The sequence below is a fragment of the Prochlorococcus sp. MIT 1303 genome, from assembly GCF_001631965.1.
In the GTDB taxonomy this organism is placed as follows: domain Bacteria; phylum Cyanobacteriota; class Cyanobacteriia; order PCC-6307; family Cyanobiaceae; genus Prochlorococcus; species Prochlorococcus marinus_D.
In genome coordinates this window covers 56582-106135 of record NZ_LVHK01000040.1, presented here as the reverse complement: position 1 = coordinate 106135, position 49554 = coordinate 56582, and the positions used below count along the sequence as shown (strand labels likewise).

Genomic DNA, 49554 nt, shown 5'->3' with positions numbered 1-49554 from the left:
GGCATGGGTTAGGACTTACAAAGGTTACATGGAAAAAGTTTTTACCTGCATTATTCTTTAGCATCATAATATCAGATGCCCCATTTGTTGCAAGTGGATATGCCCTAAAACGCCTCGGCGGCATTGAAATTCAAAAAATCATTAATGGGGATATAAAGGCACTCCAAGGACAACCACTAACAATATTCATTGCTTCTATCACGTTAATATTTTCTCTGGCAATAATCAATATAGTCCTACAAAGAAGACCGGACAATATCAAAAGAACAGCCAGTCAATGATTATCTCTTAAAGAGAGCATCTGTGCAATTATTGATTTCAGTGTCTCATTTCGAGACCACCAAGTGAGAACAAGGTTAAGGCTCGTTTATAGCCTTTTGAATTCATAGTCCGATTAGCATTTAGCATTAGAAGAATGCCAATCGCAGAAAGTCATTATTGTGTTATCCAAAGTATATCTGCTTATAATGACTAAATCAAAGGATGGTAAATACCTAAAGAAATTAGAAACATAAACCTATGGCATTTTCAAGATATTCAACAATAAAAAATTCAAAGAAGTGCTGCTGGTCAGTATTTACGCTACGTGATTCAAGGGGTCTTGGTGAATAAATTAACAACGGGCGCACAAACCATACCCTTTGAAAGCAAACAGAAAGATTAAGACAAGACTATTTATTTAGCATGTATGTAAAGTATCCAATAATTGCAATATTAACACCAATTAATCCAAAAAAGATCAGCAACGGGTTCTGCATTCCCGCTGGTGCCGACAATTGCAGGCCTAACACATTAAGCACCTCTTTTTTAGGCATATCTTTTTCTTCTTTATCAGTTGCGAGCAAGTATGGTATTCCAAATCTATTTTTTGGTGGCTCGAAGGCTTCCGTTTGATCTTTGCCCGAATTCACCTCAGAATCTTCCATGATCATTGTATTGACTATCATCTATTATTATAGCATTAGAGAGGTTGCCAGGCAATACACTCAATCATCCATATTGTTCAACATTGTTTAGAACGAAAATTATCAATGCCTTTTGCAGAAATTTTAGCCGTAATACATTATCTTCTATTCGTCCAAAATTGGTACATTTGTCGAAAGGTGTTGGGATTGGCTTGTTCATACTGGTACCAATAGCCGAGGTCCGTCTGCATTGCATCAGATGGATAAGCTCTGGCATAATCTTTTTTAACAATACTTGGCAGCACAAAGCCTAAGAATCTAAGTTCAAATTGTTCAAGCAGCGATGCTATCATCTCTAGTGAGTAACGATGTTCCATAATATGAAAACAAAGGTCTCTACACATAGAAGTTGTGTAGAAGTCTGGCCAGTTTGAGATTGAACTAATGTTCCGATATTCACCGTTGATTAGTTTATCCCTAAATAGACGAATGCCTTCATTAGTAGCCTCAAAAGATTCTGATTTAATGATTTTCCTAGCCTCGACAATATCTTGACGTGCTAGCTCACTATAAAAACCTAATTTGAGCATTCCATCGGCTGCGAGTATTGTATGTAGAGATTGCAGACCTTTAGATGGGTCCTTCATATGATGGAGAACTCCCGTACATTCTATGAGATCAAATTCTTCATTTAGTTTTGGAAGATCAAGAATGTCCATCTCTATAAATCTTATATGCTCAATTCCATATTCATGAGCCTTACGCTTTGCATAAGCGATACTAGAAGAACTTAGATCGATAGCAGTTAAATCAGAGTTAGAATAAGAGAGGGCATCGAATATTTGCTGTCCGGTTCCACAGCCAGCGATTAAGACTCGAGATCTCTGCTTGGGCAAAATGATTGAGATCCGATTAGGGTTTATTTCATTATTAATCGCTGAAGATATAGTTTGAATATTTTCACTTGAATAAGAAGCATATCTCCAACGCGGATAGGGATGCTCTTCATACTGCTTTTTAACCTGAATAGAAGTACCATCATCTATAGACCCATATTTAGGAATAGATGCTGCAAACTCATGTTCCCGTTCTGGTTCAACGAGTTGCATTATTTTTAAATTATTTAATTTCTCATTTGCATCGATGAATGCTATTAATGAAGGGAACTGTTCACAAAGATGAGTAATGGGTATATAACAAGCTAAGATGGAAATGGTTTTTAGATCAAAATCAGTTCTCAAGCAGGAAAGTTTAAACTGTTCTATTGCTTCAAATTCTTGCTTGGTAAATGTAAACACATACTCATTTAGGAAGCACTGCTCCGCAAGAGCAATAGTTAAATCAATAACCCTTTTATCAAAACCATTATTTTGGATTGAAATGCATATTTGCTTGCGTATATTAGTTAATGCCTTTTCCCAGGCCATTGTGGTGAATAACATCAAACCAAGAGCACTGATGATCTCATCATCAGCAAGAATATGTTGAAAAGAGGGGTGATCAAATAAATCATGATGAATGCCTGAAATTTTATCTAGTGTTTGTTCTGGGATCAAGCGATTAATTGCTGAGAATAGATTTTTATGTGCAATATCATTTCTCTTTAATAGGCCACGAAGCAAAACTCTAGACTGTCGTTCAGGTAAAAATGAAAGATCAGATTCCTCAAGCAGAGAGTTAAGAAGCAAATATGATGATTGCTTTTGTGGGTAAAGCTCAATTTCTCTTGTTACATGAAATACAGCCTCCTCAATTCTGCCAAGGTCCTTTAAGATTATAGAAAGGTTTAAATTGACATCAGGCAGATCGGCCTGCAACTTCATTGCCTTTCTTGTGTTCGCTTCTGCATCAGTTAGATTACCTTGGTCTTGCAAGATACCACCTAGATTGAGATATATACTTGCTGAATCATCTTGCAATTCAATTGCCTTGCGTGTTGTATGTTCTGCTTCATCTAGTTTGCCTTGATTCTGTAGGATCTGACCAAGGTTTACGTATGCATCAGCCAAATCTGGCTGAAGTTCAATGGCCTTTCGGGTTATATCTTCTGCATCCGTTAGTCTTCCTTTTTCTCGTAAGACTAAGCCCAAGTATGAATAAGCATTGGCGAGGTTAGGCTGTATAACAATCGCCTGGCGTATCGCCACTTCAGCATCATCTAACATTCCTATCTGAAAGAAAAGATATCCCAAGTTTGCATGTGAAAAAGCATGGCCAGGGAATAGTTTGACGCTTTTCTTATAGATGTTTATTGCCTTATCAATCTCTCCTTGGGATTGACAGATTAATGCGAAGTTAGAGAATACATCTGGATCACTTAAACCACTATTAATAAATTCCTGATAGGCTTTTTGTGCCTCATTTATATTGCCTTGTTGGTGATATTTAAAAGCGATAGCCTTGAGTTGGTCAGGTGGTATTCGGGAAAACTTCTTAGAGGGTTGTTTATTTTTTATTTTCTTCTTTTGTCCAAATCCTTTCATGTTCACAACGAGATATTCTTCTTTAATCTAATCGCCAAAGAAATTCTTGAACCTTGAAGGTAATAGCATGAAACGATGGACTTTTTTGATGGGCAAGAAATCATCAAAAAAAGGGGCGAGAATCCTTGGACCTTAGAAGAACCGAGTATGTCATATTCTGGTTGTCTTAAGGAGATCATCGACAAGTAAAGTCTGCCAATTCATTGACATAATTGCTTCAATGGCATGACATAATAGCCAAAAGCAACAGGCAAGGCAGTGAAGCAAGTATTCCCCTTACTCCCCTTAATTATATGGACAGTACTTCTCCCATCCAAGTCAAATGAGTTCAAGTGCCCAGGAGACAACAACTATGAGCTGAGCTATTGCGCCTCCCAAGCCCTTAAACGATCAAATAGCAGTTTAGAGTCTCAACTAAAAGCTTCGACCTTTGAGGCCTGGAAGGATGCGATCGGAGAGGTTTGCGCCGAAGCATATGCTCCATACAGCCAAGGTACGATCTATCCGTTAATGCTCATGAGATGTGATGAGAACTTAAATCAAACACTTCTTGAAGAAATGAAGGGACTCGGTGAACGTCAATAGAGAAAAGAAAAGTATAAAATTATGCAGGGTATATTTCGCCCGCTTTGATTTAGGCTTATAAAGCTCTATTCAAGAGTGTTAGCCAGGGAGGAGGAAGACTATAAGCTGCCTAAATCCGTGAGTTAGCTTCTAACATAAATGATAAGTTCAAAAACCATTTGATAATTCTACTGACAAGGACTTGATAGGATTGAAATGATTTCTCTACTCATCACACCAGCTTTTGGTGATCAGCTCTAGTGCTACGAGTAGGATGTTTTCTGGAATTTGATGACCCTCATGCCAAAACCCATAGAGTTCAAAGAATTCTACGAGCTTCTCAAGGCAGCAAAGAATGGCAACAAAAAGGAGAGAGAGAAATTAGAGTGGATCTTGGCAGAATATGAACATGCCGAAGGCTCTGAAAGTGCTTACGACGAATTAGGGCAGGTTTTTTGCCATATAGGGGTGATGGGTCTATATGACTACGCTGGTATTGATGATATTCAATTTATTAGTCGCTTAGAAAAATCTGTATGGGATTATCTGGAAGTAAGAATGGGAATGAGCTTAACTCAACATATGGTAGAAACAATGATAGAACATGCTAAACAACATGAGTTATCAACAAAAATGTGTGATAAATGGGACATATCAAGAGAAGAGCTAGCAGAGAACATGGAGGATTTAGCAGTGTATGTTGCCGAAGGAATTATAGAAGTTATCGATTAGGGCAAGTTATTAATACAATTGGAATTCTTTCTCTTCATCATTCGATCAGCTCATAAGTGCAACAGAACCCTTTATCCTGAACAAGAGTTAATATGCAAAAAAAACAAACATCTCTACTCAACATTGGCCCTGCTGTGGATTGGTTTATCCTGTATTGATCATTTAACATTCTAAAAAGTCATCGCATATTTTGCCGATTAAATAATGATGGCAATAATCTTAGGGCCATAGAGATTAATTTGGCCCATGCCGCCAACACATTCAAGATCAGAGCATAACTTCAACGCCTTCTGGCAAGGTGTGCTGCTTCAATAATGAGCCGAGGCTATTTTCGCACAATTCATTCACTACAATAAGGTTTTTTATTGTCTAATGAAAAAGCCAATAAAACATCTTGTGTTGCTATTCACAACCATTCTATTCAGAGCAACAGCAATCGATGCAAATCAAGATAAATTGCTCAGCGAGGTCACTCCAGGAGCTTGTTATTACCATCACAATTACCAATTAATTTGGCCTGCTAAATGGCCAAATCCTGCAAGCAGAAGTGATTGGTAGCTTTCATGATGGTTATTATTAGTGATTTCAAATGATCTTGTGGATATCAACAGGCGTGGAAATGGAAGTCTTGTTATCTTTACGGCACTCAGCCTATTCATGCCAGATTAAAATTTGCTTCTGCTCCTCGAAAAAGGAAGATTTTACCAATTTAGTTTGGACGCTTACTTTGGGGAAGCGGCAATTTTAAGTTGCGAAGATATTCCGATTTTTTAACCTAGTAGAGGTTTTCTTCGCCTGATTGAAGAATGTAAAACACCTGAGGGTGAAAGCTGATTTAAAACGAGACAAAAAGCCTGATCTCTCTGCCAACAAGTCAAAGGCTGGTTAAGCCAACTAGCAGACATGCTCATGCTCAGAAGTGGCACTTCCCTCATCAAGGCCTTCCTTGATGGCGTGAATAACTCAACTGCTAAGAGCAAAACAGCGATCGAGGTGTGCAACAGCGCCATCACGGTTCGAGTGACTGCCGTTCAGTCCCATCATTCCCAGCCAGAACCTGTCATCACCCTGAAACACCAGCACAGGCTTGGCTCCTCCACCATCATGGTCATCAAGGAGTGCCATGCACAACCGTTCAACCACAATCTGACCATTGGGGCGTGCCCGCACCCTGCGCAACAAAGAATCCACCTGCGAAAAGGGCACAAAGGTGGCCTGCTGAGAATCAGTCACCAAGATCAAGCCATCAAGCCACTGCACCTCCAAAAGCAAGTCCTTAATTGAAGAGAGAAGAGAAGGGAGAGGGAAGGCCACAGCGAACTGCGTCTTAATGTTTTCTTCATAAGTCATCGATCCGTCTTTTCGCAAGAGTCTTTTTGCTCGATCAGCTCATCAAGCGGTAAGCAGCAAGGCACCCATCTGTCCCGCAGCCAGAGGCCGATGGCTCGCTGCGGCAAATCCCGCGTCCCGAGCCAGTCGCTCCTGAACCTCTCCCTTTGGGAACTGCTGCAAACTGGCCTCCAAATAGGCGTAATGCTCGCGTAGACCCACCTGGGCAGCCACCGGCACCACCAACCTTCGCAGATAAAACCGCTGAAAACGTGCTGCCAAGGAACCCTCGCCCATGCGATTGAAATCAAGGACTCCTGCCCGAGCACCAGGCCGCAAAAGACGTCGAAGCTCTATTAACCCAGCGCCTGGATCCGCCAAATTGCGCAGGCCGTAAGCCATCACAGCACCGTCAAAACGATGGGAAGGCAATCCAGTATCCAGAGCATCTCCCTGCAACCAGGAGAGGGGCAGCCAGGGCTCAACCGCGGCGCGGCGCCTTGCCACGACAAGAGGAGCCGCAGCCGCATCTAGCCCCAACACAGACCCTCCAGGTCGCAACCTGCGGGCCAATGCCAGTGCCAGATCACCAGTACCGCAGCAAAGGTCCAGCCAATGTTCCCCTGGGAGCGGAGACAACCAGGCCAACAACTGGCGTTTCCAGATGCGGTGCAAGCCAAGACTCAACAAGTCGTTAAGCCGGTCGTAATTAGGAGCGACCGCATCAAACAACTGCTCCACCGCCTGGGGGTCACCAGGCCTCATAAGAAGATCCCATCCAGGGGCGTGGACACTGCTTGGAGCAACTGCTGCGCCCAAGGGTGATCGATCAGCAACACATCCAAAAGCACTCTTGCCAACAGAACACACTCCCAAATTTAGGAGTGTGTTGCTGAACACAAAGGCAAAGCTTCAGGCCTCAAGAGGCCGAATCGACAAACCTCGCATCAGCAGATCAGTCTTAATTTGCTCCACACTCAGCACGCCATCGTGAAGCAGAGAGGCCAACAATGCAGCTGAGGCCTTACCAATCGTGAAGGCTTCTGCGATGTGATCCAGGCAACCTGCACCTCCCGAAGCGATCACAGGCACCGGCACCGCTTCCACGACTGCTCGCGTGAGCTCTAAGTCATAACCAGCCTGAGTTCCATCTCCATCCATTGAGGTCAACAGGATTTCGCCAGCACCAAGTTCCGCTGCCTGCCGAGCCCAGCTGACAACATCCAAACCTGTGTTTTGGCGTCCACCCTTGACAAAAACATCCCACCCCGAGCCCTCAGGGCGACGTCGAGCATCGATGGCCACCACAATGCACTGACAGCCAAAACGGTCGGCTCCCTGCGCTACGAGATCTGGATCCCGCACAGCAGAGGAATTAAGACTCACCTTGTCGGCTCCGGCCCGAAGCAACTCTGTGATGCCATCCAAAGAGCTGATTCCCCCTCCAACTGTGAATGGAATGGTCACGGCCTCAGCAGTACGTCGAACTAACGCCACCAGCGTGGCCCGACCTTCATGGCTGGCAGCGATATCAAGAAACACCAACTCATCAGCTCCAGCCTGGCTATAGCGGCAGGCAAGCTCCACGGGATCACCCGCATCACGAAGGCCCACAAAGTTCACGCCCTTCACAACGCGACCATCAGCCACGTCCAGGCAAGGAATCAAACGAAGCGCGACCATTGGGATAAAGCAGTGATGACTGTTAAGGTTGCGCCACCTTCTAAGCCTTGCAGGCCATGTCCCAGGCTGCCACTTCCTACAGAATCGGCTCCAAGGTCCGAGTCTCTCGCGTTCGTGATCGCATTCCAGCCAAACTGGTAGAACTGCTCAAGAAGTCTGACGTTGGTAGGGTCACCGGCTACAAAATGACTGACGGCATGGGCATTGGCTTGGTCGTAGAACTTAGCGATGGCACTGTCAGCTGGTTCTTTGACGACGAAGTTACCTCCGCCTGAGACGCCTGCCGTGAGCGACGCTCGCCAACTCCTTGGCATCAAAGGTGCCTCTGGCACCACCAACATCTGGAAGCTGCGTCTGCAGCTTATGAAGCCAGTCACCTGGATTCCACTGCTCTGGGGGGTGATTTGTGGAGCAGCTGCCAGTGGTCAATACCAATGGCGCCTACCAGATGTGCTTGCAGCCGCGGCCTGCATGGTCATGAGTGGCCCGCTTCTAACCGGTTACACCCAAACCATCAACGACTATTACGATCGCGAGATAGACGCAATCAATGAGCCCTATAGGCCGATTCCCTCCGGGGCCATCCCGCTGACACAAGTCAAGCTTCAGATCTGGATGCTGCTTCTAGGTGGTCTTGCAGTTGCCTATGGATTAGATCGTTGGGCTGAACACACCACTCCTGTTGTGCTCTTTCTTGCCCTAGGCGGCTCATTTGTGAGCTTCATTTATTCAGCCCCACCTCTCAAGCTGAAACAGAACGGTTGGATAGGAAACTACGCGCTTGGTGCCAGCTACATCGCCCTGCCATGGTGGGCTGGTCAGGCACTTTTCGGACAATTAACTTGGACCACAGCACTACTGACACTTGCCTATAGCTTGGCTGGTCTTGGTATTGCCGTCATCAACGATTTCAAGAGTGTAGAGGGAGATCAAGCCCTCGGTCTTCAATCCCTGCCAGTTGTCTTTGGAATCAAAAAGGCCAGCTGGATCAGTGCAGGAATGATCGACATCTTCCAGCTCGCGATGGTTGTTGTTCTGATCGCCATTGGCCAGCATTTTGCCTCAGTCATTTTGATCTTATTGATCATTCCCCAGATCACATTCCAAGACATCTGGTTACTGCGTGATCCCCTGGCCTTTGATGTGAGATATCAGACCAGTGCTCAACCATTTCTAATCCTTGGCATGCTGGTTACTGCTCTAGCCATAGGCCATAGCCCATTAACACAGGGGATGTGACTCGCAAGCGCCGTCACTGGATTGTTATTGCAGGTAGTGCTATCGCCATCGGGTGTGTCGCAGCCTTGGCTGAAAGGACTCTCACTGATGCCTTGGATTCGGTTCTGCCCGATGCCCGGCGGATTTCCAACTTCAACCGGCCAGGCACCATCACGCTGCTCTCCACTGATGGGCAGGTGATCCAAAAGCTTGGTCCCGCGACCCGCGAGAAGGTTGAGCAAGACAAAATGCCTCTACTTGTGGAGCAAGCCTTCGTCGCGGCAGAAGACCGCCGCTTTTACTACCACAATGGCTTGGATATCTGGGGTATCAGCCGAGCCCTGGTGACAAACCTCCGCCAGGGTGCCGTGAGGGAAGGTGCCAGCACCATCACTCAGCAACTTGCTCGAACCGTATTCCTGAGTCAGGAACGAACCCTGCCGCGCAAACTCAAAGAAGCTGCTCTGGCCTACAAGCTGGAGCGACAGCTCAGCAAACAGCAAATCCTTGAGCAGTATCTGAATTACGTCTACTTGGGCTCAGGTGCTTACGGCGTAGCCGATGCAGCCTGGGTGTACTTCTCTAAATCCCCCAATCAACTCACACTGCCGGAAGCCGCTCTAATCGCTGGCATGCCCCCTGCTCCCTCAGTGTATTCACCACTGGTCAACCAGAAAATCGCCCTAGAACGACGCGCAATTGTCCTTAAACGAATGCAGCAGGCCGGATTTATCTCCGCCAAAGAAGCCTATGCAGCTCGCAACAGCCCCCTCAATCTCAAGCCAGCGATCCCGAAGTACTTCAACAGCAGCGCACCATTTTTCACCAGCTGGGTAGCCCAGCAACTCCCCAATCTGCTCACCCCAGAACAACTAGAAGTGGGTGGACTCAAGATTCACACCAGCCTCAATCTGGCTTGGCAAAAGCAAGCCCAAGAGGTGATCCGCAAATACGCCCCAGGGAACACAGAGGGTTCCATGGTGTCTATCAAACCAAGCACCGGTGAAGTGCGGGTGATGGTAGGAGGCAAAAACTTCAATACCAGCCAATTCAATCGAGCAACACAGGCTCTGCGTTCACCTGGCTCCACCTTCAAGCTTTTTCCCTATGCAGCAGCCATCAATGCCGGCATCAAGCCAGAGGACAAGGTTGTGGACGCGAAACGCTGCTGGAGAGGATATTGCCCAAAGAACTTCGGCAACAAATACCTGGGATCAGTGGCACTCGCTGATGCCCTGAGATACTCCCTAAACACTGTTGCAGTCCAACTACTAGACAAGGTGGGCTTTGATGCCGTGATCAGCATGGCCAATAATCTTGGCATCGGCACCACTCGCCCATTGGGCAAGTACTATCCGCTCGCTATTGGGGCCTACGAGCAAACAGTGCTGGACATGACGGCAGCCTATGCCGCAGTAGCCAACCGGGGCATTTACATGAAGCCCACGCCATTTGAAGAGATCCGAGGCCCAGACGACGAGGTGATCTGGAACCATCGATTCGAAGGCTACAAAGGTCGTCGAGCCCTCGACAGCGATGTAGCAGACACCATGAACTGGATGCTCCAGCGCGTTGTCAGCGGTGGCACTGGAGTTGCGGCATCCCTCGGTGACCGGCCGGTGGCGGGCAAAACCGGCACATCGGAAGGTGCCCGTGACCTCTGGTTCATTGGCTCAATACCACAACTAACAACCGCCGTATGGTTTGGCTACGACAACAACCGCAAGACATCTGGCGGCAGTGGTGATGCTGCATGGGCCTGGAAGCAGTTCATGACCAAGATCCAAGACAATTTTGAGGTGCAACCCTTCCCACCAAAACCAGTCTTGAACCGCACCTTTAGGCCACCAGGCAAAACGAGGAGCAAACCAAAGAACGGCAGCGAGGATGCTGCCAAAGACCAAGATCAAACCCAGGGCCCTCCACCCAGATACATCGCACCGCCAGGGGGACCACCGCTCAATGAAAACTTCGAGCCAATGCCTTTTCCCTGATCAGGCTCAACTGAGATCCAACACGGCTGAATAAAAACCATCACCACCATGCTCAGGATCAGGCCATAGTTGCTGTTCCTGAGACAAGCTCAATTCAGGATGCCGACCAAGGAAGGCCTCGATCTGATCAAAGTTCTCGGCCGGATGGATGGTGCAAGTGGCATAAACCAACCGGCCTCCAGAGCTAAGCAGAGGCAGAAGGCCTTCCAGCAGCTTGGACTGCAAGATCACCAGCCCCTCAATCTGCAACGGAGTGACTCGCCAACGGGCGTCCGCATGACGGGCCAAAGTACCTAAACCAGAACATGGCGCATCCACAAGAATGCGCTGGAAAGATCCTCGCCAGCTTGGCTTCACCGCCAACAGATTCGTGGCATCTGCGACTAGAGCATTGAGGCAGTCACCCCCCAAGCGAGCAGCATTATCCGCCAAGCGCTTGAGTCGGCCAGCGGAACGATCCACAGCCCACACCTCTCCCGAACCACCCATCAGCTCAACAAGATGAGTGGCCTTACCCCCTGGTGCTGCGCAGGCATCAAGAATCCGCTCCCCAGGCTGTAGCCCCAACAGCGGTGCGACCAACTGTGCAGAGCGATCCTGCACACACCAATGTCCTTGCTGATAGCCAGGCCACTGGCTTAGGTCGCCAGGACTACCAGTCACCATCAAACCATCAGGGCAGCTCTGGATCGGAGTGCTCTCCACTCCAATAGCCTCAAGCGCCAGCCTTACGTTCTCACGGCTTGTACGACGCCGATTGATCCGCAGATCAAGTGTTGGTACCTGGTTGCTGGCACGAGCAAACAGCTCAGCTCCCACCTCGCCTCGCCAAACAAGTAACTGCTCCACCAACCACAATGGTAGAGATTCCGCTTGAGCCAACCGAGCGGCAGAGTCCTCCGGCTCGAGGAGCACCATACCGGCATCACGTGCACGCAATGCCGCCCGCAAAATGCCATTCACCACCGGAGCTAATCGGGCAAGCTTGCCGGTCTTCGCAAGTTCAACGCTAGTGTTCACTGCCGCTGCAGGTGGAATCCGCTGCATACGCAGAATCTGATAGAGCCCCAAATGCAGCAACCAGCGCAGCACTGGTGGCTGTTTACAGGCAGGCACCTTGCCAAGACGATCCAACCAAGCATCGAGCCATTGCCGCTGACGGATTGCGCCATAAGCCAATTCCATCACCAGGCCACGGTCGGCACCGCTCATGGGGTTCTGACGAAGAGCTCGTTCGAGAGCGACATCTGCATAGGCCCCTGACGCCACTGCCTGTAGCAGCTCCCATGCCACCCGCCGCGGCAGCAGTCCCGGTACAGGTACAGATCCATCAGCGGCAGCAACGGAAGAAGAAGACAACATCAATGGTTGTGCTGGGCTGAGATGAACCTTCCAGAGCTAACGCCTTCCTGAGCCGTTCCCAACAAAAGGTCCTCATCACTCAACTGCGGCCGCCAAAGATGCCGTCGTAAGGGCAAATGACCCTCAGCATCCACAAGGATTCCTTCAGCGATCAACATCTGCCGCTGCATCCAATCAGATCCTTCGCGGCTCAAACTCATCGAAATCATCCCTTTCGCATTCACCACTCGATGCCAAGGAAGCTTGGATGGCAAAGGTAATCGACGCATAGCCCAACCCACCTGACGGGCACATCCATAGGCACCGATCATCTCGGCAATCTGACCATAGGTCGCTAACTGGCCGAAAGGGATGAGGGACACGGCATCCCATACCCTCAAGTCAAAAGACGCTTGGCCCATGCCTCTGCTGCCTCGCCGATTTGATCGTCTCAAAGCTGTTCTGGATTGCCGAATGGCAGATCTGACGGTTCTGCTTGAGCACGTAGAAAAGCCCCACAACCTCTCAGCCATTCTGCGCAGCTGCGATGCGGTGGGTGTTCTGGAAGCCCATGCAGTGAACTATTCAGGACGCCTGCCCACCTTCAACAGTACCGCTCAGGGAAGCCAAAAGTGGATACCGCTCAAAGAGCACAGCAACATCGAAGTTGCCGTCAAGGCCATCAAAGAAAGTGGCTTTCGGCTTTATGGAACCCATCTAGGTGGAAACGCACGCGACTACCGAGACTGCGACTTCTGCATACCTACAGCCTTCGTCCTGGGAGCTGAGAAATGGGGCCTTAGTGAGCTGGCGACGCCATTAATGGATGAAGGGATCTTCATCCCAATGTGCGGCATGGTGCAGTCGTTGAATGTTTCGGTAGCAGCAGCAACCTTGCTATTTGAGGCCCTACGTCAACGACGGCTGGCTGGTATCGCACCTCAAGCCGGCGAAGGCCTAGCACCAGCGCTTTATCAACAGCGCCTATTTGAGTGGGCCTATCCCGAAGTTGCAACTTGGTGCCAGCAGGAAGGCAGGCCATATCCTGCCCTTAACGACCAAGGCGAAATCCAAGGGAGCCTCCCCCGCAACGTGAGACTGCGCTGTTAAGCAACCAGCTCACACTCAAAAATTAGATCAGCACATCTTTGCTTGCCTGCGACCGATTAATCACAAGTTGGTTTTGACGAGCCGCGGGAAGACGCAAACCAATCAGCAAGACAATGCTTTCCAGCCAGATGTTTTGGCCTATAAAAAGCACAACCATGGCCAAGCCGATCGCCAGCATCTGCTCAAGCAGGCCAATCACATCATCAGGATTTCGGCGCCCGGAAACCCAAAGGAAGACCATCAGCGCCAGCAAGATCAATGTGGTCCACCAAGGCATGGCTTGAAGCAAGGACTTCCCCCAGTGTGGCCCTACAAAGAATGCAATGGGAGTGATCTGACATCAGGCAGTCGACTCATCGAAACCACTCACCCATGCCTCCAGCCCCTCACCAAGGAATGAGAGTCCCAGCACCAGTACGAACATGGCCAGGCCTGGATAGAGAGCAGTCCACCAAATCCCAGTTGGCACTGCCGCCAGAGCCATATTCAGATCACTGCCCCATTCAGGCACGGTTTCCGGCAGTCCCAGACCAAGAAAACCAAGGCCACCAAGCACCAAAACTGCATCAGCAGCATTCATGGTCAGCAGTACTGGCACGGATGTAATCACATTGCGAAGCAGGTATTTGCGCAGGATCCAAATGGGGCCAGCACCGAGGGAACGGGCCGCCTCCACAAACAGTTCTGCTTTCACCTGGGCTGTTTGGTTACGAACCACACGGAAGTACTGGGGCACATAAACAACACAAAGTGCTGCGGCCGCATTGGGAATACCCCGCCCAAGCAAAAAAGCCAAAACCACAGACAGCAAGAGCACCGGCAAGGTGTAGAGAGTGTCCATCACCAACACCAACATGCGATCAAAAGCACCACCGAGGTAGCCACTCATCATCCCTAAGGGCACCCCCACCAACACAGCCAAGGTCACCGCAAGAAGAACCACCTGCAAAGCCACTCCACTGCCCTCCATGGTGCGAACACATACGTCCCGTCCGAGACGATCAGTTCCGCACCAATGCCCCCAGGAGGGAGGCGCATAAATAGGATTATCAAGACCAACGTTGCCCTCAGGCAACACACCCACCATCACCAACAAGGGGGTGATTAAGGCCACCAAGATATAGATAAGCACAATCACCATCCCCCAGCGCGCCATGCGAGTCGACAAGGTCGCTCGTGACAGACGCAGACGCGAAGACGAAAGGCCAAAGCTCACTGCTGAAGGAGGAGAGAGAACAGTCTCTTCATTGTTGCTGAAGCGGCTGACAACGTTGCAACTCAATCACAAAGATCGCTCCACCATCAGCAGCATTCTCAACCCAAACCCGGCCTCCCATCCGCTTCACCAAAGAGCGCACAAGCGCTAGACCAACCCCACTGCCAGGTTGTTGTGCCGTGTTACTGCCACGCTGAAACTGCTCAAAAATCAGCTCCTGATCAGCCTCTGGCACACCGGGGCCATGATCTCGAACTTGCAACATCACATACTCATGCGTACTACTGCAGCTCAATTCGACTCGCTTGTCTGCTGGGCTGTACTTGAAAGCATTTTCAATCAAATTGCTAAGACACTGCACGACCCTGTCGTGATCACCAAGAGCCCAGATCTGATCAACACCGTTTGAACTCGATTGCATGTTCAAGCGAGTCTCATAATCACCTCTATTCAGCAAAAAAACCTGCTCTAACACCTCAAATGCAGAAAAAGGCGCTGACGTCATGACCAGACTGCCAGATTCTTCACGCGCAATATCCAAGAGATCAGTGATTAAACGTCCGAGACGTCGAGTCTCGTCGTCAACAATTGTCAATTGATGCCGCTGAGCATCGCTAAGAGAGCCTGAGCGGCGTAACACCCTAGAGGTATAACCAATGATCAACGTGATCGGTGTGCGCAGCTCATGGCTGAGAGCATTAGCAAATTTGCGCTGACGATTCCAAGACTCAGCCAAACGATCCAAAAGCGCATTAAATGAACCGGCAAGCGGTTTAAGTTCCACAGGTTCATATTTCGGATCAAAGTGACGATCGTCAAGAGATCCAGACGAGACTGATTCGATTACGCTGCCAAAGCGCTGCAAAGGCTCCAAACCTCGTCGAATGCCTGTACGAGTGAGGAGCAAGGTCACCATCGAAGCAAGCAAAGCAGCCAGAATAAGAACCCAGGTAAGAATTTCTTGCTGACGAATCTGCCTACTTATATCTTCAACCAGATAAATATTCCAAGTATTTCCATGCAGCTCAATTTCATCTTTAATGATTAAATAATAAACTGAATCAATATCAATAAGAACAGGACCATATTTGGCATCACCCTGATATATTTGCAAACCATAAGAGGCTAGAATCTTGCCAAGATTGATACCTCCTCTCACATCAGGTATCACAAAACCAGCTTCAAACCCCTTGGGGTGCATTGAAATCAAAAGACGAAAAGATGAAAAATCACTCAGCAATCTCTTCAGCAAAAGTGGATCAATACTGTTTTCAGACGCCGATACTGAATCGGCGCGAAGAATCAAATCCTTCGACTGACGAAGAATAGCCTTGACATAGTCAAGGTCTTCCCGTTGAGCCTGCCGGCGCTGTTCAGCGGGAAGCTGCAGGTTAAACAACAACAACAAGCCATATCCCAGCCCCACAGCCATCAAGCTGGTGCGCTCTAGAACGCGGCGGATCGAATAAGGCGGATGCCTAAAATTGATCCAGGCCCCTTTTGCGTTCAATGATTTACCAAGACGGTTAATGTCCAACCAAGAGCTCCTTGCTTAGCATTGCATACTTTTACAGTTCCATACGACTAAAGCTGTGGCCTAGATCATTCATCCCGGCGACTAAGCGCACACTCTCAGAGAAGGGAAGGATCTAAGCTCAAAAAGTTTGCCAAATTGTTTTTTCTAATACATTGATTATTCAACCGTAAATTCCTTCTCCCTAGATACAACCCTTCAAATAAAGGGCGTTAATGACATCCGCTGTTCTGCAGTCAAAATAAGCACGCATGGAACTCCATCGTATAACAGTTGCTTACTGGCATCCTAAATTCCGCATGAAAAACATTAGGCCAGAGCTATATTGCGAGCAACATATTCATCATTAGCATCGAATATTTGCGTCTCAATAATATATATCTAATCCGAATACAGCATCGATACAAGCAAAGTTGATTGAGCCTGACATGCTTTTTGCATCCGCCAATCAAGCATCAACGTGCAGGGCATCAAGCAGAGGCCGCTGAACGGATGCGCTGCATCTTCCCGTTAGGAGTCTGAAACTGCTGCTCCAGCTCAAGGCGCAACACCGGCAGAAGAGGGTCAGGACGAGCCACAAAACCAAGCTCGCCATCACTGAGCGAGGAAGGCAAGCCATCGATCAACACACGATTCTGGAAGCTTCCTACGAGGTTAGGCTCGCCGTTGATGTCAAACGCCGGGCCACAGCGCATCAACACCCTGCTGCGCCAGATCGGCGATGGAGCAGAGCCAACCGAGTAAACGATGGCCCTTCGACGGGCTTCGGGATCATCTGGCGCTGTAGCGATAGCCAACACCGCCTGACGCCCCGCCAAGGAACAAGGCCAGAGGCTGGAGATTGGCGGATCAGCCAACCAGCCATAGCCGCGCGCCAAGTCAGCCTTGATCAACATCAGGGTGCGTTGCTGAAGGCCCCGCTCACGCAGGCGCTGGGCCATTGCCTGACCAAGGGAAAGATCTCTAGTGATCACGCCAAGGGCCATCGCAACAAACACCATCCCCAAACTGATCACCAGCATCAGCTCCACCAAGGTGAAGCCATCAAAACCGTCATTGCCTTTAGAGCGCTTCATCAGGTAAACATCGTGAACTGCTAAGACCAATTGCTGGATCGAGGGGATCGCCGTCGTAACGACCAACACGGCTCACGCCCAAGGGCAGGCTGATCACCAAACAGCGTCGATAAGGGCTGTGAAGGCTGCCCAAAACAACGGTTCCACCATCCAATGTCAAACCATTCGCCGCAAAGCGCATCATCTGAGGCAAGTTGCTCTGCCAAGTCAGTGGCAGATCAGCAAATGGTTCCTGCAGGCTCAATCGAGAGGACACACAAGCTGGCAACTCACGAACAAGCGGCTTCTGCCAACCTTCAGCAGAAACACGCAACCCGCAAGGCTGCCGCTGACTTAAAGCAAACAGTCGGGCGCGCTCCAAGCCAAGCCGCAGTCGTCGAGCAGCAACATCCACCTGCAAACGATGGCGGTACTCACCAGCATTCACCAGGCTGATGCCAGCCAAAACTGCCAGGATCGAGAGAATCAGCAATAGCTCCAACAAGCTGAATCCCTGCTCAGCAGGGTCTACATCGGGAAAACGGCTCATGGCTGCTCCGTCAGACTGGGCCTGCACCAACCAGTACCCGCGGGCGTAAACAACTGACGACGTCGAAGCGGCTCAACAGGCGAGCCCTTAGGCGGATGAGCGTCAATCTCAAGCCAAAGTCCAGCCCCATAAGCTTGCCAATGCCGCTCAAGCCCCTCAGGCAAAGGCAAAGCCCTATCTGCTGAACGAGACACAGCGGCAAGATCAAAACGGCAACTGCCGCTAGCCGTAAGCAACTCAGAACCATGGCCAACAGCTGACAACCAGCGCTGGCTGGCCAACAACTGCAACTCAACAGACTCAAGCTGCTCCTCTTTGAGCCAACCAACATGAGCAGCCAGGCTGGCCTGCCCCCAAAGGTGCAGTCCGCTCGTTGCCGTGCCAGCTAACAACAGTGAAGCCACGATCAGCTCGATCAAATTCATGGCCTTTCCTGTTCAAGGGTGACCAGAGGTCGCATCGCACCAACCTCACGCACAGCTGGGCCATCAGGGTCTATTGCGAGCAGAAAGGCAGCTCGAGCACCAGCGGCAAGACGCAGACTCAATCGACCTGTGTCACCACTGGGAACCCAGTCAATCAAGGACCAAACCTCCTCGCCGATCAAGCCTTTTTGCAGACGGCCGGGATCAGCATCAGCGCATTGAGAGCCCAAATCATTCCAACTACTGGAAGGCCAACTAAGAAGGCAGGCGTGGGAATCTGTCGCCAGCTGTGCGAAGTGCTGCGCAGCGGAGCGAAGCTGATCGGCGCGCATGCGCTCAGCCATGCTGATGCGCGTACGACTAAGGCTCAGGAGTGCAAGCGAAAGGAGAGAAGTACTGCTAAGTAAAATCAAAAAGGCAGCCGAAAGCGCCAGGGGCAGCACAAAGCCAGAGGTGGTGCTTTGACAACAACAGCCCAGCTGGCGATAGGAAGGCATCTCAAAACATCAACTGCTACAAGGATTCCCCGCCATCGCAGGCAAGCAGCAATCGCAAACGATGCTGACCTGAATCAACAAGAAGCCAACAGAACAGTTCGGCCCAAGCCTGCTCAACAAGGCGTTGAAATCAATGAATAGCAATCAGCTAGCCAGCTTCGGATTGCTAAAAGCCTGAGCTGCCACACACGAGAACAAACCAGCGCAAGAGAAAAAGCATGAGAAAGAGCATCTCGGGCCAACAGTTAACGAGCCTCTAAGCGAGCTCAAAGAGAACTCTCAGAGAAGCCTTGGACGACCTTCACCACAAAATCGCCATGGCGAGGCAATATAGTGAAGTAACTATTGATATCGCCTTCGACCATGAGCATCCTCAACCAACGGCTAAAGCTTGAACTTTTGAGTCGCCAGAAGGGAGTTGGCGCATTACAGCAAGGCTTCACCCTTGTAGAGCTGATGATCGTGATAGTGATCGTGGGCATCTTGTCTTCCGTTGCTCTACCAAACTTTTTAAGTCAAACAGATAAAGCAAAAACAACAGAAGCCACAACTAAAATAGGGTCTCTTCTCAGAGAAGCTTATGCAGAATATCAATACGACGGTGATGTCCCTAGTGTAACCACTGCCCTTACCACATCTGCTAGCAACCTAACAACCAACGGTAATTTCACTTTTACATTGCCCGACATTACAGCTCCATCAACTATATTCACCGTCAAAGCAACAGGAAAAACTGCTGCTGCGGGCGGAGACGCTGCTCTCGACGGCAAAGTTCTATATGGATGTATAGATCTAGCAGTAGGGACTCCTGATATTTCAAATAAACTTCTTGCTGCTGGCACAGCCACCGATCTTGCTGCTGATTGCACCTAATTCATAACATTAACTTTACTCCTCAACGCAAGAATACCTAGTCAGCGTTCAGCTAAAACACAGCCACAAAATAAGCGAATAAGAAAAACTTAGTTCACAAACTAGTCTTCAATCACCCCCCTTAATTGTGGATAGCTTTCTGCGGCTCAATGGCAATGAAACAAGGAATAACGGTCTATCCTCTTCTTCAAATCCATAAATAAAAGAATCATTGCCCCATGAAGGTCTTGCTAAGACATCTATCAAGCAAAGGAAATTTATATTTCCACTACTGGTTCGCATCTCATCCTGGAAATCCACCAAAAAGTTGAGCTGTATCAAATCGGATAGGCAAGCTTTGTGATAATCCAAAGTAAATCTATCCACGAATCAGGGCTTCCTAAAAGTTCTATAGATAGAACTACCTATGTAAAAAAAAATGGATGCCTCTATTCTACTGTGATTAACATCACAGGATTAATTGAGAAGGGTCATAACCAAATTAATTGTGTTCAGACAAGCTAAGGTCATCAGGAGGAGAAGCCTTCTAAAGCCTCCCCTATCTCAGAAAAATGATCAACAACAACCTCTTTCGCAGTGAAGTCAAAACAAACTGGAAACATATAACGAGTAAAGAGCAGAACAATCCGATAAAGTTGGAATTTGAGAACAAAGCAACAGCCGTCCAACCAGAATCAACGAGCAACCACAATCAAAGAGCTGGCTTGGTTATAAGGGCAGAAGTGGTAAATTCATCCTGGCCAATGCCCATTCTCTAGTTAATACTGGTCTGGAAGAAACATATAGCCAGCAATGGCCATATTCACATACCTATAATCAACTTGATAAAGCCACAAGAGATCGGCACTATCAAAAACATAACTCCATATACAGCCCTATCAAGAATGATCATGGATAAGCAATTTAGAACAGGAGAAGCAGCCACTAAGAGGCGGCGGGGATCTTATGGAAAGAATGGAGCACTTTCTCAGTAAATATAATTGTATTCTCATTGATCGCTGAGAACAAATCTTAAAAAGAGGTATAGCTATTTGCAGAAAAAATAAAATGGAAAGATAGATTAGATTCAACAAGAGCTTAATGGCATTCTCTCAGGCTGCTCTCAAACGAAAAACAAAAAATCAATGCTATCTTGGTGTTTGTAGACTTTAAGAACAGCTTTGATGATGAGGTCACCCCCTAAGGCACAAGAAGCCTATGGTTTCACACTTGTTGAGGTAATGATCACCGTAGTGATTGTAGGAATATTAAGTGCTATTGCTCTACCAAATTACTTTAGACAGGTACAACGCACAAAACAGAACGAAGCCGCTTCCACGCTTGCACAATTTCAAACTACAGCCGCGACTTATCTCGATGAATTTAACTTATTACCTGGTAGTTGGGCTCATCTGAATGATGTTGCTGTGATCATGACAGACAACGGCACTGCTACTGCTGGAGACTTCAGTGCGATCACCTTACCAGGAGGTCAATATTCGGTAAGTCGTACAAATGCCGCCAATAATTATTATGAATTTACAGCAACTTCAACCAACGACAACGCGTCTGAATACAATGTAATCGCATGTGTATGTCTTTCTACAGGAGCTAGCGATTTAAAAAAAGGAACGATAGACAACAGCGAAGGTCAGGTCACGGCGGCTAATCTTGTCTGTAAGCCTTGCCCAGCATAAACATCATTAAACCTAGATTGATTGCAGCAATATATGCAATTTCTGTAAAAATACAAAGATCTAAATTCACACATCATGAAAACAGATGACGAAAAAATTACCAGAAGCTACATTGACAAACAAAGAAATAAAATTATCATGGCTCAAAACTGTGAGCGAAATCACATCGAATCTTGATCTAAAACACTGCTGTAAAAGATCGATCAAAAGAGACTATGGCTATCCACGCAGAGCGCCAATGAACAATCATTCCATCCATCCTACGAGGAAGTTCCTACTAAAAAGGGTAAGACCTAATGGTGAGGAGGGTCTAGCAATGGTTTTGGCATTGCTAATGGGCACAACCCTTATTATTGGAGCTAGCGGGCTACTGATCCGTCAACTGATGGCCAGGAAGCTGGGATCTTCTGAAAGCTATCAACAAATGGCTGAGGCTGCATCGGTAAATGGCTTCAACCGAATTCTGAGCGTAATGAACAATAACGATCCAAGTGAATACAGAGGGTATCTATACAACCTGGAAAATAACGAAAATGGAGACTTTAACTGGGAGCTTGATCATTCTTCTAGGACTCAATTTCTCGAGCAAATTTGCACCGATACATCTAAGGGCCTGCCCACTCTCACAGATGGAGCAAAATGGCCTACTGGCCATACTAAGGCTGGCGACTCAACATCAAAAACTGCATTACCATTTACTGTTAATGGTGCAGATCCTAGAATTCAACGTGAAGACGGTAGGGGCAATATTCAAAGTTATTACCGTTTGAGGAACTATTCAGTAAACTTTTCGTCTGGTGTTGGTGATGGGGTTGTCGAAATTGAGGGTATGGTAAAAAGGCAAGACTCTGAAAATGATGACCTTTTAGGGAGGGCTCTGCTGATTCGCTCATTCTACGTCAAGTCAAAGATGAAAAGTGATAACGACTGGGGAGTGATTGCAGCAAAACATTTAGACATAGGGCCCACGCAAATCACAGGGGATGGGAAAATTCTATGGCACATAAATGAGGATGAGGCCGCTGACATCCTTAAAGCAGATGGTAGTGGTTGTAAAGATGATCTTCTCAGCAGGATCAATGGCACTACGAATTCAAATACCAATCGCATTTGGCCTGTTTTGGGTAGAGATAAGCAAAGTTCTCTATCGACTATATTGTTTAGTGATAATAGAAATAAAAAGAATAATATTGACTATTATCCAGGCAGTTCAAATGTTGAGCGTGTATGGAGTTTTGATGATACAGAAAATAAGCAGGGAGGATTTAACTGCGGTAAAGAAGAAATAGTCTGTACTAGAGCTAAAAATAGAGGAGATCAAATAGCACCTGACATTGAAATTACGAGTGAATCAATACGCAAAGATCCAGCGAACGGTGATCAAACGAGGGACACTCAATCTCGACAGAACGATCAGTCAGGACAAAACGATCGGTCAGGACAGCAAGATTCGACTGGACAGAAAGATTCAACTGGAAAGCCTGCCCTAGTTTCGGCAAAGGGCATATCTAAGTCTTATCTGGATATAACTAGCACTTGGCGGGCCAACGTGGATAAATATAATCTCGTTTGTGTTGGAGCTAATTGCTGGGAGAGAGATATAAGCAAGTCGGGCAATCGGAGATGGGTGCTATTGAATCAAAGAAGGCATAGAAAACAAAGATGGGAGTTTAGCGAAAAAGATTATTTTAGGCCCACAAGAAAATGGGCGGTAACAGAAAGGATTCAAAATGATCGGTCTACGACTGGAAAGCCTGTCCTAGTTTCTGCAAAAGGCATATCTAAGTCTTATCAGGAATTAACTGGTCCAATCAACCAGGATAAATATAATCTCGCTTGTTGGTTGAAAAGATGCTATGAGAGAGATGTGACGCAGCCCAGGGGCAATCGGAGATGGGTGCTATTGAATCAAAGAGGGAATAGAAAACAAACATGGGAGTTTACCGAAAAAGAGTATTTTAATCCTATAATGCGATGGGCGGTAACAGAAAGGATTCAAAATGATGACGCGGGTACAAACAATGAAATAAGGAGCTGGACTGTACGAATCAGGCAAAAGGATATATGCAAAGAACAAAGCAATCAAAACACTGCCTGCCATATGTATATAGAGCATATGAATTTAGAAAATACGAAAATATTAATTGAAAATGACAATAGGCCTGTTGTACTTCACCTTGAACTACCTCCCTCAGATTCGATGCATGTTACAGGTCTAAGCAGTGGACGGATAGAATTGTCTAACAATAGCCTCCTCTGTGGGGTTAACTCCGGGGAGACTAAATGCAACAACAAACCTGAAAGGTTTATTATCAATCAAGTAATAGGCAATGAAAGCTCAGGCTGCGATCTAAACCAATTACAAGCAGCTCAACAGAATAGTGCCCAACTAAAGCAAATTGTAAGTATTGAAGGTAAAAGCCTACCAGCAGCATGGGTTTATCTACAGACAGGAACATTCACCCTAAGCAATGATGCACAATTAACTGGAGTAATTTGGGCAAATAATTTCTGTTCACAAAACAATCAGCTCTCTCTAAGCACGCGTAGGGTTGATGGTGGCGAAGGTTCTATTGTGAAAGCCGCTGATGAACTTTGGCGGTGGAGTGAAAAAGGGGTCTTAGATGATAATGCAGCAATGCTTGGCCGCACAGTAACCCGCGGAATCCGCGGCACTGGTCTGGATATGTTCAGAAGATGGTGAGGAAAGACATGCCTTTTATAAAACTAAACCGATCAGATTGGCATCACTCATTGGCGGAGTTTCAGCAAAGAAGCAATTGGGTATGGTTAGCAAAGTCACTAAGAGAAGTTATCTGTTTTGAAAAAATAATGCGCGCGAAGACTTACTCCAAAATTAATAAAAATTCCACTTTGATCAAAGTGAGTAAAATCACAGCAGCTCTTGATATGAATCAATACGTAATCGCTGGCAGTGTAGGACAATATAATTATCAAGAGGAATAGCCAATGATTAGCAATTCTAAGATGAAAATGTCTAGGTCTCAGACAAGTCAGAATCGATCAACGGGCTTCACCCTGCTAGAACTACTAGTTACAATCACAATTGTTGGTATTTTGTCTACCTATGGCTTGATGTCGACTCGGCGAACCATTGTACAAGGAGAAGTAGATCGCTACACACAGTTTGTTGAATCTGGCTTATTTAACCTGCGAGCAAGACTTACACAGTACAAACGATCCTGTGTCTTAGATCTTGACACAGATCTAGCAACTAATACATGGGGTGAACCTGGAGAAATCCTCGAATCACAACAAGCTGATGGCTCTCAAAGCAACTCTATACGTTTAAGATGTTGCAATGACCCTGTAACGTTTGAAAAAATACAATGCACTGGAGACCAGCTTAATGGACAGCCAAATTATCGTTTTCTAAAAATAGAGGGTACCCCAGAATCTAAACAAGTGCAGGTTTCTGCTCGTCAACCTAAATACGAAATAAGTACAGCTGGTATCAGTACAAGCGGCGGTACTCTCACAATCCTTATCCGATCACGTTTTGCAGCTGCTGAACCACGGCTTAGGACTCGATGCGTAGAGATCTCAGGGGGTGGCAATTTGTTCAGCGGAACATGGGATGAAGGAACGACTTCCTGCAATAGCAGTTAGTCGTTCCTTCAGATATTCCTCATGAAATATTCACTAGTATTTAAGCCAACTAGTGCTCAAGTTTGCAACAATTAAAACAACCAAGGCCAATTCATCTAAGGCCCAAGCACAATGAAACAGATCAAAAACATTTTAAAGCCAAGCTTCTCTCATCCTTTTGCAACCAACGGATTTGGAACTACAGAAACCGTTGTTGCAGCAGGGGCTGGCATTCTTTTAATCGCAGCATCTACTCTGGCGCTGCGTTCAACACAAAACTTGATAAGTAAATCAAAAAGCACATCAACCCTAAGGCAAAACACAACCAATGGGCTTCGGTTGCTGCGATCAGAAGTCGAACGCAGCTTGCACATCCTAGTGAATAACAGTGAAGCGGTGATGAGTGGAATGGAGCATACAGAGATGGGAAATAGCCAATATGAAACAGCACTTGAAGCTTGTCGCCTCAAAGCAGAGGATAGCTCTCAAATATTCAAGCCAGTTTTCGGCATCAAAATGGCCGATCTAAATGACCCCGTGATTTACGGCTTAGGTCTCAGCTCTAACAACCTTATATTCAAGGCAAAGGCAAATGATGACACCACTAAGATAAACTCTCAGCAAGGAAGAGCATCTGTATATGACACCACTAATATAAACTCTCAGCAAGGAAGAGCATCTGTATATGACACCACTAATATAAACTCTCAGCAAGGAATAATATCTGGATACAACACCACTAATACAAACTCTCAGCAAGGAACAATATCTGGATACAACACCACTAATACAAACTCTCAGCAAGGAACAATATCTGGATACAACACCACTAATACAAACTCTCGGCAAGGAAGAATATCTGGAGATGACACCACTAATATAAACTCTCGGCAAGGAAGAATATCTGGAGATGACACCACTAATATAAACTCTCGGCAAGGAAAAATATCTGGAGATGACACCACTAATATAAACTCTCGGCAAGGAAGAATATCTAGATATGACACCACTAATATAAACTCTCAGCAAGGAAGAGCATCTGGATATGACACCACTAATATAAACTCTCAGCAAGGAAAAGCATCTGGATATGAACCCACTAAGATAAACTATGAGGGAGGAAAGGCGTCTGGATATGCACTACTACGTTGTGGAGCACCACTCAGCCTTGATGGGCGTTATAGTGAAACAGAAGATGTATTTATCTCTAAAGCTATTGAAGATATTGGAGTTATGAATTGCATCAAGCCAAATGGCGATTGCACGAACTCCCCAAATTATAATTTAAATCTAAAAGAGATCCTAGACAAACTTGATTTCACCTTTACAGATGAAAAAACACCGGTAACAACTTATAGGGAGCCTTCACTTCGAATCATGACTGACCAGCAAAGGAAGCTGATTAAATTTGTAGATCCAAACCCTGATATATTGTCCAGTGAAAAAGAGAGTTACCTTGAAGTTCTAAATGCAGCAAATAAGCGTATCACTAGGTATCCACTTTACCTAGCAGCCTTTGCTCGAGCAGATAAACGACCAGGCAACTATGGAGAGAACAGCGTTATTAATGGTGCTTACTTCCGCAATGTAAGCAGCCAAAAAGTCCGTTTCCTCGTTGATGGCTCAGCTTCGATGAGTACTTGCATACTTTGGAGCAGCACATCTGGACAAATGAGAACATATTGGAGTGGACAACGCTATAGATCGACAAGACAAAACTGCGCCTTAACTCGGATGGAATCGCTACAGTCAGAACTAATTAGTCTAATAACAGCTCTCCCTAAAAGTACAAAAGTTGGCATCCAATCCTTCAGCTCACCAGGGGACAGTAACCACAGAACATGGAGCGAGTCAAGCGATGGTTTGGTAAGAATCGGAAATGATGGTATGCGTGAATCCGCAATTGCATTCGTTAATTCACTCGACGATGGTCATCCCAATGATTGGGGCTGGACTCAACCATGGGAAGGATTAGATGCCTCTTTCGAAGATGACGAAACAGACACACTTTACTTCCTGTCAGATGGTCAGCCTAATGAGGATCGTGAGGGTAGTGACTGGGAAGCCGATGATCACGGCCCCCCTACAGTTGATCACTATTCAAACTTGAATAATACTAGAAAGCAGGCACTCAAAATAAACACAATAGCCCTTGGACTAAAATCACCTTGGATGGAGAAATTATCAACTAAGACGAACGGGGACCATCTACAAATCGACAAGGATTACGTAACAACAAATTCCAGTCGATAAAGTCACCATACTTAGCTTTCCTGATTCAGTTTCAATACCGCCATGAATGCTTCCTGAGGCACATCTACTTTGCCCATTGCCTTCATCCGCTTTTTACCCTTGGCCTGCTTCTTCAGCAGCTTTTTTTTCCTTGAGATGTCTCCGCCATAACACTTAGCAAGCACATCCTTGCGCATGGCACTGATGCTCTCACTGGCAATAATTCGACTGCCAATTGAAGCCTGTAAGGGAATTTTAAACTGTTGTCTTGGGATCAGCTCCTTGAGCTTCTCCACCAGACCCTTACCAATATTGTAAGCCTTATCACGGTGTGCAATTGTGGTAAGTGGATCAGCCTTTTCTGCATTGATCAACACATCCAAGCGCACCAGATCATTGCGGCGATAGCCAATCAAGTGATATTCCATTGAGGCATAACCCTTTGTGCGACTCTTCATCTGATCAAAGAAATCCGTCACCACTTCAGCCAAGGGCAGCTCATAAATTAAGGTAACTCGCTCAGTGGTGATGTACTTCATATCAATGTATTCACCACGTCGTTCCTGGCACAAGCCCATCAGAGTGCCGTTGTACTCATTAGGGGCATAGATCTCCATCCGTACATAAGGCTCCTCTATTGATTCACGCTTCTGCGGATCTGGCAATGTTGCAGGGTTATCCACCATCAACATCTGCCCATCAATCATGTTCACCTTGTAGATCACTGAAGGAGCAGTAACAATCAAATCCAAGTCATATTCACGTTCAAGCCGCTCCTGCACAATTTCCATATGCAGGAGTCCTAGAAAGCCACAACGAAAGCCAAAACCCATCGCACTGCTTGTTTCAGGTTCATACTTCAGTGCTGCATCTGAAAGCTGCAGCTTGTCAAGCGCTTCCCTTAGATCTGGATATTGATCTGCATCCGTAGGGAACAAACCACAAAACACCATCGGCTTTGCCTCGGTGTAACCAGGTAGCGGCTCATCTGCTGGGGCATTGAGGAGGGTAATCGTGTCTCCAACCCGTGCATCAGCAACCGCCTTGATCGAAGCCGCCAGATAACCCACCTCCCCAGCATGAAGTTCATTGACCTCACACTGATCTGGTGACATCACACCGATCTCATCAAGCTCATAGCTCTTCTTGCTGGCCATCAGCAACACTTTGTCCTTCGTGCTGATCCGGCCACTGATCACCCGGAAATACACAATCACGCCTCGGTAGGAGTCGTAGTAGGAATCGAAGATCAATGCCTTCGTTGGCTCATCGATGGTATCTGCAGGGGGCGGGATGCGATCCACCACCGCCTGCATAATCTCTGATACGCCTAAGCCTGTTTTCGCAGAACAGGCAATTGCGGTTGAGGTGTCAAGACCAATGATCGCCTCGATCTCCTCTTTAATCCGTTCTGGATCAGAGCCCGGCAAATCAATCTTGTTGAGCACAGGAATAATCTCTAGATCGTTTTCCAGCGCTAAATAGACATTTGCCAGGGTCTGGGCCTCAACACCCTGACTGGCATCCACCACCAACAGGGCCCCTTCACAGGCCTGCAAGGAGCGGCTCACCTCATAGGAGAAATCCACATGGCCAGGGGTATCAATCAGGTTGAGCACATAGCTTTCGCCATCGGCAGCCGTGTAGTTCATCCGGGCAGCCTGGAGCTTGATCGTGATGCCCCGCTCTCTTTCCAAATCCATGTTGTCGAGAAACTGCTCCTGCATATCTCGACCAGCCACCGTGCCAGTGTCCTGCAACAGCCTGTCAGCCAAAGTCGACTTGCCGTGATCGATATGGGCAATGATGCAGAAGTTCCTCAAGCGAGAAACGGGAACGTCGGTCATGCGTTGGCGAATTCCCCTCTCGGGCGCTTTGGAGTCAGAAGCCAGATTCTAAGGATCCTGCTGATCTGACCAGCCAGGTGGATTACTCGCCAACTTCTACTGCGGCTACCTAGCGAAAAATGCATAAATCATCAAAAGATAGACTCTTGACTTACCCAAAAGTAAAAAGTTAATGCTCTAGGCTATCATGACTAAAGCCTACTTATTAACTAAGCCACTGCAATAAAAATATCAAAAAATCAATTGCAGCAGAAGCTCTCTATAAACTCATAAAGTACAGCAGGAAAAGATTAACTGGCAGCATTTATTTTTTAAGCTAATAACTACACGCTGTAACTTGAAAATATTTTTGCATTTGCAGAGAAGCAGCCAGTACCAGACCAAGACAAGCATGCCAAAGCATATGAACAATTCCTAGCAACAAACTGAACCGATCAACATCCAAACATCTAGCGAGCATCAGCAGGCCAACATCCAACTTGGCAAGTAAAGTTTGGAAATAGGCATCAGCTCCATACAAAGCATTTTCGGCAATTTGTAGAAAGCTTTGGTCTATTAATCAACCAATCCTTAATCTCCACCAAGTCACCAGACGCGACTAACAGCCGCTAATTATCTAACAGCCGCACCCTTAAACCCTCGCCACTAGCAATGGTGTACACATATAAGAGCGATTGCAAAGCGGGATGAACGAACTAATTTTCAACAGGGACTCTAACCCTGAGGCTATCCCTACGCCTCTAAATCATTCGATGAACCACAAAGCGCAATCCTAGACAAACCAGAAGGCCTGATCAGCGATCAATGATTTAACGATAGTGCATTAAAGGCTTGATGAACTTTATAGTGAGTGTATATTCGTTCGACCACATAATCACCAGAACTGCAATTAATCAAAAGATCAAGGCTGCTTCTCCGCAAAAGCAAGTCTTTTCAGAAGAACTTTAAAAGTCAGTTAGGTGGGCATAATCACCAACTGCAAGACAGACACCACCAACGGCAGTGGAATTGGTGAGTGCCCAAGTTTCTACCCTGCCCGCACAGAGTGGGAACAACGCAATCCTTTTGGCCACAAGAACTAACAATGCATTCCCAGAGCTGATATGTGGCAACAACAGTTAAAATCAAGTACCCTTTAATCGCTGTGAGCAAAATCACATCAATTATTGATCCAAGTCACCGCTTAACGGGCTTAGCTTGGAGAAACTATAGCTATCCAAGGAATCCCTAATGGCTACACAATCAAATCGCTATAGAAAAACTCATGAAGAAAGGGCATGCATCTAAAGACCAAAGAGTCCCTACTATCTAATTAGTCCCATGGCGAATCTTCAACAATTCCGTGATCTTTTGGCTGAGGTAAAACCTGAGGACAAGAACAAAATCTACCAGCTATTAGTTGCCGGACCAGGCAAAGCCTCTTGTCAAATTATTGAGATATGCTCAGAGAATGGAGTTGTTATATCCGATCAGGAGATTGACGCTTTTCGCAGGGAGATGGATGAGAATGGAGAACTTAACGATCTTGAACTTAGCCTAAAAAGCCTTACAAATCTAGCCGGTGGCACATCCAATCCCGCCGAAAAAGTTAACCGCAAAATACTTCCTGTGGGATTCACAATGGTGGAAGTTATTATTGCAGGTTTACTTATGGCCTCGGCAATGACTGCTTTTGCCAGACTTGCTATTTCCAGCATGCAAGCAAGCAGTAATCAATTGGAACGAGCACACATTGAGGCCGCAATCAATGACAACATCCAACTAATCCAAAGAGCCGACTCCCTACTAACCTATGACTCTATTGGTCAAGACGATGTCGACCAAAATGACCAACAGTTAGCGGCCTGCAATAATCCTGCTCTTTACCTACAACAACAGCTAGAATTAGAAGACGGAAGCCTTTTTATTGAACCACCTCAGCTAAAAGATGAGTCAAATAATATGTTGATCAATAGAACGATTGATGCGACTTCTATTCCAGATATTGCGATTATCACCTTTGATCTTAATGCACCAGAGAGCAACATATCTGCTGAAAGCAGAGTATTAGAAATCAGCCCAAGCTTCCAATCAAGTTGCTTTTAAAATAGCATTAATAATCGTGGAGCTGCTCTTAATTACAAGCCCAGTTTTTTTAGCCAAGTCCTAGAAGAGCATTACTGCGCTGACGCATATCAAGCAGTAGTAAAGGGTCAAAATTAGGATCCCGGCCATAACTTGGCAACAACTTGCGCAAGCGTTGTTGCCACGATTCACTCGCCATACGCTTGCTCCAGCATCGCTGCAACACTTCCAACATGATCGTTACGGCCGTACTGGCCCCAGGCGAAGCCCCTAATAAGGCAGCCAAGGAACCATCTTCAGCGGATACCACCTCTGTACCCATCTGCAACCGCCCCCCCTCGGCTGTGCGTTTGATGATCTGTACTCTTTGACCAGCAACTGAAAGCTTCCAATCATTCAACTGCGCATTGGGAAGAAATTCCTTTAAGGTTTCAAAACGATCTTTCTCACTCTGCTGTAGCTCTGAGATGAGATAGGCAACTAAATCAAAGTTTTTAAAACCCACCTCCAACATTGAGCGAAAATTGCTGCGCCGTACCGAACGCAATAGATCCAAGCGGGAACCTTGCTTGAGGAATTTGCTACTGAAACCCGCATAAGGCCCAAAAAGCAACGAACGGCATCCATCAATCCAACGACTATCAAGATGGGGCACAGACATTGGCGGAGCACCCACCTTGGCCTTGCCGTACACCTTGGCGTGATGCCTTGTAGTTAAACCTGGCTCGGAGCAGACCAACCACTGACCGCTTACTGGAAAGCCTGCATAGGAAGCTGCCTCTGGAATTCCCGATCGCTGCAACAAAGGCAACGCGCCCCCTCCTGCACCAAGAAACACAAAAGATGTCTGCACAGAGCGACTTCCAGAAGAGTGCTTGAGATCAAGATTCCACTGGTGCTTGCCGAGCCGGTGCAAATGAACGACTTCGCAGCCGCAACTCAATTCCAAAGCTCCGCTTGCCTGCAATGACTCCAGATAGGCCCCTGTCAACAACCCGAAATCCACATCCGTACCCCGCTTAATGCAGGTTGCAGCAACAGACTCTGCATTGGCTCGCCCTTCCATCACCAATGGCATCCATTCGGCAAGCTCAGCAGAATCATTACTCCATTGCATGGAGGCAAAGGCAGGTAGCGCACTCAATTGCTGAAAGCGCTGATGCAAGAAAGCCAAATCAGCATCGCCAAAAACCACACTGATATGAGGAACCAGATGTAGAAATTCCTGCGGTAGCAACTTGCCCTTTTCTGTCAACGAAGCCCAGAACTCCAAAGAGCGCTCAAAGGCGGCATTAATAGCCAACGCCTTAGCCGTAGCCACGCTGCCATCAGGCTGACGAGGTGTGTAATTCAGTTCGCAATTAGCCGCATGACCAGTGCCTGCATTGTTTTCAGCCGCACTGCTCTCAAGACCCGGCGCCTGCAGACGCTCGACAATCAACAAGCGCAGCTCAGGATCGAGCTCATGAAGCAGGGCCGCCAAAGTGGCACTCATAATTCCAGCCCCGACAAGCACCGCGTCGTAGCGAGACTGGGAACCAGCAACATCAGAGACCGCCACAACTTGAAAGCAACCCTGCTGACCAGGTTATGAGCGAACCCCCTAGGCTGAATAAATCCAAACGTACAGAACATCCATGAGTACAGAAGCCATGGCCCTCACCAACGAGAACGTAGAAACCGTTCTCGATGAATTACGGCCCTTTCTTATGGCAGATGGTGGCAATGTCGAGATCGTCGAAATTGATGGGCCTGTAGTTAAAGTGCGTCTTCAAGGTGCATGCGGCAGCTGCCCCAGTAGCACTATGACCCTAAAAATGGGTATCGAGCGCAAGTTGAAAGAAATGATTCCTGAAGTCAGTGAAGTGGTGCAGGTGCTGTAAAAACCTTTCAGCAAAAAATCTATTCGACGTCGGGCTCAGTCAATTCAGCCTTTGGTCCAAACGCGACGATTGAGATTGAGCTCCTCAACAACACCTAAGGCCATCGCCATGTCATCCACATAGCTCTTAATCAGCGACTTGCTCCAAAGCGTGCGAAAAACCCTGGCCTCGAACATGTCATAGTCGCTCGGGATGGCGACATAAACGTTCTCACCACAAAAAGAAAGTCGAATTTTTTGACCGGTTCGCTCGCGAAATGAAACGATCCGTTCCATAAGATTCGGGGTGAGAATGTATCTTGCTTCATCCTGATCATCCCCATAAACAACAAAATACTTTTCGAAAGCAGGATCTTCCAGAGTGATCAGTTCGGGATGTCGGCCAAGCTTCTGAATGCTTTGAAAAAATTTTCCAAGCCCACCAAAAAGACGTTCGGCTACATCTGGAAGCACCACCGTGGTGCCTTTGATTTGCTTATTGAAGTCGCCAACAAAAAACAAACCTTTAAAAATCGTGTGCCATGAGGTTTGTGTGGATCCATCAGAGTCGACGCTCTGAGACTTGTATTCGGCATGTACCTCGCTGAACTCGATACGGGTCTTGTCTAAGATGCCAAAAACCCTATCCTCGCCACGGTAACGATCAGGAGAAGCATTAAATAGCCCGCTTTGCAAAAACTGAAACTCGGAAACCCGACCGTGTGGATCATATTGAAGAGTTGAATCAAAGAAGTTAACGATTGCTGTAATAACGTGCTGCTTGAACTGCGACATATATTGTTTGGTAAGTTGCCTGTAGGCGATAGCAAAGGCAACCACTACTACGAGCAACAAGACAAAAGCCACGATCGGGTGGATTAGCTCAAAAGCAAACAAAATGAATATAGTAATCGTCAACAAGGCGATAAAAAATAAGATCATCACTATATTCTGCAGAATGCGCTTTCTTCTTGTTTCAAATATCCTTAGAATAGGCATGATTTCTTGGCGGAAATAAGAAGGATAACCACCAAAAAAGGATCTTTTATTTACCATTAACCAGCGAAGAGGTTAGCTGCATTTGGGTTCTCTCTTTCGATAGCAGGGATTTCGAAAAGAGGGCGCAGACGATAGCCGAACAGCCCAGCCAAAACATTAGTGGGAAACATTTCAACAGCATCATTGTAGTCTGTGGTTACAGCATTAAAGGTACGTCTAGCGGCAGAAAGCTGCTCCTCGATCTCATTAAACGATCCCTGAAGAGACAGAAAATTCTGGCTTGCCTTAAGATCTGGATAATTCTCAACTGCAACCATGATTGACTCCATGGCCTGGGAGAATTGATTTTCCAGCTCAACCCGGCCACGTGTGCCCATCCGTCCACTCTGGGCCAAGCCTCGAAGCTCAGTTAGCTTGGTGAGGGTAACTTGCTCATGCTGCATATACTGATTAACTGTTGCAATGAGGTTCGGGACAAGGTCATATCGCTTCTTGAGCTGAACATCGACAGATGCAAAGGCGTTTTTAACTCGATTCTTTTTCGCAACTAGTGAATTAAACATCACTACCACTACAACAAATATTAGCAAAGTTGCTAACAGGAAAAAGACAGCGGTAGGCAAAGACAAAAGGAAAAGACAACTGTTTTCGTATTAACATCCTTAGCGTAGGAGGGCAAGAAAAAAGTGAAAAGTTAGAAGAATTGTAAGAAGTCGTCAAGCGATAGCTTTGATTCGTTAGAATAGATTATTAAAGGTTAGAGAAAAACACTCCATGCCCAACGAAGAAGAGGATCCCCGTGACCAAATGCCCAACCTCTCTCCGCTACCGAGCTCAAAAGAATTACTGCAGCTTCCTCTGCAAATAGTAGTGTCTTTTATAATTTTGGCCGCATTATCCTATCTAATTGGCATGGGAGGAATAGTGCCAAAATTCGGTTTATAAAACAAGCAGAGAAGCATGACGAGCAAATATTCATTTTTTTCATTAAGCTTTTCGACCTGTACATCGTTCGTCAAAAGAGTTGCTAAAGGCTAAATGGTCACTTCTACACAGGATGCTTGCCTTAAGCATTTTTATATTTATCCCAAGACATACTTGCCAAGCACTAGAATATCTTCGCAGTACAAACACCTATGAGAAAGGATCATTCGAGAAGCAAGGTCATTTGCATGGATGGTGAATCTTGGGTAAAAGTGAAATGTGATGGTGGTTATGAGTATCTAAAAGTTGATGAGCTACATCATCTGACAGATGAACTTAAATTAACCCCAAAATCAACACAACATAAGTTAAAGAATAAAAACCCTCAAGGGTCAGGTTCTGGTTTAAGCAAAAAGGATTATGAAAAGTACTGTGAGGTCAACTAGGATCTATATCCCTGGATGAAACAATGTAGCCAGATGAGGCTACCTTTCGATTAGCTTTAGACTGATAATTAATCATAAGGAAACCAACGAAAAGCAATGAATCAAAGATGGCAGGTTGGAGACTATTTCTACTGGTGGCACACCCCACTCCTAAGACGACTCCTTCTCAGACCGTTGGGTCAATTATTCTCTGATAATGACCTAGAAGGGGTTTATGGTGGTGGCAAACAGTTTGATATCATGAGAAACCCCTTAGAACAAACACTTTCATTCTCCCCTTTAACGAGTCATGACTAAGGACAAAACTGACTTAGAAATTCTTTTATCTAAGGATGAAGATATTGAACCTCCTGATGAAGATGATGGTAGTTGGAGATTTGACTATATGGATGACATGGTTATCGAAGAGCTGATGAGAGTTGGCATCACCAAACAGACCTATGAAATTTTTCTGATCGACGTCTTCAAAGACAAACAATCCTTCATCGATGAACACCTGAATGGTGATACCTCAATAGTAGATATTTATTCAAATAATGATGAGATGTTTAGGAACAATTATCAAATAGGTTGTTACTGGGTTAACAAAAGCCTGAACGAAACTCACTATAAATTCAACTTTCCCTTTGTTGTTTTCTACCATCAACAACACAGAAAGGAGGAATGGACACGTTACGTCTCCGTAGATGATTGATTACCACTCCACATGAATAATCATATCCCTAACTAGGGAGAATCCTAGGTTCAGATATTGTATGGAATTCTATTGACTGACATGCACTACGAACCAATACATGGTCTTGATGTGACTCATAGAGACATCTGCCCCGCACTCGCTAACAAGATCTAATTTAACGAGTGGGCTTTACTTCAACAGCCTAAGAAATCTCTTGCAGTGCAATCCTTTTCAGAAATAGAGTATCAAACCTATAGCAACAGCTTTACAAACATTATCCACAGATGTGGGGAGTAATCCCTATAAAAAAACATGGTGTATGAGTATATATTGGCTATAGATAATCAGTAAACAACTGACTGGATAGATATTAAGCTAGTAAATGGATCTTCTTCGATCCTCATCCTCTCACCAAGGATTTTTCCAGACATAGCGCCCAGTGCTTTCTTCCCGAGTGACAGCTATGCAGTTAGTAGAAATAAGCCAAAGAGCCTGAAGAATTGGCTTGGGATTGTAAAGGTATACCTTTGGGAAAGCATTTTTCAGGGCAACAGTAGCTTTGCCAGCATGGTAATGAGGCATCCAAGGTGCGATGTGATGAATGGCATGAGTAGAGCCTATCTTGTGATGGAGGAAATCAATTACTTTTCCATATGGCCTATCGATCGATAGGAATGCACCTCGCAATTGGGTAAATTCTGAACGACCAAGGTGGGGAACATCAGTATCTGTATGATGCAACCAAGTGTAGGTCACTAGCCAGATATTAACTACTAACAGAGGAGCTATATAAATTGCGAAAACAGTAACAAAGCCATCATGCAGGCTCCAGGCAATCAAAGCAAACAAAGTCAGGCCTATACCCCAATCGGAAAGCCATACTTTATTTATCCATTTTTCTGTCCACAGTTTTTTAGAGAAAGGTGCTATCGGCCAGAAGTGATTCGATAGGCCATATTTTGGGCCTCCCGTCTTCCCAGTCAGCAAATAGGCTGGCCAGCCAAAAATCAGATGAAGCACAAGCTGAAATACACCATATTGAACTTTTCCTAATTTGCCTGCTATGGCTATATCTTTTTCACCACCAGCTTGCTCATCAATTCCATTGCCACGAATAACCAAAGGCACGTGGGTCTCACCATTGGCGATATGGTTTGTATAAGTATGGTGAACTAAATGTGAACGCTGCCATGAGAAATATGGAACAAGAAGCATCGAATGCAACACATATCCAACGAATGTTTCTAATTTCCTATTTTTCGAGAAAGCACCGTGTCCGCATTCATGGGCGATGACCCATAAACCCATTGCTGTTGTGCCAGATACAAGCCAGTAGAGAAACCAAACAGGCAATAATTCCACACTAAGAGGAATGGAGATCCCTATAAAAATTACAATGCCCTGTATGATCAGAGATTGCGCTAGATAAGCAAGGGAAGTTTTGGTGCTGCAATTCAAGCATTGATGGGGCAAAATAGCCTTAATTGCAACCAGATCAGGTATATCGGCTTTGGAAACCTGAAGCGCCTTTCCATTGAGGCCAGACATCATGATCTCTTTAGCAGCTTTTTGTCTGAAAAATGTTTTTTCATGACTTTATGAATGATCATTCAATGACTATGGTTTGAAAGGGATCAGTGGATAGGATAATTGATAAAATCTCTGATTGCCGCTTTATGGGCAACTCAAGATGAAGGCAAATCATCTTACTTAGCTTATGAGCCAGTATGCTCCTTGCTTCGCCTAACCATCAGCTAGCTAGATCTAAGTCAATTCCTTTAATCTAAAGTAATAGGACATCAGTAGATAATGTGAGATTGCCTATAGAGATCGAAGAGCTTCAATGACTATCTCTACTTGAAAAGACTTCCCTATTGGCCCTTTAAACGATGTTTCTCCGATTGTGGCCCGTCACATCCATAGAGATAGCACTTAGAAGCATGTAGCTTTGACGGGTCTTAGTGATGTAGTTCGGGACCTTTCTGAACGGCACCTAGACCAACAGCGATATCAACACCAATCCAATAATGCTTAGAGATCTCTGCCCAGCACTCGCTAACAAGACCTACTTCAACTAAGCAGTACTACTGCATCTCGCCATGAAATCGCTTGCAGTGCAATGCTTTTGAGGGATAGAGAATCAGACCTATACCAACAGCTATACCAACGTTTTCCGCAGATTTCAGAAGTAATCCCTACAAGAAAAAATCCATGAGGGATAGGAGTTTGTGAATATCAAGCAGGTTCCTTTGCTCTGCTGGTTACGACTCAACACACCTTGTTCGCCCTAACAGATCATGTCTCAAGGAAATAGACGTGAGTTGCAGAGGGGCTATGGGGGCAACCAGGTCCGTCTACATACGTTATATAGCTTCAGACATTTGCGCTCTAAAACCTCGCTTCAACAAGAACTTTATCTTCTTCAGGTAATTTCTTGGAAGGATGGATATGCTAATTAAAGAAGCTTTATGCCAATGGCAACTCTAGAACGATTCAAAGAAGTACAAGCAACTTTAAGCAAGGAAAAGAAAGTTGAACTTTATAACTTGTTTCTTCAGAGCCCAGAGAAGGGTATTGAAGCGATTATTGAACTGGCAACTGAGCTAGGTGAGTCAATTACAAAGGAAGAGGTCTCACAGTTTATTTTAGAGATTGATGTCGAAGATGAATTTGATGATGTTGAACTGGATGAAGCAACACTGGCAGCAGTAAGTGGTGGTTATAGCGGCGGCCGTAGGGGATGCTGTAAAGAGGAAGCACACGACGAACCTTGGGGACGTTGTCCGGGGATGCGTCCAATGCGTAAGTGGTTATTTGGATCTAGAGTTTAACTTCAAATCAACTAATTTATCTCTTCCAAACCAATGGCTACTCTAGAAAGATTCAAAGAAGTACAAGCAACTTTAAGCAAGGAAAAGAAAGTTGAGCTTTATAAACTATTTATTGAGAACCCAGAGAAGGGTATTGAAGCGATTATTGAACTGGCAACTGAACTGGGTGAGTCAATTACAAAAGAGGAAGTCTCACAGTTTATTTTAGAGATTGATGTAGAAGATGAATTTGATGATGTAGAACTAGATGAAGCAACACTTGCGGCAGTAAGTGGCGGTGGTGGCGGCGGCCGTAATGGATGCGGCTGTAAAGAGGAAGCACACGACGAGCCTTGGGGACGTTGTCCGGGGATGCGTCCAATGCGTAAGTGGTTATTTGGATCTAGGGTTTAACTTTAATTCAACTCATTTATCTCTTCAAAACCAATGGCAACTATCGAACAATTCAAGCAAATCAGAGCTTCTGTATCTCCAGAAGTACAAACAGAGCTTTATGGGCTTTTAGTGCAAGACCTAGATGCTGCAGTACAGAGGATGATTGAGATTGGTAATGAGAATGAAGTCAGCTTCACTGCTGACGAAATCAGTTCTTATCTACAGGAGATGGATGCAGAGGATGAGTTCGATGATATTGAACTAGATGAAGCAACATTGGCGGCAGTATCCGGAGGATTCGTCAATGAGTGTATGAAAAGTACCGGAGGCGGTGCTAGTTCTAGAGAGAATGCCTCGCAGGCCAAAAGCGCCGCCATCACAGCGAAACTGGACGCAGAACATGACGTTGTGATGGCCCAAAGGAGAGTAAAAGCAGCGCAGGACGCGTTGAGCGCAGGCATTGCAGCGGCTCAAAAGAGAATCAACGAAGGTAGCGGAGATAACTTTATGTAAGCAAACGGCTTGCTAATGAGGCTAACTAATATCCGGTAGATTTCTCCAATATTCCATTTCTGGTAATTCCTCTCAGGACCTGTGACCAAGATCACAACTAGCAATGATTGTAATCAATGACGTAGTAGGGAAATTGGGAGATGATGTGTTCATCAGAGGGATAGATCTCTCACAACCATTCAACCCAATGACTGACAGCGAACTATCAATTGAACAGCAGCAGGAGGAAGATCGGTGTGAAGATGAATCTTTGACTGAGGCTGTGATTGGGTTATTGTGGGCAATCGTATATGTGATGATGCCGGTTGAGCGCGGGTCTTGCTCATAAGGTTGGCTTTGATGTAGGACCTATAGGCCGGAGAGCTTAAGTGATCAAGTAATATCCGGTAAATTCCTCCAATACTCTAATGCTTCTTGCTTCATAGCTTCTAGCTTGTGTTGGTCACGTGGTAGTTCGATAGTTGTATCTCCGAAAGTTAGAGTTCTAGATTCAGGCTTAGCATTAGGTTTGGCTATTGGCTTAGCTGTAGGCTTCTTGTAGGGCGCTTGTAAGTGATTAGTTCTTGATGGAGCTTTAACAGCTTTCTTTATGTTCTGCCTTGGTATCTGATTGATTGGTTTATTGATACTTAGTTGCTGTACGGCTTGAAGCTCTTGTTGTTGTAGCTGTTCTATTTCAGGTATGAGTAGTTGTTGAACCTTGAGTTGTCTTCTTGCGCAAGATTGGGCTTGCTTTGGGCGTAATAATTGAGTAGGCATGTATTGATAAGTTCAAGAAGTTAAGGAAGTTGTATTAAAGATAGTGGTTCACAAGCTCGCTTTGCTCGCTCGTTCACCTCACCATCAGCAATAGGGAGCTAAAGAGCTGTTGTGTCTTTCGTAAATAGTGTGTGGTCCTTATGAGCACAGCAACCTTTCCAGCCTGTTCATCAGATGAGTGTACTGTTGGGAGAGGTTTTTGATTGTCTGTTTGTCTTTATCTTCTTGAGCTGCTAGCAACATCTTTTCGTAGATGCCGACTTTGCTGAGCATGGAGCGGCAAAGCTTTTCTTTGGCTGTCGTAAGTGTCGTCATGGTGTTGGTATGTCTTTGTTTTCTTTCCTCTTAGAGTAGGGGGGTAGGTGTCTTTTTCTAGTGCTTGCAAAGGTTTTCAGTCAAGAGCGTCAAAGAACCGCTTGATGATTAGCTCTTCTGGTGTGAGGCGCTCTGGAGGTTGCTGAGGAATCAGCTGTAAGGGGGTAGGCGTTGGTTGATCCTCTCTACCTGCTTTTAATTCATTGAGCCATTCATCGAGCATGTCATCTGTAATTGGCTTCTGTTTGCTTGTGCCTAGACTCTATTACCAAGGTTTATATTACTACTCCTTTGTAATAAGATAATGACTACTAGTGGTATAGGTGAGCATCTTAAGGGCTTCATGGAAGAGAATTCTTAGTGGTTTAAGTACATGCAGTACGATTATTGAAGTGCGTAGACAAATAACCTTGTGGTGGCTCAGCAGGACTGATATGGGCAAGCTGCTTCCTGTAAAAATTTTGTAGAGCCAGATCCATAATTGAAGGTGAATACAGAGATAACTTTGAAAGAAAATCTATAAATGATTTACTAGGAGAAGTATATCGATCGGGAATCTGAACAAATCGCCTGTAGAAGTGATAATCATATGAATGCTTATTTTCAACAGCAAATGTAAGAATTGAACCATACTTAGGGAAGTCACAAGCTAACCCAGAATGCAGTAAACGTGGATCAAAAAAAACAACATCCCCTGGATTAACATCAATCCAAATCGCCTTGCGGGAACAACTGTTAACTAGATGGCTGCCTGGGTACAAGCCAAATGTTATAGGCCTGTACTCATGAAAGAAAGTAATTGCTCTAACAAATTTGAAATTTTTCAATCCAGAGTCCCAACTAGGCGGCTCAGAGAAATCAAACCATAGATCTCGATGGAATGGAAAACCAGATCTATGAGCAAACAAAATATCACCACCATGGCAAAATCGTATTGATGGGCCGATTAAATCTCGGATCGTTGAAATTAGTTTCGGGTATGATAGGAATGGCCAAATACTTGGCTCCTTAACAAGGAAGCATGGAGATAGAAAACCTTGCTTTAGACCATTTGATACTAGATCAGAGTCAGAATCATCGAGCCCACTAATTGACCGAGTGAATTGAAGCATATGATTAACCATTTCAAGGTCAATTAGACCCTTGGAATACCAAAAACCCTCTTCAGCATAACTTTGTCGGCTCAAAATAAAAATTTGACATTCTCTAAACACATTACTCAAAGAACAATGTGAGTAACTTTTTGTTGCGAATAATAGATGACATTCAGGAAGAAGCTACAATAGACTCTATATAAAAATTAAGTAAAATGAGCAAAGAGTCTGCTGAGGCGTTTGTATCCAATATGTATGCAGACGAGGACTATGCACAATCAGTTGTAGAAGCACGATCAAAAGAAGAGCGCCGTGAATTGCTTAACAAGCGAGGCTACGAATTTTCTCTAGCAGAGCTAGAAGCCGCAATCTCTCAGTTTGGTTTGTCAGATGACAACAGAGAGTTAACGTCTGATGAGCTTACCGCCGTCGCTGGGGGAGCAAGAAGCAGAGCTTCAAGAGGTAGGTTTTTCACGGCAGCTATGAAAAGTTTTGAAACAGGCTTTACAAGCGGCAGTGGTGTTAAATGTGACGGCTCAGGCAGCGAAAATGAATGCGTTTGCTGACGACTCATACATCAATGTATAAGAATATTAATATGATTTACTTGCCAACTCTTCACGCTAGATAAAATGCTCAAGTTAGAACAACACCATATTTCAAAACATGATGATTGTTATTTGGTTATTTTGCCAAATAAGATGAGTGCAGTTGCTGCTAACGAAAAACAAATAAACCTCTTGCGCTCACTTCAGTCAAGCAGCCTAGAGACTGCTTCAGCTGAAGAAATAAAAGTTTTGAATGAAATGAATATCATTACCAATAGAGAAAACCAGGATTTCGAAGAACTTACAAGTAAAGTAGATATTTATAAGATAGCTCTCTTTATAAGCCAGGATTGTAATTTTAATTGTGTCTACTGTTATGGCGCAGAAGAAGGTTCTCCAGTTGGAGGAACCTATGGGAAAAGAGGTAATATGTCTGCGATTACGGCAAGGAGTGCAATAGATTGGCTGATAACTGCATCAGGTGAATTAGATACAATTGCGATAGGTTTTTTTGGTGGAGAGCCACTTTTGAACTTTCAAGGTATGCAAGATATTGTAGAATATGCAAACAAACAAGCTAATAAACATGATAAAAAAATCAAGTACAGCATTACCACAAATGCCTCTCTTCTTGACGAAGATAAAATACATTTTTTAAAGGATAATGATGTACATGTAACGGTCAGCATGGATGGAGGTCGTCGCATTCAAGACTCTCAAAGGCCATTACCAAATGGAAGAGGAACATATGAATTAGTTGAACCAAAAGTAAAGGCCTTATTGAAGGAAATACCTGAAACAGTCTGTAGAGGGACAGTTTTTAATGACGCTGATGTGTTCCAAGCAGAACAAGATCTGAGTAAACTCGGATTCAAGCAAGTTTATCTGACTGTCGCATCGCCCTCTTTATTAAAACAACCTGAAAAAGAAATCAATACTTCGTCAAAAGTTGAAGTAGGCCTACATCGCTTTCATTACTCAATGCAAAAGGCAAAAGAAGAAGCCTATCAAATTCTCAAAGCAATCAAAAGTCGTGACTCTCTAAAACTAAATCAGTTGATAAAAAATGGAGCATGGGCCCGAAAAATCATTCGGTACTCAGAGCAATTTGTACAGCGCAAAAAAACACATTTCCCCTGTGGAGCAGGTCGTCATTATGTTGGTGTATCTGCTTCTGGTGATATATATCCATGCCATAGATTTGTCGGAACTGAATCTACTAAAATTGGTTCTATTTTCAACGGCGAGTTAAATCGGAGTAAGTACCATCAAACCACTCTACATAAAGATAATGGTAATAACTGCTCTAGTTGCTTTGCCAAGTACGTCTGTTCAGGAGGATGCCACCATGACAATATGGGTGCGACTGGAGACGTTCACGGACCAGATCCAGAAATGTGCGATTTGATTCGTGAAGTGGTTGAAGTGTCCGCACTAATTTCAATAAAACTAACAAATCAAGATAAAGAGTATCTTGAAAGCAATAAATTCTACCAGCCATATAATTGCCCTCTGGATATTTTTTGAGGTGAGTTCTTATTCTAACTCAAGACGATATTAAGCAATTTGCTAATAATGGTTTTCTAGTCAAGCGCAATTTCTTTTCAAAGGATTTGGTCGATAAAGCATTAAATTGCTTTCTTGAGTCATGGCCGAGAAGAAGAAAGAGCCTTGATAAAAATGGACTAAATTGGTATGGCCCTTTCAATCCTAAAGAAGAGTGCTCTGGTAATGGTCTAATTCGCAGCGGATATAGATGGCTAGATAGAAGAAAGTCCAAGGAAGATTGGATTGTGAAAGGTTTTCTTTTGAACCCTAATTTGATATTAAGTGCCGAACAATTGATGGGATTCAATAATTTACTGACACCTACAGAAATAAGAGGTATATATGCGACCTTGCCATCGCAAGGACAATCAGAGTTTCCTCTTTACCCACATGTTGATTCCCATCCATTCAGTCTTGGGGTTGTTACCTACCTGATGGATATATCATCACCTGGAGCAGGAGCATTCACTGTTTGGCCTGAAAGCCACCTTAAAATGAACTATTCTTTTATAAATAAAGTAGGTGAACAAAAAACCTTTGATCATAAAATTATACTTAGAGAAACATTAGATCAAATAAATCCATTAGAGCTTCTAGCTCAAAAGGGTGATCTGATCTTTTGGCACCATCGACTTATTCATGCTGCAGGAATCAATCACTCCAAAAACCCCAGGGTAGCCTTATTCGCAGATTTATTTCACAGTCAATTTAAGTTGCTAATGATTGAGGATTCATGTGTCAATCTTTGGAAACACTGGTCGCCAAAGCTAAGAAAATTGAACTAGTTCATCAACACAATATTCCTTATAACGAGAAGACAAGGCAAAGTAAATGCTTTAATGAGGTCATCAGATCAGTGTGCTGTTGGTAGAGGTGTTTGATTTTCTGTGTGTCTTTATCTTCTTGTGCTGCTAGCAACATCTTCTCGTAGATGCCGACTTTGCTGAGCATGGAGCGGCAGAGCTTTTCTTTACCGTTAGTGCGTGCAGTGTTCAAGGATTCCATCAATATAAATCAACATCAGCACAAGCAAGGTCTCTAATCATAAATTCTCAAAAGCTCACCAATAATCTCCTATTCTAGTAATACTCAAACTCTCAAGCAATGTTACTCATTAGAACCAATGAATCAACAGGGACTTATCAAAACACTGAAGTCATGTGATCTTATATCTAAAGGGCTTTCCGAACCTGAGCTTGAATTGCTTGCAACTTATTTTCAAGTGTGTGAATACAAGCCCAATGAGTGCCTGATGAAGGAGGGCGAACCAGCAACAAGCCTAATGATTCTGGTGTCCGGAGAGGCGCGGGCAATCTTATCAGATTTGCAGCTAAACATTATTCATCGCAAAACTATTTTTGGCGAGAGTATATTCAACGAAGAGCCGAATAGAATTGCAACAATAACAGCATCGAAAGACAGCATGGCAGGGATATTTGACCTTGAGAGCTATCAATCACTTATCAAGGATTATCCAATGATTGCAATTCAATTTAGCAGAACAATGATTGAGGAGCTCAAGCATTGGAAACTCTATAACAACGAACTATTTTACGATGATTCAATACAATATTTAGCGCTAATGGCCCATAATCAAATGAAGCAAAGTCTCGTAGACTTTACAAAGATATGCTCCGAAAGAATCAAAAGGCATCCACTTGTGGCCACAGGTACAACAGTTCAGAAACTCTTTAAAGAAGTGGGTTTAATGTTGTCTCGCAAGGTCGAATCTGGCCCACTTGGGGGAGATCAAGCAGTTGGAACAATGATCTCAAAAGGAAATATCAGTGCTGTAATCTTTTTTTCGTGATCCTTTGTCCGCTCATCCCCACCATGCTGACATCGAGGCACTTGGTCGCTTATGTGATGTCTACCAAATTCCATTTGCAACCAATCCAGCAACAGCAGTTGCTGGATTAAATGAATTAGAAAAGTCCATGACCATTCACTAGATATTGAAAATCGAGTTCTCAATCAATATCGAAACCAACAGAAAAAGGTTGTTGTTAACTCTAGGGAATAAACCTAAGAGGAAGTTAAGGAAATCGTATTACTGATGGTGGTTCACTCGCTAGCGTTACTCGCTCGTTCACATCACCATCAGTAATAGGTAAATGTGATGTATTTAATTAAAGGCTTCTGGGCCTTAGGCCTTAAAAGCAGAGCAACCTCGCCAGAAGTCAATCGCACTGAAGCTGGCAAACCCTTAAAAATATGCGCTACACCTCGTGCTTCACTCAAGCTGGTCCATAGGCCTGAGAGATAAGCCAGCTGCACTTTTACAGTGTTCTTACTTAATCCCCTACCTAACAACTTTTGCTTGTAGGCCTCAGCCATTTCGCGTGTACACGAAAGAGGGCTCGCTACTTGGCAAAAACTCATGAACGCTTCTAGAGCCTTGACCCACTGCACGTAGGTTCTTGAGGCAGGTTCTTTTTGCTGACGTCGTAACTCAAGCAAGTCTTCTGGCATCAACAAGCTCTCAGACTTTTCGATGCCTTGGAGCAGATCAAAACCTCTTTTGGCCTGTTCACTACTTAAGAGGCCTTGAACTCTCAACATCTCAAGGCCGACTGCCATATCACCCTTCTCAGCCTGAGGAGTCAGCCCAGGCAGAGCCCCTAACAGCTCATCAGTAGTCAAGGCAGCTTGCCCCCGTGCCTCCGCAATCAGCGCATCAGTTCTCTGCAAGAAAGCATTCTGGCGGGCTCTGGCCTCATGCAGAGTCTTCCCACCTGGCTCTTTAAACACTGCTTTGCCGATCACGCTCCTCAAATCCATAGGAACTGCCCGTTGCAGCACGTAGCTTTGACGAGCCTTAGTGATGTAGTTCGGGACCTTTCTGAACGGCACCTAGACCAACAGCGATATCAACACCAATCCAAGAATGCTTAGAAATCTCTGCCCAGCACTCGCTAACAAGACCTACTTCAACTATGGCGGGCAAGGCCCTCTGCCGACGCCTTCACTAGAAGCGATTACTGCAAGCTGGCAGAACATTCAAGAACTGGGTCCCTTCACCAACAGCGTGTGGCCCTATGTGGCCAAAGAAGTCCAAGCCACTCGTTCACACTTAGCCAAGCTCTGCGGCGTTGCACCCCATCGCATCGCTCTCACTGAAAATGTCACCAGTGGCTGTGTCTTGCCGCTCTGGGGCCTGCCTTTCTCAGAAGGCGATCGCTTGCTCATTAGCGACTGTGAACATCCGGGAATCGTTGCTGCATGCATCGAACTTGCCCGCCGACAACACCTGGAAATAGACACGCTTCCTGTAAAGAACTTGCGTCATGGTGCTAACGATCAAACGACTAGCGACAGCCTTGTGCTGGAAAGACTTGAGCAGCACCTCAAACCAAGCACAAGGCTGGTAGTGCTCTCCCACCTGCTATGGAATACAGGCCAGGTGATGCCGATATCAGCTGTTGCTAAAGCCCTCAGTCATCATCCACAACAGCCTTTCTTGCTCGTGGATGCGGCACAAAGCTTCGCCCAAATGCCTGTACAGGAAGCCGCTGCCGCTTCAGATATCTATGCCTTTACGGGGCACAAATGGGCCTGTGGGCCTGAAGGGCTTGGTGGAGTCGCCCTTTCAGAACGGGTGCTCGCCGAAGCGAATCCCACCCTGATTGGCTGGCGCAGCTTGCAGAACGAAGGCCATCTTCAAAACAACCTGAACGAACTCTTCCATCACGACAGTCGACGCTTTGAGGTAGCAACCTCCTGCGTGCCGCTGATGGCTGGCCTGCGCTGTTCGTTGGAGCTGCTCGAAACCGCAGGCTCGCAGCAGGAACGACTCAGCCAGATTCGCCAAGGCAGCCGAAACTTATGGAATCAACTACAACAGCTCACAGGCGTTGAAACACTGCTCAAAAGTGCCCCAGCCGCTGGTCTTGTCAGCTTTGAGTTACCCCAAGGCCCCCCAGCTCCTGATGTGGTTCAACAATTAGGAAACGATCAGCTCTGGATTCGGCATCTCGAAGATCCAATCTGCCTACGTGCCTGCGTGCACATCACCACTGAAGAGCAAGAACTCAATACACTTAAAACCGCACTCAAGCAGCTAGCTAGCAAAGGAGAGCCAAGCAATTAACCGTTAGCTGCTTTATCTTCTTTGCCAAAAGCAGATCAATAATCAATCTCAAAAGTTCCATTATCAACGACAAAACAAGTCTATGAATCAGAAGCAAAGTCAAATCCAGCCTCTAAGAGCATGCCTGATGTGCATCAAATCATAAAGCCATTGATTAAATAAATTCAAAAGGAAAAGCAGCCGATACTTAGACAAGAGAGGTGGGTTTATTCAGCACTTAATTAGCACTTACCCAAGCCGGTCAAGTGCTACATCGGCGATGATCTCACAAAATGGCTATGCTTTAATTGTCAAGTCGGTTTCAGCAGGGATCAGCTGCTGAAGGAAAGGGGGAAAGTTCGGTGAAAGTCCGGCGCTGTCCCGCAGCTGTAAAGCGCAACCGCCCTTCTTAGAGCACTTGCGCGAGTCAGAATACCCGCCGAATTTCCATCGACGAGGATCGAATCATTCCTACCAAGCTTGCCCACCGGCACCCTTCCACACGATTGCGCAGCTACAGCTGGCTCATTGCAGCCATCCTGTCCACTCCAGCATTACTAGCGATGCTGGTGAGGCCAGCTTTCGCCCATCACCCCTTCGCAATGCCAGAAGCGGGAAATCTCAATGCCCTGCAGGGTTTAATCAGTGGGGTTGGCCATCCACTACTTGGGCCAGACCACCTCTTGTTTCTGTTGGCGATTGGCTTCGTGGGCTTGAACAGACCACGCCAATGGCTGGCACCATTACTAGCAGCTGGTCTTCTCGGTAGTGCGATCTCCCTAATCATCCCCCTGCCAGAAACTCTCTCTGTTTATGCAGAAGCACTTGTCTCACTGAGCCTTGTCGTTGCTGGCCTCGTGGCTTTAGGCAAAGCATCTCCCTTGCTTTTGGTACCTTTAATTTCCCTACATGGATATCTATTAGGGGGAGCAATCATAGGAGCAGAACCAACTCCACTAACAGCTTATTTCCTAGGCTTGTTCATTAGTCAGGGAAGTATTCTTTTGCTTATCACAACATATTCAAAGCGTCTTCTTGATAGCATCGGCAAAGGCGGGCAACACATTGCCGCAGGCATTTGGATCGGCATTGGAGCCGCTTTTGCCTGGTCACTATTAATTCCTTAAAAGACAATCTACTTGTAAATTAAGTCTTCTATTTTAAACAAAATAAACAGTTGGCCATATGATGCAAAGCATAAGACTTCAGCCAACGATCACTAGACCCTTTAAGGGTCACAATAAGCTCAACAACGTCAAGGCCTTATTTTGTTCTTAGTGTGAACTCTTTGTTAACACTAAGAACAAAGCCTCATCCAGAAACCTCTCTTTGATAGAGGGTTCATCAACTTTGCAGTCGCGATCTGAGCGCCCGCTCAGCTTCCTCGCGATCATCAAAATGCACCTTGCTGGTTCCGAGGATCTGATAATCCTCATGGCCCTTGCCTGCCACCAACACCACATCACCAGGAGCCGCCTCGGCAATCGCAAGAGCAATCGCCACCGCCCGGTCAACCTCCACAGTTAAGGCTGTGCCTTGAGGGATTCCAGCCACCACATCAACCAGTATTTGCTGGGGATCTTCTGTGCGGGGATTGTCTGAGGTCACCACCACTCGATCGGCCAACCGCGCTGCAATCGCAGCCATCTGAGAGCGCTT

General features: G+C 45.6%; 49 protein-coding genes, 1 pseudogene and 1 riboswitch (1 of these 51 running past the window's edge). Of the genes and pseudogenes, 25 read left to right on the top strand and 25 right to left on the bottom strand.

Going from position 1 to position 49554, the window contains the following annotated elements:
* Positions 1–281 (top strand): annotated as a pseudogene (locus PMIT1303_RS13775) (hypothetical protein); the annotation flags it as partial.
* Positions 282–671: 390 nt separating this feature from the next.
* Here PMIT1303_RS13775 and PMIT1303_RS05805 read toward each other — a convergent pair.
* Together PMIT1303_RS05805 and PMIT1303_RS05800 are read right to left on the bottom strand one after the other, a co-directional pair.
* Positions 672–926 (bottom strand): hypothetical protein, encoded by a 255-nt coding sequence (locus PMIT1303_RS05805; protein WP_155724907.1) that lies wholly within the window; start codon positions 924–926, stop codon positions 672–674.
* A gap of 137 nt (positions 927–1063) precedes the next feature.
* Complete coding sequence (locus PMIT1303_RS05800; protein ID WP_063397897.1) at positions 1064–3388, bottom strand: class I SAM-dependent methyltransferase; 2325 nt, start codon at positions 3386–3388, stop codon at positions 1064–1066.
* Between the two features lie 855 nt (positions 3389–4243).
* Here PMIT1303_RS05800 and PMIT1303_RS05790 point away from each other — a divergent pair.
* A complete protein-coding gene (locus PMIT1303_RS05790; RefSeq protein ID WP_063397895.1) occupies positions 4244–4684 on the top strand; it encodes a hypothetical protein in 441 nt (146 codons plus the stop codon).
* 963 nt (positions 4685–5647) lie between these two features.
* Here PMIT1303_RS05790 and PMIT1303_RS05780 read toward each other — a convergent pair.
* From PMIT1303_RS05780 to hisF, 3 genes are all read right to left on the bottom strand, one after another.
* Positions 5648–5998 (bottom strand): hypothetical protein, encoded by a 351-nt coding sequence (locus tag PMIT1303_RS05780; protein WP_041375186.1) that lies wholly within the window; start codon positions 5996–5998, stop codon positions 5648–5650.
* 78 nt (positions 5999–6076) lie between these two features.
* A complete protein-coding gene (ubiE, locus tag PMIT1303_RS05775; protein WP_063397913.1) occupies positions 6077–6778 on the bottom strand; it encodes a bifunctional demethylmenaquinone methyltransferase/2-methoxy-6-polyprenyl-1,4-benzoquinol methylase UbiE in 702 nt (233 codons plus the stop codon).
* Between the two features lie 147 nt (positions 6779–6925).
* A complete protein-coding gene (gene hisF / locus PMIT1303_RS05770; protein ID WP_011826678.1) occupies positions 6926–7696 on the bottom strand; it encodes an imidazole glycerol phosphate synthase subunit HisF in 771 nt (256 codons plus the stop codon).
* A 56-nt stretch (positions 7697–7752) separates the two neighbouring features.
* Between hisF and PMIT1303_RS05765 the strand changes: the two genes are divergently transcribed.
* From PMIT1303_RS05765 to PMIT1303_RS05755, 3 genes are read left to right on the top strand one after another with little or no spacing between them, the layout of a single operon-like run.
* Positions 7753–7971 carry a DUF2862 domain-containing protein gene (locus PMIT1303_RS05765; RefSeq protein WP_041374878.1) on the top strand — a complete coding sequence of 73 codons (219 nt, stop codon included), beginning with the start codon at positions 7753–7755 and terminating at the stop codon, positions 7969–7971.
* Between the two features lie 10 nt (positions 7972–7981).
* A complete protein-coding gene (gene chlG, locus PMIT1303_RS05760; RefSeq protein WP_063397893.1) occupies positions 7982–8935 on the top strand; it encodes a chlorophyll synthase ChlG in 954 nt (317 codons plus the stop codon).
* On the top strand, positions 8932–10908 hold the full coding sequence (locus PMIT1303_RS05755) for a transglycosylase domain-containing protein (RefSeq protein ID WP_063397892.1): 1977 nt from the start codon (positions 8932–8934) through the stop codon (positions 10906–10908). Before chlG ends, PMIT1303_RS05755 begins: the two co-directional genes overlap by 4 nt.
* Positions 10909–10914: 6 nt before the next feature.
* Here the strand turns inward: PMIT1303_RS05755 and PMIT1303_RS05750 are convergent, their stop codons facing one another.
* Together PMIT1303_RS05750 and PMIT1303_RS05745 are read right to left on the bottom strand one after the other, a co-directional pair.
* Complete coding sequence (locus PMIT1303_RS05750; protein ID WP_063397891.1) at positions 10915–12270, bottom strand: 16S rRNA (cytosine(967)-C(5))-methyltransferase; 1356 nt, start codon at positions 12268–12270, stop codon at positions 10915–10917.
* Complete coding sequence (locus tag PMIT1303_RS05745; protein WP_063397890.1) at positions 12270–12671, bottom strand: MGMT family protein; 402 nt, start codon at positions 12669–12671, stop codon at positions 12270–12272. Before PMIT1303_RS05745 ends, PMIT1303_RS05750 begins: the two co-directional genes overlap by 1 nt.
* Here PMIT1303_RS05745 and trmH point away from each other — a divergent pair.
* Positions 12670–13359, top strand: a complete 690-nt coding sequence (gene trmH, locus PMIT1303_RS05740) for a tRNA (guanosine(18)-2'-O)-methyltransferase TrmH (RefSeq protein ID WP_063397889.1) — start codon at positions 12670–12672, stop codon at positions 13357–13359. The two genes, PMIT1303_RS05745 and trmH, sit on opposite strands and share 2 nt — an antisense overlap.
* 22 nt (positions 13360–13381) lie before the next feature.
* Here the strand turns inward: trmH and PMIT1303_RS05735 are convergent, their stop codons facing one another.
* From PMIT1303_RS05735 to PMIT1303_RS05705, 7 genes are all read right to left on the bottom strand, one after another.
* On the bottom strand, positions 13382–13636 hold the full coding sequence (locus PMIT1303_RS05735; RefSeq protein WP_063397888.1) for a hypothetical protein: 255 nt from the start codon (positions 13634–13636) through the stop codon (positions 13382–13384).
* Positions 13637–13699: 63 nt separating this feature from the next.
* Positions 13700–14515 (bottom strand): ABC transporter permease, encoded by an 816-nt coding sequence (locus PMIT1303_RS05730; RefSeq protein ID WP_063397911.1) that lies wholly within the window; start codon positions 14513–14515, stop codon positions 13700–13702.
* Between the two features lie 88 nt (positions 14516–14603).
* On the bottom strand, positions 14604–16085 hold the full coding sequence (locus PMIT1303_RS05725; protein ID WP_063397912.1) for a HAMP domain-containing sensor histidine kinase: 1482 nt from the start codon (positions 16083–16085) through the stop codon (positions 14604–14606).
* A 494-nt stretch (positions 16086–16579) separates the two neighbouring features.
* A complete protein-coding gene (locus PMIT1303_RS05720) occupies positions 16580–17185 on the bottom strand; it encodes a type II secretion system protein J (RefSeq protein ID WP_063397887.1) in 606 nt (201 codons plus the stop codon).
* Positions 17172–17714: a GspH/FimT family protein gene (locus PMIT1303_RS05715; protein WP_063397886.1), complete on the bottom strand. Its 543-nt coding sequence runs from the start codon at positions 17712–17714 to the stop codon at positions 17172–17174. Before PMIT1303_RS05715 ends, PMIT1303_RS05720 begins: the two co-directional genes overlap by 14 nt.
* Positions 17711–18139 (bottom strand): hypothetical protein, encoded by a 429-nt coding sequence (locus tag PMIT1303_RS05710; protein ID WP_063397885.1) that lies wholly within the window; start codon positions 18137–18139, stop codon positions 17711–17713. Before PMIT1303_RS05710 ends, PMIT1303_RS05715 begins: the two co-directional genes overlap by 4 nt.
* On the bottom strand, positions 18136–18636 hold the full coding sequence (locus PMIT1303_RS05705) for a hypothetical protein (protein WP_063397884.1): 501 nt from the start codon (positions 18634–18636) through the stop codon (positions 18136–18138). The genes PMIT1303_RS05710 and PMIT1303_RS05705 overlap by 4 nt, the downstream gene beginning before the upstream one ends.
* 363 nt (positions 18637–18999) lie before the next feature.
* Between PMIT1303_RS05705 and PMIT1303_RS05700 the strand changes: the two genes are divergently transcribed.
* From PMIT1303_RS05700 to PMIT1303_RS05665, 6 genes are all read left to right on the top strand, one after another.
* The gene (locus PMIT1303_RS05700) at positions 19000–19509 is read left to right on the top strand and encodes a type IV pilin protein (protein ID WP_063397883.1); all 510 of its coding nucleotides are present in this window, start codon (positions 19000–19002) and stop codon (positions 19507–19509) included.
* A 1163-nt stretch (positions 19510–20672) separates the two neighbouring features.
* Positions 20673–21185: a type IV pilin protein gene (locus PMIT1303_RS05690; RefSeq protein WP_063397910.1), complete on the top strand. Its 513-nt coding sequence runs from the start codon at positions 20673–20675 to the stop codon at positions 21183–21185.
* An 85-nt stretch (positions 21186–21270) separates the two neighbouring features.
* Positions 21271–23889, top strand: a complete 2619-nt coding sequence (locus PMIT1303_RS05685; RefSeq protein WP_156486920.1) for a hypothetical protein — start codon at positions 21271–21273, stop codon at positions 23887–23889.
* Positions 23883–24152: a hypothetical protein gene (locus PMIT1303_RS05680; RefSeq protein ID WP_063397880.1), complete on the top strand. Its 270-nt coding sequence runs from the start codon at positions 23883–23885 to the stop codon at positions 24150–24152. Before PMIT1303_RS05685 ends, PMIT1303_RS05680 begins: the two co-directional genes overlap by 7 nt.
* Before the next feature lie 3 nt (positions 24153–24155).
* Positions 24156–24815 carry a type II secretion system protein gene (locus tag PMIT1303_RS14330; RefSeq protein ID WP_369818709.1) on the top strand — a complete coding sequence of 220 codons (660 nt, stop codon included), beginning with the start codon at positions 24156–24158 and terminating at the stop codon, positions 24813–24815.
* 111 nt (positions 24816–24926) lie between these two features.
* Positions 24927–27047: a hypothetical protein gene (locus PMIT1303_RS05665; protein WP_156486919.1), complete on the top strand. Its 2121-nt coding sequence runs from the start codon at positions 24927–24929 to the stop codon at positions 27045–27047.
* An 11-nt stretch (positions 27048–27058) separates the two neighbouring features.
* On the opposite strand, the gene lepA is transcribed toward PMIT1303_RS05665, so the two are convergent.
* Positions 27059–28873, bottom strand: a complete 1815-nt coding sequence (lepA, locus tag PMIT1303_RS05660) for a translation elongation factor 4 (protein WP_063397877.1) — start codon at positions 28871–28873, stop codon at positions 27059–27061.
* 1320 nt (positions 28874–30193) lie between these two features.
* Here lepA and PMIT1303_RS05650 point away from each other — a divergent pair.
* Positions 30194–30958 (top strand): hypothetical protein, encoded by a 765-nt coding sequence (locus tag PMIT1303_RS05650; RefSeq protein WP_063397875.1) that lies wholly within the window; start codon positions 30194–30196, stop codon positions 30956–30958.
* 49 nt (positions 30959–31007) lie between these two features.
* Here the strand turns inward: PMIT1303_RS05650 and PMIT1303_RS05645 are convergent, their stop codons facing one another.
* Positions 31008–32498: a malate:quinone oxidoreductase gene (locus PMIT1303_RS05645; RefSeq protein ID WP_063397874.1), complete on the bottom strand. Its 1491-nt coding sequence runs from the start codon at positions 32496–32498 to the stop codon at positions 31008–31010.
* A 76-nt stretch (positions 32499–32574) separates the two neighbouring features.
* Here PMIT1303_RS05645 and PMIT1303_RS05640 point away from each other — a divergent pair, with 76 nt between their 5' ends.
* On the top strand, positions 32575–32820 hold the full coding sequence (locus PMIT1303_RS05640) for a NifU family protein (RefSeq protein ID WP_063397873.1): 246 nt from the start codon (positions 32575–32577) through the stop codon (positions 32818–32820).
* A 44-nt stretch (positions 32821–32864) separates the two neighbouring features.
* Here the strand turns inward: PMIT1303_RS05640 and PMIT1303_RS05635 are convergent, their stop codons facing one another.
* Together PMIT1303_RS05635 and PMIT1303_RS05630 are read right to left on the bottom strand one after the other, a co-directional pair.
* Positions 32865–33797: a DUF3137 domain-containing protein gene (locus PMIT1303_RS05635; protein ID WP_231901354.1), complete on the bottom strand. Its 933-nt coding sequence runs from the start codon at positions 33795–33797 to the stop codon at positions 32865–32867.
* A gap of 56 nt (positions 33798–33853) precedes the next feature.
* Positions 33854–34426: a LemA family protein gene (locus PMIT1303_RS05630; RefSeq protein ID WP_231901352.1), complete on the bottom strand. Its 573-nt coding sequence runs from the start codon at positions 34424–34426 to the stop codon at positions 33854–33856.
* 543 nt (positions 34427–34969) lie between these two features.
* On the opposite strand from PMIT1303_RS05630, the gene PMIT1303_RS05625 reads away from it, so the two are divergent.
* Positions 34970–35167, top strand: coding sequence for a hypothetical protein (locus PMIT1303_RS05625; RefSeq protein ID WP_063397871.1), 198 nt, complete (start codon positions 34970–34972; stop codon positions 35165–35167).
* A 289-nt stretch (positions 35168–35456) separates the two neighbouring features.
* Positions 35457–35861 carry a hypothetical protein gene (locus tag PMIT1303_RS05620; RefSeq protein WP_063397870.1) on the top strand — a complete coding sequence of 135 codons (405 nt, stop codon included), beginning with the start codon at positions 35457–35459 and terminating at the stop codon, positions 35859–35861.
* A 390-nt stretch (positions 35862–36251) separates the two neighbouring features.
* On the opposite strand, the gene PMIT1303_RS05615 is transcribed toward PMIT1303_RS05620, so the two are convergent.
* Positions 36252–37394, bottom strand: coding sequence for a fatty acid desaturase (locus PMIT1303_RS05615; protein WP_063397869.1), 1143 nt, complete (start codon positions 37392–37394; stop codon positions 36252–36254).
* 923 nt (positions 37395–38317) lie between these two features.
* Between PMIT1303_RS05615 and PMIT1303_RS05610 the strand changes: the two genes are divergently transcribed.
* From PMIT1303_RS05610 to PMIT1303_RS05600, 3 genes are read left to right on the top strand one after another with little or no spacing between them, the layout of a single operon-like run.
* Positions 38318–38674 (top strand): hypothetical protein, encoded by a 357-nt coding sequence (locus PMIT1303_RS05610; RefSeq protein ID WP_156486918.1) that lies wholly within the window; start codon positions 38318–38320, stop codon positions 38672–38674.
* Between the two features lie 33 nt (positions 38675–38707).
* Positions 38708–39067: a hypothetical protein gene (locus PMIT1303_RS05605; protein ID WP_063397867.1), complete on the top strand. Its 360-nt coding sequence runs from the start codon at positions 38708–38710 to the stop codon at positions 39065–39067.
* 33 nt (positions 39068–39100) lie between these two features.
* Entirely contained in the window at positions 39101–39562 is a 462-nt protein-coding gene (locus PMIT1303_RS05600) for a hypothetical protein (RefSeq protein WP_063397866.1), read from the top strand.
* Between the two features lie 372 nt (positions 39563–39934).
* Here the strand turns inward: PMIT1303_RS05600 and PMIT1303_RS05590 are convergent, their stop codons facing one another.
* From PMIT1303_RS05590 to PMIT1303_RS13305, 3 genes are all read right to left on the bottom strand, one after another.
* On the bottom strand, positions 39935–40321 hold the full coding sequence (locus PMIT1303_RS05590) for a hypothetical protein (RefSeq protein ID WP_231901350.1): 387 nt from the start codon (positions 40319–40321) through the stop codon (positions 39935–39937).
* A gap of 391 nt (positions 40322–40712) precedes the next feature.
* The gene (locus PMIT1303_RS13310) at positions 40713–40859 is read right to left on the bottom strand and encodes a hypothetical protein (protein WP_156486916.1); all 147 of its coding nucleotides are present in this window, start codon (positions 40857–40859) and stop codon (positions 40713–40715) included.
* Positions 40860–41001: 142 nt separating this feature from the next.
* The gene (locus PMIT1303_RS13305; RefSeq protein WP_156486915.1) at positions 41002–41859 is read right to left on the bottom strand and encodes a hypothetical protein; all 858 of its coding nucleotides are present in this window, start codon (positions 41857–41859) and stop codon (positions 41002–41004) included.
* A gap of 86 nt (positions 41860–41945) precedes the next feature.
* Between PMIT1303_RS13305 and PMIT1303_RS05585 the strand changes: the two genes are divergently transcribed.
* The 3 genes from PMIT1303_RS05585 to PMIT1303_RS05575 all read left to right on the top strand — a co-directional run bounded on the left by PMIT1303_RS05585 (position 41946) and on the right by PMIT1303_RS05575 (position 44611).
* Entirely contained in the window at positions 41946–42296 is a 351-nt protein-coding gene (locus PMIT1303_RS05585; protein ID WP_074159205.1) for a Nif11-like leader peptide family RiPP precursor, read from the top strand.
* A gap of 66 nt (positions 42297–42362) precedes the next feature.
* Positions 42363–43805, top strand: coding sequence for a radical SAM protein (locus tag PMIT1303_RS05580; protein WP_082824443.1), 1443 nt, complete (start codon positions 42363–42365; stop codon positions 43803–43805).
* An 11-nt stretch (positions 43806–43816) separates the two neighbouring features.
* A complete protein-coding gene (locus tag PMIT1303_RS05575; RefSeq protein WP_082824442.1) occupies positions 43817–44611 on the top strand; it encodes a phytanoyl-CoA dioxygenase family protein in 795 nt (264 codons plus the stop codon).
* 19 nt (positions 44612–44630) lie between these two features.
* Here PMIT1303_RS05575 and PMIT1303_RS05570 read toward each other — a convergent pair whose 3' ends face one another.
* Positions 44631–44822 (bottom strand): hypothetical protein, encoded by a 192-nt coding sequence (locus PMIT1303_RS05570; protein ID WP_156486914.1) that lies wholly within the window; start codon positions 44820–44822, stop codon positions 44631–44633.
* A gap of 127 nt (positions 44823–44949) precedes the next feature.
* On the opposite strand from PMIT1303_RS05570, the gene PMIT1303_RS13060 reads away from it, so the two are divergent.
* A complete protein-coding gene (locus PMIT1303_RS13060; protein WP_082824441.1) occupies positions 44950–45636 on the top strand; it encodes a cyclic nucleotide-binding domain-containing protein in 687 nt (228 codons plus the stop codon).
* A 290-nt stretch (positions 45637–45926) separates the two neighbouring features.
* Here the strand turns inward: PMIT1303_RS13060 and PMIT1303_RS05560 are convergent, their stop codons facing one another.
* The gene (locus PMIT1303_RS05560; protein WP_156486913.1) at positions 45927–46679 is read right to left on the bottom strand and encodes a hypothetical protein; all 753 of its coding nucleotides are present in this window, start codon (positions 46677–46679) and stop codon (positions 45927–45929) included.
* Between the two features lie 34 nt (positions 46680–46713).
* On the opposite strand from PMIT1303_RS05560, the gene PMIT1303_RS05555 reads away from it, so the two are divergent.
* Both PMIT1303_RS05555 and PMIT1303_RS05550 read left to right on the top strand, forming a co-directional pair.
* Entirely contained in the window at positions 46714–47916 is a 1203-nt protein-coding gene (locus PMIT1303_RS05555; protein ID WP_063397859.1) for an aminotransferase class V-fold PLP-dependent enzyme, read from the top strand.
* A gap of 279 nt (positions 47917–48195) precedes the next feature.
* A riboswitch (cobalamin riboswitch) is annotated at positions 48196–48354 on the top strand.
* 47 nt (positions 48355–48401) lie between these two features.
* Entirely contained in the window at positions 48402–49022 is a 621-nt protein-coding gene (locus PMIT1303_RS05550; RefSeq protein ID WP_063397907.1) for a HupE/UreJ family protein, read from the top strand.
* A 217-nt stretch (positions 49023–49239) separates the two neighbouring features.
* On the opposite strand, the gene PMIT1303_RS05545 is transcribed toward PMIT1303_RS05550, so the two are convergent.
* Positions 49240–49554: the end of a UDP-N-acetylmuramoyl-L-alanyl-D-glutamate--2,6-diaminopimelate ligase gene (locus PMIT1303_RS05545; RefSeq protein WP_063397858.1), read on the bottom strand. The gene runs 1209 nt beyond the window's last position; the window shows 315 of its 1524 coding nt (coding positions 1210–1524); its start codon lies off the right edge, out of view — the gene reads right to left on this strand; it ends in the stop codon at positions 49240–49242.

Bases quoted from the DNA above. Each gene is read 5' to 3' on its own strand.
- PMIT1303_RS05750 (WP_063397891.1), bottom strand. From the start codon at position 12,270: ATGTTGTCTTCTTCTTCCGTTGCTGCCGCTGATGGATCTGTACCTGTA.
- PMIT1303_RS05690 (WP_063397910.1), top strand. From the start codon at position 20,673: ATGATGAGGTCACCCCCTAAGGCACAAGAAGCCTATGGTTTCACACTT.
- PMIT1303_RS05605 (WP_063397867.1), top strand. From the start codon at position 38,708: ATGGCTACTCTAGAAAGATTCAAAGAAGTACAAGCAACTTTAAGCAAG.
- PMIT1303_RS05685 (WP_156486920.1), top strand. From the start codon at position 21,271: ATGACGAAAAAATTACCAGAAGCTACATTGACAAACAAAGAAATAAAA.
- PMIT1303_RS05710 (WP_063397885.1), bottom strand. From the start codon at position 18,139: ATGAATTTGATCGAGCTGATCGTGGCTTCACTGTTGTTAGCTGGCACG.
- PMIT1303_RS05705 (WP_063397884.1), bottom strand. From the start codon at position 18,636: ATGCCTTCCTATCGCCAGCTGGGCTGTTGTTGTCAAAGCACCACCTCT.
- PMIT1303_RS05650 (WP_063397875.1), top strand. From the start codon at position 30,194: ATGGCGAATCTTCAACAATTCCGTGATCTTTTGGCTGAGGTAAAACCT.
- PMIT1303_RS05600 (WP_063397866.1), top strand. From the start codon at position 39,101: ATGGCAACTATCGAACAATTCAAGCAAATCAGAGCTTCTGTATCTCCA.
- PMIT1303_RS05585 (WP_074159205.1), top strand. From the start codon at position 41,946: ATGAGCAAAGAGTCTGCTGAGGCGTTTGTATCCAATATGTATGCAGAC.
- PMIT1303_RS05590 (WP_231901350.1), bottom strand. From the start codon at position 40,321: ATGCCTACTCAATTATTACGCCCAAAGCAAGCCCAATCTTGCGCAAGA.
- PMIT1303_RS05790 (WP_063397895.1), top strand. From the start codon at position 4,244: ATGACCCTCATGCCAAAACCCATAGAGTTCAAAGAATTCTACGAGCTT.
- PMIT1303_RS05640 (WP_063397873.1), top strand. From the start codon at position 32,575: ATGAGTACAGAAGCCATGGCCCTCACCAACGAGAACGTAGAAACCGTT.
- PMIT1303_RS05720 (WP_063397887.1), bottom strand. From the start codon at position 17,185: ATGAAGCGCTCTAAAGGCAATGACGGTTTTGATGGCTTCACCTTGGTG.
- lepA (WP_063397877.1), bottom strand. From the start codon at position 28,873: ATGACCGACGTTCCCGTTTCTCGCTTGAGGAACTTCTGCATCATTGCC.
- ubiE (WP_063397913.1), bottom strand. From the start codon at position 6,778: ATGAGGCCTGGTGACCCCCAGGCGGTGGAGCAGTTGTTTGATGCGGTC.
- PMIT1303_RS05800 (WP_063397897.1), bottom strand. From the start codon at position 3,388: ATGAAAGGATTTGGACAAAAGAAGAAAATAAAAAATAAACAACCCTCT.
- PMIT1303_RS05555 (WP_063397859.1), top strand. From the start codon at position 46,714: ATGCTTAGAAATCTCTGCCCAGCACTCGCTAACAAGACCTACTTCAAC.
- PMIT1303_RS13060 (WP_082824441.1), top strand. From the start codon at position 44,950: ATGAATCAACAGGGACTTATCAAAACACTGAAGTCATGTGATCTTATA.
- PMIT1303_RS05715 (WP_063397886.1), bottom strand. From the start codon at position 17,714: ATGAGCCGTTTTCCCGATGTAGACCCTGCTGAGCAGGGATTCAGCTTG.
- PMIT1303_RS05610 (WP_156486918.1), top strand. From the start codon at position 38,318: ATGGCAACTCTAGAACGATTCAAAGAAGTACAAGCAACTTTAAGCAAG.
- PMIT1303_RS13310 (WP_156486916.1), bottom strand. From the start codon at position 40,859: ATGCTCGATGAATGGCTCAATGAATTAAAAGCAGGTAGAGAGGATCAA.
- hisF (WP_011826678.1), bottom strand. From the start codon at position 7,696: ATGGTCGCGCTTCGTTTGATTCCTTGCCTGGACGTGGCTGATGGTCGC.
- PMIT1303_RS05745 (WP_063397890.1), bottom strand. From the start codon at position 12,671: ATGGGCCAAGCGTCTTTTGACTTGAGGGTATGGGATGCCGTGTCCCTC.
- PMIT1303_RS05805 (WP_155724907.1), bottom strand. From the start codon at position 926: ATGGAAGATTCTGAGGTGAATTCGGGCAAAGATCAAACGGAAGCCTTC.
- PMIT1303_RS05665 (WP_156486919.1), top strand. From the start codon at position 24,927: ATGAAACAGATCAAAAACATTTTAAAGCCAAGCTTCTCTCATCCTTTT.
- PMIT1303_RS05635 (WP_231901354.1), bottom strand. From the start codon at position 33,797: ATGCCTATTCTAAGGATATTTGAAACAAGAAGAAAGCGCATTCTGCAG.
- PMIT1303_RS05730 (WP_063397911.1), bottom strand. From the start codon at position 14,515: ATGGCGCGCTGGGGGATGGTGATTGTGCTTATCTATATCTTGGTGGCC.
- PMIT1303_RS05735 (WP_063397888.1), bottom strand. From the start codon at position 13,636: ATGCCTTGGTGGACCACATTGATCTTGCTGGCGCTGATGGTCTTCCTT.
- PMIT1303_RS05580 (WP_082824443.1), top strand. From the start codon at position 42,363: ATGCTCAAGTTAGAACAACACCATATTTCAAAACATGATGATTGTTAT.
- PMIT1303_RS05700 (WP_063397883.1), top strand. From the start codon at position 19,000: ATGAGCATCCTCAACCAACGGCTAAAGCTTGAACTTTTGAGTCGCCAG.
- PMIT1303_RS05625 (WP_063397871.1), top strand. From the start codon at position 34,970: ATGGATGGTGAATCTTGGGTAAAAGTGAAATGTGATGGTGGTTATGAG.
- PMIT1303_RS05615 (WP_063397869.1), bottom strand. From the start codon at position 37,394: ATGATGTCTGGCCTCAATGGAAAGGCGCTTCAGGTTTCCAAAGCCGAT.
- PMIT1303_RS14330 (WP_369818709.1), top strand. From the start codon at position 24,156: ATGATTAGCAATTCTAAGATGAAAATGTCTAGGTCTCAGACAAGTCAG.
- PMIT1303_RS05680 (WP_063397880.1), top strand. From the start codon at position 23,883: ATGGTGAGGAAAGACATGCCTTTTATAAAACTAAACCGATCAGATTGG.
- PMIT1303_RS05765 (WP_041374878.1), top strand. From the start codon at position 7,753: ATGTCCCAGGCTGCCACTTCCTACAGAATCGGCTCCAAGGTCCGAGTC.
- trmH (WP_063397889.1), top strand. From the start codon at position 12,670: ATGCCTCTGCTGCCTCGCCGATTTGATCGTCTCAAAGCTGTTCTGGAT.
- PMIT1303_RS05620 (WP_063397870.1), top strand. From the start codon at position 35,457: ATGACTAAGGACAAAACTGACTTAGAAATTCTTTTATCTAAGGATGAA.